Annotated in this window: 48 protein-coding genes (1 of these 48 running past the window's edge); 23 read left to right on the top strand and 25 right to left on the bottom strand. The window is 64.2% G+C overall.

Going from position 1 to position 57,671, the window contains the following annotated elements:
- From MJ601_RS11745 to MJ601_RS11725, 5 genes are all read left to right on the top strand, one after another.
- On the top strand, positions 1-42 hold the 3' end of the coding sequence (locus MJ601_RS11745) for a TetR/AcrR family transcriptional regulator (RefSeq protein WP_242126580.1). 558 nt of this gene lie to the left of the window's left edge; 42 of the gene's 600 nt are visible here — the last part of the coding sequence; its start codon lies off the left edge, out of view; it ends in the stop codon at positions 40-42.
- 148 nt (positions 43-190) lie between these two features.
- A complete protein-coding gene (locus tag MJ601_RS11740; RefSeq protein WP_242126579.1) occupies positions 191-823 on the top strand; it encodes a DUF1326 domain-containing protein in 633 nt (210 codons plus the stop codon).
- Positions 823-1,629, top strand: a complete 807-nt coding sequence (locus MJ601_RS11735) for a DUF2182 domain-containing protein (protein ID WP_242126578.1) — start codon at positions 823-825, stop codon at positions 1,627-1,629. Before MJ601_RS11740 ends, MJ601_RS11735 begins: the two co-directional genes overlap by 1 nt.
- Positions 1,630-1,649: 20 nt before the next feature.
- Entirely contained in the window at positions 1,650-1,826 is a 177-nt protein-coding gene (locus MJ601_RS11730; RefSeq protein WP_242126577.1) for a hypothetical protein, read from the top strand.
- 123 nt (positions 1,827-1,949) lie between these two features.
- Positions 1,950-2,699, top strand: coding sequence for a spermidine synthase family protein (locus MJ601_RS11725; RefSeq protein WP_242126575.1), 750 nt, complete (start codon positions 1,950-1,952; stop codon positions 2,697-2,699).
- On the opposite strand, the gene MJ601_RS11720 is transcribed toward MJ601_RS11725, so the two are convergent.
- From MJ601_RS11720 to MJ601_RS11700, 5 genes are all read right to left on the bottom strand, one after another.
- Positions 2,682-2,849: a hypothetical protein gene (locus MJ601_RS11720; protein ID WP_242126573.1), complete on the bottom strand. Its 168-nt coding sequence runs from the start codon at positions 2,847-2,849 to the stop codon at positions 2,682-2,684. The genes MJ601_RS11725 and MJ601_RS11720 overlap by 18 nt on opposite strands.
- Before the next feature lie 2 nt (positions 2,850-2,851).
- Positions 2,852-3,094 carry a hypothetical protein gene (locus tag MJ601_RS11715; protein WP_242126571.1) on the bottom strand — a complete coding sequence of 81 codons (243 nt, stop codon included), beginning with the start codon at positions 3,092-3,094 and terminating at the stop codon, positions 2,852-2,854.
- A complete protein-coding gene (locus MJ601_RS11710; protein WP_242126569.1) occupies positions 3,091-3,306 on the bottom strand; it encodes a hypothetical protein in 216 nt (71 codons plus the stop codon). The genes MJ601_RS11715 and MJ601_RS11710 overlap by 4 nt, the downstream gene beginning before the upstream one ends.
- A 434-nt stretch (positions 3,307-3,740) precedes the next feature.
- Positions 3,741-3,884, bottom strand: coding sequence for a hypothetical protein (locus tag MJ601_RS22085; protein WP_491572910.1), 144 nt, complete (start codon positions 3,882-3,884; stop codon positions 3,741-3,743).
- Positions 3,885-3,891: 7 nt separating this feature from the next.
- On the bottom strand, positions 3,892-4,812 hold the full coding sequence (locus MJ601_RS11700) for a LysR family transcriptional regulator (RefSeq protein ID WP_242126566.1): 921 nt from the start codon (positions 4,810-4,812) through the stop codon (positions 3,892-3,894).
- A gap of 142 nt (positions 4,813-4,954) precedes the next feature.
- Between MJ601_RS11700 and MJ601_RS11695 the strand changes: the two genes are divergently transcribed.
- Positions 4,955-5,608 carry a hydrolase gene (locus MJ601_RS11695; protein ID WP_242126564.1) on the top strand — a complete coding sequence of 218 codons (654 nt, stop codon included), beginning with the start codon at positions 4,955-4,957 and terminating at the stop codon, positions 5,606-5,608.
- Between the two features lie 201 nt (positions 5,609-5,809).
- On the opposite strand, the gene MJ601_RS11690 is transcribed toward MJ601_RS11695, so the two are convergent.
- Entirely contained in the window at positions 5,810-7,279 is a 1,470-nt protein-coding gene (locus MJ601_RS11690) for a DUF1593 domain-containing protein (RefSeq protein WP_242126563.1), read from the bottom strand.
- Positions 7,280-7,890: 611 nt separating this feature from the next.
- Here MJ601_RS11690 and MJ601_RS11685 point away from each other — a divergent pair.
- From MJ601_RS11685 to MJ601_RS11675, 3 genes are all read left to right on the top strand, one after another.
- Positions 7,891-8,028, top strand: a complete 138-nt coding sequence (locus MJ601_RS11685) for a hypothetical protein (protein WP_242126561.1) — start codon at positions 7,891-7,893, stop codon at positions 8,026-8,028.
- The gene (locus MJ601_RS11680; protein ID WP_242126559.1) at positions 8,029-9,021 is read left to right on the top strand and encodes a YncE family protein; all 993 of its coding nucleotides are present in this window, start codon (positions 8,029-8,031) and stop codon (positions 9,019-9,021) included. It begins immediately after the preceding gene.
- 130 nt (positions 9,022-9,151) lie between these two features.
- Positions 9,152-9,355 (top strand): ribbon-helix-helix domain-containing protein, encoded by a 204-nt coding sequence (locus tag MJ601_RS11675; protein WP_242126557.1) that lies wholly within the window; start codon positions 9,152-9,154, stop codon positions 9,353-9,355.
- A gap of 297 nt (positions 9,356-9,652) precedes the next feature.
- Here MJ601_RS11675 and MJ601_RS11670 read toward each other — a convergent pair whose 3' ends face one another.
- The 3 genes from MJ601_RS11670 to MJ601_RS11660 all read right to left on the bottom strand — a co-directional run bounded on the left by MJ601_RS11670 (position 9,653) and on the right by MJ601_RS11660 (position 14,346).
- A complete protein-coding gene (locus tag MJ601_RS11670; protein ID WP_242126556.1) occupies positions 9,653-10,468 on the bottom strand; it encodes a universal stress protein in 816 nt (271 codons plus the stop codon).
- Between the two features lie 80 nt (positions 10,469-10,548).
- Positions 10,549-12,015 (bottom strand): GH1 family beta-glucosidase, encoded by a 1,467-nt coding sequence (locus tag MJ601_RS11665; RefSeq protein ID WP_242126554.1) that lies wholly within the window; start codon positions 12,013-12,015, stop codon positions 10,549-10,551.
- A gap of 12 nt (positions 12,016-12,027) precedes the next feature.
- Positions 12,028-14,346 carry a glycoside hydrolase family 31 protein gene (locus MJ601_RS11660; RefSeq protein WP_242126552.1) on the bottom strand — a complete coding sequence of 773 codons (2,319 nt, stop codon included), beginning with the start codon at positions 14,344-14,346 and terminating at the stop codon, positions 12,028-12,030.
- A gap of 274 nt (positions 14,347-14,620) precedes the next feature.
- Between MJ601_RS11660 and MJ601_RS11655 the strand changes: the two genes are divergently transcribed.
- Together MJ601_RS11655 and MJ601_RS11650 are read left to right on the top strand one after the other, a co-directional pair.
- Positions 14,621-15,019, top strand: a complete 399-nt coding sequence (locus MJ601_RS11655) for a hypothetical protein (protein ID WP_242126550.1) — start codon at positions 14,621-14,623, stop codon at positions 15,017-15,019.
- 133 nt (positions 15,020-15,152) lie between these two features.
- Positions 15,153-16,310 (top strand): iron-containing alcohol dehydrogenase, encoded by a 1,158-nt coding sequence (locus MJ601_RS11650; RefSeq protein WP_242126548.1) that lies wholly within the window; start codon positions 15,153-15,155, stop codon positions 16,308-16,310.
- A gap of 66 nt (positions 16,311-16,376) precedes the next feature.
- Here the strand turns inward: MJ601_RS11650 and MJ601_RS11645 are convergent, their stop codons facing one another.
- The 6 genes from MJ601_RS11645 to MJ601_RS11620 form a co-directional block, all read right to left on the bottom strand.
- Positions 16,377-19,007, bottom strand: coding sequence for an ATP-binding protein (locus MJ601_RS11645; RefSeq protein WP_242126546.1), 2,631 nt, complete (start codon positions 19,005-19,007; stop codon positions 16,377-16,379).
- A complete protein-coding gene (locus tag MJ601_RS11640; RefSeq protein WP_242126544.1) occupies positions 18,997-20,493 on the bottom strand; it encodes an ATPase domain-containing protein in 1,497 nt (498 codons plus the stop codon). Before MJ601_RS11640 ends, MJ601_RS11645 begins: the two co-directional genes overlap by 11 nt.
- A gap of 103 nt (positions 20,494-20,596) precedes the next feature.
- Positions 20,597-21,949, bottom strand: coding sequence for an FAD/NAD(P)-binding protein (locus MJ601_RS11635; protein WP_242126542.1), 1,353 nt, complete (start codon positions 21,947-21,949; stop codon positions 20,597-20,599).
- 127 nt (positions 21,950-22,076) lie between these two features.
- On the bottom strand, positions 22,077-23,660 hold the full coding sequence (locus MJ601_RS11630) for an alpha-N-arabinofuranosidase (RefSeq protein ID WP_242126540.1): 1,584 nt from the start codon (positions 23,658-23,660) through the stop codon (positions 22,077-22,079).
- Positions 23,661-23,709: 49 nt separating this feature from the next.
- Positions 23,710-25,845: a glycoside hydrolase family 43 protein gene (locus MJ601_RS11625; protein WP_242126538.1), complete on the bottom strand. Its 2,136-nt coding sequence runs from the start codon at positions 25,843-25,845 to the stop codon at positions 23,710-23,712.
- A 141-nt stretch (positions 25,846-25,986) separates the two neighbouring features.
- Complete coding sequence (locus MJ601_RS11620) at positions 25,987-26,745, bottom strand: FadR/GntR family transcriptional regulator (protein WP_242126536.1); 759 nt, start codon at positions 26,743-26,745, stop codon at positions 25,987-25,989.
- Positions 26,746-26,918: 173 nt separating this feature from the next.
- Here MJ601_RS11620 and MJ601_RS11615 point away from each other — a divergent pair, with 173 nt between their 5' ends.
- The 3 genes from MJ601_RS11615 (at position 26,919) to MJ601_RS11605 (ending at position 34,669) form a co-directional block, all read left to right on the top strand.
- Positions 26,919-30,005 (top strand): TonB-dependent receptor, encoded by a 3,087-nt coding sequence (locus tag MJ601_RS11615; RefSeq protein ID WP_242126534.1) that lies wholly within the window; start codon positions 26,919-26,921, stop codon positions 30,003-30,005.
- A 102-nt stretch (positions 30,006-30,107) separates the two neighbouring features.
- On the top strand, positions 30,108-33,041 hold the full coding sequence (locus MJ601_RS11610) for a glycosyl hydrolase 115 family protein (protein WP_242126532.1): 2,934 nt from the start codon (positions 30,108-30,110) through the stop codon (positions 33,039-33,041).
- A 26-nt stretch (positions 33,042-33,067) separates the two neighbouring features.
- Positions 33,068-34,669, top strand: a complete 1,602-nt coding sequence (locus MJ601_RS11605) for an alpha-N-arabinofuranosidase (protein ID WP_242126530.1) — start codon at positions 33,068-33,070, stop codon at positions 34,667-34,669.
- A gap of 8 nt (positions 34,670-34,677) precedes the next feature.
- Here the strand turns inward: MJ601_RS11605 and MJ601_RS11600 are convergent, their stop codons facing one another.
- Complete coding sequence (locus MJ601_RS11600; RefSeq protein ID WP_242126528.1) at positions 34,678-35,733, bottom strand: phosphotransferase; 1,056 nt, start codon at positions 35,731-35,733, stop codon at positions 34,678-34,680.
- Positions 35,730-36,938 carry an acyl-CoA dehydrogenase family protein gene (locus MJ601_RS11595; RefSeq protein WP_242126526.1) on the bottom strand — a complete coding sequence of 403 codons (1,209 nt, stop codon included), beginning with the start codon at positions 36,936-36,938 and terminating at the stop codon, positions 35,730-35,732. Before MJ601_RS11595 ends, MJ601_RS11600 begins: the two co-directional genes overlap by 4 nt.
- 121 nt (positions 36,939-37,059) lie before the next feature.
- On the opposite strand from MJ601_RS11595, the gene MJ601_RS11590 reads away from it, so the two are divergent.
- Complete coding sequence (locus tag MJ601_RS11590; protein WP_242126524.1) at positions 37,060-37,722, top strand: GntR family transcriptional regulator; 663 nt, start codon at positions 37,060-37,062, stop codon at positions 37,720-37,722.
- A gap of 3 nt (positions 37,723-37,725) precedes the next feature.
- Here the strand turns inward: MJ601_RS11590 and MJ601_RS11585 are convergent, their stop codons facing one another.
- On the bottom strand, positions 37,726-37,992 hold the full coding sequence (locus tag MJ601_RS11585; RefSeq protein WP_242126523.1) for a hypothetical protein: 267 nt from the start codon (positions 37,990-37,992) through the stop codon (positions 37,726-37,728).
- A 213-nt stretch (positions 37,993-38,205) separates the two neighbouring features.
- On the opposite strand from MJ601_RS11585, the gene MJ601_RS11580 reads away from it, so the two are divergent.
- Positions 38,206-40,101, top strand: a complete 1,896-nt coding sequence (locus MJ601_RS11580) for a potassium transporter Kup (protein WP_242126520.1) — start codon at positions 38,206-38,208, stop codon at positions 40,099-40,101.
- A 3-nt stretch (positions 40,102-40,104) separates the two neighbouring features.
- Here MJ601_RS11580 and MJ601_RS11575 read toward each other — a convergent pair whose 3' ends face one another.
- Genes MJ601_RS11575 through kdpF form a run of 6 tightly spaced genes read right to left on the bottom strand, consistent with a single transcriptional unit; the run spans position 40,105 to position 47,990 of the window.
- A complete protein-coding gene (locus MJ601_RS11575) occupies positions 40,105-40,800 on the bottom strand; it encodes a response regulator (protein ID WP_242126518.1) in 696 nt (231 codons plus the stop codon).
- Between the two features lie 39 nt (positions 40,801-40,839).
- Positions 40,840-43,536 (bottom strand): sensor histidine kinase, encoded by a 2,697-nt coding sequence (locus MJ601_RS11570; protein WP_242126516.1) that lies wholly within the window; start codon positions 43,534-43,536, stop codon positions 40,840-40,842.
- Positions 43,533-44,120, bottom strand: a complete 588-nt coding sequence (kdpC, locus tag MJ601_RS11565; RefSeq protein ID WP_242126515.1) for a potassium-transporting ATPase subunit KdpC — start codon at positions 44,118-44,120, stop codon at positions 43,533-43,535. The genes MJ601_RS11570 and kdpC overlap by 4 nt, the downstream gene beginning before the upstream one ends.
- A 12-nt stretch (positions 44,121-44,132) precedes the next feature.
- Positions 44,133-46,169 carry a potassium-transporting ATPase subunit KdpB gene (gene kdpB, locus MJ601_RS11560; RefSeq protein ID WP_242126514.1) on the bottom strand — a complete coding sequence of 679 codons (2,037 nt, stop codon included), beginning with the start codon at positions 46,167-46,169 and terminating at the stop codon, positions 44,133-44,135.
- An 11-nt stretch (positions 46,170-46,180) separates the two neighbouring features.
- Complete coding sequence (gene kdpA, locus MJ601_RS11555) at positions 46,181-47,884, bottom strand: potassium-transporting ATPase subunit KdpA (RefSeq protein ID WP_242126511.1); 1,704 nt, start codon at positions 47,882-47,884, stop codon at positions 46,181-46,183.
- Positions 47,885-47,900: 16 nt separating this feature from the next.
- On the bottom strand, positions 47,901-47,990 hold the full coding sequence (kdpF, locus tag MJ601_RS11550; protein WP_242126509.1) for a K(+)-transporting ATPase subunit F: 90 nt from the start codon (positions 47,988-47,990) through the stop codon (positions 47,901-47,903).
- 352 nt (positions 47,991-48,342) lie between these two features.
- Here kdpF and MJ601_RS11545 point away from each other — a divergent pair, with 352 nt between their 5' ends.
- Both MJ601_RS11545 and MJ601_RS11540 read left to right on the top strand, forming a co-directional pair.
- Positions 48,343-49,419, top strand: coding sequence for a type III polyketide synthase (locus tag MJ601_RS11545; RefSeq protein ID WP_242126507.1), 1,077 nt, complete (start codon positions 48,343-48,345; stop codon positions 49,417-49,419).
- Positions 49,419-50,555, top strand: coding sequence for an NAD(P)/FAD-dependent oxidoreductase (locus tag MJ601_RS11540; protein ID WP_242126505.1), 1,137 nt, complete (start codon positions 49,419-49,421; stop codon positions 50,553-50,555). The genes MJ601_RS11545 and MJ601_RS11540 overlap by 1 nt, the downstream gene beginning before the upstream one ends.
- Here MJ601_RS11540 and MJ601_RS11535 read toward each other — a convergent pair.
- Complete coding sequence (locus MJ601_RS11535; RefSeq protein ID WP_242126503.1) at positions 50,485-51,183, bottom strand: methyltransferase domain-containing protein; 699 nt, start codon at positions 51,181-51,183, stop codon at positions 50,485-50,487. The two genes, MJ601_RS11540 and MJ601_RS11535, sit on opposite strands and share 71 nt — an antisense overlap.
- A 67-nt stretch (positions 51,184-51,250) precedes the next feature.
- Here MJ601_RS11535 and MJ601_RS11530 point away from each other — a divergent pair, with 67 nt between their 5' ends.
- From MJ601_RS11530 to MJ601_RS11510, 5 genes are all read left to right on the top strand, one after another.
- The gene (locus tag MJ601_RS11530; protein WP_242126501.1) at positions 51,251-51,652 is read left to right on the top strand and encodes a DUF2147 domain-containing protein; all 402 of its coding nucleotides are present in this window, start codon (positions 51,251-51,253) and stop codon (positions 51,650-51,652) included.
- Positions 51,653-51,735: 83 nt separating this feature from the next.
- Positions 51,736-52,452: an HAD family hydrolase gene (locus MJ601_RS11525; RefSeq protein WP_242126498.1), complete on the top strand. Its 717-nt coding sequence runs from the start codon at positions 51,736-51,738 to the stop codon at positions 52,450-52,452.
- A gap of 159 nt (positions 52,453-52,611) precedes the next feature.
- Complete coding sequence (locus tag MJ601_RS11520) at positions 52,612-55,035, top strand: hypothetical protein (RefSeq protein WP_491572909.1); 2,424 nt, start codon at positions 52,612-52,614, stop codon at positions 55,033-55,035.
- A gap of 157 nt (positions 55,036-55,192) precedes the next feature.
- Positions 55,193-56,362 carry a 4-hydroxybenzoate 3-monooxygenase gene (gene pobA / locus MJ601_RS11515; RefSeq protein ID WP_242126493.1) on the top strand — a complete coding sequence of 390 codons (1,170 nt, stop codon included), beginning with the start codon at positions 55,193-55,195 and terminating at the stop codon, positions 56,360-56,362.
- A 1-nt stretch (position 56,363) separates the two neighbouring features.
- Positions 56,364-57,371, top strand: coding sequence for an aldo/keto reductase (locus tag MJ601_RS11510; protein ID WP_242126491.1), 1,008 nt, complete (start codon positions 56,364-56,366; stop codon positions 57,369-57,371).
- Positions 57,372-57,671: the final 300 nt, after the last annotated feature.

Genomic DNA, 57,671 nt, shown 5'->3' with positions numbered 1-57,671 from the left:
CGCGTCAAGGAAAGCTTGAGGGCCGCCGGGGCAAGGCTGTAGAAGGGACATGGGCACCATGGGATAGAGGCGGTGGCGGTCGACAAGAATTTCGCCATCCATTTCCCTTGCTCGACCGGCTGTCGAAAGCGCGACGCGGCCTGACCGATATGCTATAGTCGGGGCGCCCATCAGAAGGGGGACTCGATCCATGGTCTACTGGAATCTCAAGGGCCGGGAATTCGCCAACTGCAATTGCGAATATGGCTGCAACTGCCAGTTTGGCGGCCTGCCCGACAAGGGGCATTGCCAGGCGGCGGTCGGCATCGCCATCGATGAAGGCCGTCATGGCGACACCGATCTTTCGGGCCTCAACATTGCCGGCGTCTTCCGCTGGCCGGGGCCGATCCACGAAGGGCAGGGCGAATGCGTGGCCTTCGTCGACGAACGGGCGACGGATGCGCAGCGTCAGGCCCTGCTGACCATCATGACCGGCGGCGACACCGATCCCTTCGCGACGGTGTTCGCGGTGTTCGCCTCTACCATCACGACCATGCATGAGCCTGTCTTCACCCAAGTCGATTTCGACGTGGACGTGGAGGGCCGCAAGGGGCGGCTGCGCATTCCCGGCCATCTGGAAATGGACGGCGAACCGATCCGCAGCCCAGTCAACGGCGCCGAAGTCCGCGCCCAGATCCGCCTGCCCGACGGCTTCGAATATGAAGTGGCGGAAGTCGGCTCCGGCGCCAGCCGCGCCATCGCGCCGATGCAGCTCGCCCACCAGGCGAGCTACGGCCAGTTCGCTTATCTCCATCTCGACAGCCACGGCGTCGTCAGGGGCTGATGCTGGAGCCGCTGCTCGCGCGCCATCGCCTGTGGTCCATGGCTGCGCTGGCGGCGTTGGTGCTGCTTGCCTGGGGCTGGCTGCTGCTGGGCGCGGGCATGGGGATGGCGCCCGTGGCCTCGCTGGGACCGGCGGGCATCGGTCCGGCCGGCTCGTCAGGCGACATGATGGCGCTGATGATGCTGACCGCCGGGCCGTGGACGGCGGGGCAGTTCGCGGTGACGCTTGCCATGTGGTGGGTGATGATGGTGGCGATGATGCTGCCCTCCGCCGCGCCGACCATCCTGCTCTACGCCCGCGCCATGGGCCATCGCGACGCGGCGCAGCGCCCCGCGACGGAAAGCTTCCTGCTCGGCTATCTGCTCGTCTGGGCCCTCTTTTCCCTGCTGGCGACGGTCGTGCAATGGCGCCTCAGCATGGCCGCCATGCTGTCCCCCATGGCGATGGCGACGCCCAGCCGCTCCCTGTCCGCCGCCCTGCTGATCGCGGCGGGCGCCTATCAGGTCAGCCCGCTGAAGGACGCCTGCCTGCGCCAGTGCCGCAACCCGGCCCGGTTCCTCAGCCGTCACTACAGGCCGGGCGCGATGGGCGCGCTGCGCATGGGGATGATCCACGGCGCCTGGTGCGTGGGCTGCTGCTGGATGCTGATGGCGCTGCTGTTCGCGGGCGGCATCATGAACCTCGTCTGGATCGCGCTGCTGACGCTGCTGGTGGCGATGGAAAAGCTGCTGCCCTGGGGACGCGGCACCTCCGTGGTGGCGGGCCTCGCCTGCATCGCGGGCGGCGGCATCATCCTGCTCCAGTAGGGGTCCGGGAGACCGCTGCCGTGACGCTTGCCGAGATCATGGCGGACAGCGGCCATAACAGCATCGACAGCACAATGGTCCGCGCCCCCGTTATCCCGTCCTCCTTTCACCTTGTCACTCAGGGCATCAACAATCGTTTCATGTTAATCGTCTCTATCGAAAACGATGTGCTGCATGGCCTTGCAAAGACGATATAGGCCGGGCATTGCACAGCGTCACCGCGCAATGGACGCCATGCTGGTTTACGTCGCGATTGATCCCGAGAATCCGACAGGAATAGCATGAATCGTGACAACGCTTCGTCAAGGCGGTCTTCTGCCATGCGGATTGACATCAGCGATGACCGGCAAACCAGGACCGCCGAGACAAACCACCTGCCCATAGAAACGGTGGATGTCGCGGATATTCCGGGCGGTGGCCAATTGCATCTGCTCAAATGCGGCAAGGAATTTTCCATCCAGTTCGGCCGCGACGAGTTGATGGGAAGTCAGGACCATGTGTCGGAAATGGCGCTGGCCACCCTGACCGGCGAGCGGTTGGGCAGGAAGGACGGGCATGTCCTGATCGGTGGGCTGGGCATGGGCTTCACCCTGGATGCGGTGCTGACCTCCTGGGCTGCGGAGGCGGTTGTGACCGTCGCGGAGCTGGTTCCCCAGATCGTCGTCTGGGCCAAGGGGCCGTTGGCGCATCTGTTCAAGGGAAATCTCGCCGATCCCCGCGTCAGCCTTCGCCTGCTGGATGTCCATGATGTCATCGCGGAGACGCCAGATCGCTTCGACGCCATTCTGCTGGATGTCGATAATGGGCCGGACGGCTTCATCACGCCGTTGAACGACCGGCTTTATTCCCATGACGGTCTCCTGGCAGCCTACACTGCCCTGAAGCCGGGCGGGCTTCTGTCCGTCTGGTCATCCTATGCCGACGATTGTTTTGCGGGCAGGCTTGAGGCGTCCGGCTTCGAAGTCGACGAGATCATCCTGCCGGCCTATATAGGCAGCACGGAGCGCTGGCATAATATCTGGTTCGCGGCCAAGCCGGCCCAGTCCACCCCTCTATTGGACGTGGAGTGACGCCTTCTCCTCCCGGCGCAGCACGGCCATGATCTTGGCGTAGGCGCGAGCCTGTTCTTCATGTTTCCTTTTCTCGACCAGACAGATTGCGAGATCGGCCTGATTCAGGGCAGCCCGTCTGCGGCGATCAAGATAGTTGAACCTGTCCATGACTATTTCCGATGCAGAGGGGGGGACCATTGCCGGGCCATGTGCGATGCGGATCGCGTTACGGCGCCTTCGATCAGCTTGTCCTTCATCAATATGCGGAAGGCATCGGCATCCCTGGGGTCCAGCATCACGACCCTTGCGCCCCCGGAAACCAGCGCTTCCAGCGCGGATATCCGGAATGCGTGCTTGTCGCATGCGGCCTTGATGATATCTGGCGTGGCCCACACATTGACGACCCTGCTCATGCGGCGCCGCCTTCCACGTTGAACGGAAAGGGATTGAAGGAAACAAAGCCATCGGCATTCTCGGAGCGATAGGGGTGCGGGTGATTGCGGATGCGGCTGGCATATTCCTGGGCTAGCCGTTTATGGGCACGGCATGCTGCGGGACTATGGGCGATCCGGGCACGCAGCAATTCCTCTTGCTCGCGCTTCAGCAGATAATTCAGGTCTTCCATGGAAATGCTCCTCGGCTGGCAAGCGGGAGCACGATGGTCTCTCTGTCACGGCGAATGCTTGCGGCAAATTTCGCGCAATAATCGCTTAATAGCATGGATGACCCTTCCCGTCTCGCTGGAAAAATAGGAAGATTTCAGAAAATTCTGTTCGGTTCGCATGAGGACTGCTACGTCCGGTTATCGGCTCTTCCTTTCGCACGATCCGACAGAGAGACTTGGTGCTCCCGCACATAGGGAAGCATAATATGCCGGAAGATCATCTCTCTTTTCAGCTATTGCTGACCGCATCTGTGATAGTGCTGATTTTTCTTGGCTGGCGCATCTTTGGACGCGGTGGTTGAACCGGCATATATTGCACGGCAGATGCGCCCGCGGTTCCAGACTCGAAGGCCTGTGACGACCCGGCCCCAATCCCCCCAATCACTCTCCCGGATTCAACAGAACTGGCTTGCCGCCAATGAACGGCGGCTGCTCAACTGGCTGTGCCACCGGATGCCGCCGTGGATAACGCCGGATCGGCTGATGGCGACAGGCATGGTGGGCGCGGTCACGATCTTCGCCGGATATGTCGCCAGCAATATCGCTTCAATCGACCTCGACGGCGGCAATTTCATGTCCGGAACGCTCCGAACTCTCGGTTGAACTTCCAAAGCACTCGATCAGCATTTCGGTAAGGACCCGAATCTTACGCGACGGATGCTGCCCTGGAGGGCGGACGACATAGATCCCGTGTTCCGGAATTGGATAAAGCGGCATGACTGGCACAAGCGCGCCCGAGTCCAGATGCTCTTTGGTCAGGCCGTTAGGGAGCGCTGCGATCCCGATCCCGGCCAGCGCTGCCGCAACGAGGGCGACGCCGTTGTCGGCCTTGAACCGCCCCTGAGGCCGCATCGTGATGACCTTGTCGCCGACCGTGGCGAGCCAAGTCTCGGTTCCCTGCATCAGCGCCTGATGGGTCACGAGTTCCTCGGGCGTTTCCGGTGATCCGTATCTCTCAATATAGGCCGGCGAAGCGACATACTGGCCGACAAGCGGACCAATCCTTCTTGCGATCAGGTTGGAGTCGGGCAGCATGCCGACGCGGATCGCGCAATCATACCCTTCCGCGATCAGGTCGACGAACCGGTCCGTATAGCATGAGTGGATATGCAGCTCCGGATGGCGCGCGGCCATTTCAGCGAGAACAGGCGCGAAGTGCGTCGGTCCGAACGACAGGGGCGCCGCGACGCGCAGACGCCCTCTCAGCTCGCCTGCCGGCAGAACAGTCTCCTTGGCGAGATCGATCTCGGCGACCGCACGCGCGGCATATTCCCGGAATGTCGCCCCGGCTTCGGTAAGCGCAGCCCCCCGCGTGCTGCGGGCGAGAAGCTGGACACTGAGTTCCGCCTCAAGCCGAACGAGCCGCCGGCTGACCATCGACTTGGATATGCCGAGCCGACGCGCGGCGGACGTCACGCCACCGGCGTCGGCGACTTCGACGAACGTCCGCAAGTCTTCAATTTCCATTCAGCGTTCCTCTTTGTGCGACACAGCACATCGTCCAGCGACGCTACCGCGCCGGAAAGGGGAATGGCAACATTCGAACTGGGAACGTCGTCTCGATCGATGTCCCACAGATCTACGAACATTTTCAGAGGAAAGAACCGCCATGACATTCCGCAACGGCCTCGACTCGCTTCTTCGCCCCGAGGACTCGGTGCTCGTCCTGATCGACCACCAGCCTTATCAGCTTGCAAATCTGAACAGCCACGATCCGCAGGCTGTCGTCAACCTCACGACCGCGCTGGCGAAGCTGGCAAAGGCCTTCAATGTTCCGACCATTCTCACCAGCGTGATCGCGGCTCGCGGTGGCCTCCTTTTCAAGCAGATCACCGACGTGTTCCCCGGTCAGGAGGTCATAGACCGGACCTGGGTGAACACCTGGCAGGACGAGAAGGTCGTCGACGCGGTCAAAGCGACCGGCCGCAAGCAGCTGATCATCGCCGGCCTCTGGACCGAGGTCTGCGTCGCGATGCCGGTTATACAGGCCGCCGGCGAAGGCTGGGACGTGACGGTGATCACCGACGCGTCGGGCGGTATCTCGAAGGAGTCCCACGAAGTAGCCGTTCAGCGCATGATCGCGGCCGGCGCGAACCCGATGACCGTGATGGCGCTGGCCGGCGAATGGCAGCGCGACTGGGCCCGCACCGATCATGTCGAAGAACTGACCGAGATCCTCATTGATCATTTCGGGGGCAGCGGCATCGCTTATCTGTGGGAGCAGCAGCTTCTCAAGACCCCCGTCGAGACCGACGCGGGCTGATTCCGATGGTGGGCGAGCATCGACGCGCTGCGAAAGACCGGCAGCGCGTCGATGCTCGCCACCTCCCTGCTTGCGCCGAATAATTTCTCTCAAAGAACTCTGTTGCAGTTCGCCCATGGCCAAGCAAGAGGATCATCCTTGACGGTTGCTTTTCCAATGGTAGCGCGGCGCGGACTGCGCGCGCCGTTTGCTGCAGGACACTTAGCCGGGCGCGAGTCGCACTATGACACGGCGATAGCTTCGCATGGCCAGATGAGCATCGTCCCTGGCTTCGACGATCAGATGGAGCAGAATCGGTGCCTTCACTGCCGGCGCCGTCAGGACGATTTGTCGATCAGTACATTGTTCGATCAAAAGATTTGGAACCCTTGCCGTGCTGACCGAAGTCGTGCTTGGCTCCTTATACTGCCAGCATGACAGGCTGATAGTGTCTCCATCCGGATCGCGCGTTCCCGACAAGTCGAGCTTGAGTTTCTGCCCAGCGATCATGTCGCGTGCAATCGGAGCCATTCCTCGGTCTCTATCGATGCGGATTATCGGTGGATGGTTCGCATCCTTATATCGAGAGGCAAGCGACCATTGTATGCGCGCTGCGAAATCGCCTTGATAGGCATCGCGCCAGCGCCAAATGCTGGCCTGGGCTTCGCTGTGCAAGCGCCCATCTTGGCCCATCGCGGTGTCCGTTACATCCGTCCATATATCCTGTCCGGCACCAAGCCTGCCGTATCGCCCTCCCCAGCTGCCGAAATCAGGTGCTTCGGGAACGCCGAGACCGTTGGGAATGAGATAAAGAAACGCCGGCGTATCACCTTCCATGATGAAGGCGGGAAGCGGATAAAGTGATCCCAGCGGTCCCTTGATGATATTCTGTGTCAGCCATTCCTTGGACACCAGTCGCGAATTCGGACCGCCCTCAAATTTGTAAAATGCCTCGCCTGAGATTCCGGTCCAGGTAGCGCGCTCATAGTGATTGAAGGCGTGAAGACTGGTGATCCAGAACAATTTGGGGAACGTCTGACGCAGCCAGGGGCCACTGTCGTCCTGATCCGAGATCGAGTAGACCCGCAGTCGCGCGACGAAATTCGCAACCTCTTGGGGTGAACGGTCGTGCGACACGCGCCACAGTGCCTGCGCCAGAACATTGGCTCCTCCCCAGATCGAAATCCATAACGGGCGATCATCGCTCGCCTTATCCGCAGCAGCGATGATCGCGCGCGACCCGTCGCTGTCATGGCCTTCACCGACTGCGGCCATGCCATAGCGAGGCTCGCCAGACGAGATCCTCGAAAGCAGGCTCTCCATCGAAGGATATCCAGGAGAATGAACTCTGAGATTGGGAAGCACGGCGCCATAGGCTCGCACGCGTTCCTCGATCTTTTCCGGATGTACCGCGTCGCGCATCCAAATGGATGTAGAGGCGATAAGACCCTGGATATCGAGCGAGTCTGCGTAGAGCAGGAGGCGCACGAGCGAAGCCTCATCGTCCGGTTCGTTTGCAATGTCGGTAATGACGATCAGGCGAGGACGGATATCGTAGCGCGGAAAATCCTCTGTCTGCCCTGTCAATGCGGCAGTCGGTGCCTGGGGTTGGGCGGCCTGAGCGAGATATCCGGGCAACGGAGTGAAAAGCGCAAACAGGCTACAGGCGGAGAGGATATGGGATAGTTTCATGAGGATATCATTTTACCGATCTGTGCCCTCGCGAAATCGTCCTCGTGCTGGAACGAAATTTGACGGCAGTTTTCAATCGAAGCTGCTTTGATGACAGTCCACAGGGCTGGTGGATCGGAATGCATGGGGAAAGTGACCATTGTCGGCGAAAGGTGCGTATCTAGGGCCTTGACCCTGGCGGCGTGGTGAAATCGGGGATAAAGCAAAATGGGAGGAATATGGCTGCATGGTCCGGGCCATGGTGAAGCATCGGGTCGGATGGGAGAGGAAAAAAATGTCCAAGCAAGCCTCTTCGGTCGCGTGGATTCTCTCGCGAAATTAATTGAATTGTCAACTTAAATCCGAACCAGGGACTTCTTTGCAATTAAGCGACGGGGATCAGGAATCCCACCGCGAAGCGCTCCTTGCGGCGCAGGACGATCCGGCGCAGCCTGATCACTGGCGCGCCATTTGGGACATAGTGGAAAAAATTCTGCTGTGGCCATGCCCTGCGGCAGAACTAGGTCGTGGACCGCCCTGGAACGCCATTCACCGCCGACACCCATCCATCCAAGCCCGAATGGCCTCATTTGGCCCGGCAAGGGCTCTTGCCCGGTGCACCAGGCTGCCTGATGCTGGCCCAGGGCCGCGCGCAACGGATGAGTGCCGACGGCTCCTCGCCTTCACTTTATTTTCTCAATGTGGGCGACGACGATTGGCAAGCAGGGGATATTCGAGACAGAGATCACGACAAACGAAAGGAGAATTGAATGCGTTCGCCCGTAGCCTTACTCGCCGCGCTACTTTGTGCCGCTGCCGCCCCAGCTACAGCGCAATCCTACAGCGTCACCGGCTCGATCGCCGGCCCCGACGGCCCCTGGGACTATGCCCAGGTCGATCCGGCCGGAGCCCACCTGTACGTCGCGCGCGGTGAAGCGGTTACGGTGGTCGATCTGGCTTCGGGCACCGTCTCCTCGATCGGCTCGATCCAGCGTGGCCATGCCGCCGTTCCGCTCTCCGGCGGGCGCCTGCTGGTTACGAGCGGTACCGATGGTACGGTCCGGTTCCTCAATGCTGCAGACGGTCGTGAATTGGCGAAGCTTGCGGTGGGCAAGAAGCCCGATGCAGCGATCCTGGATCACAATGGACACGCCTATGTGATGAATGCCGATAGCGGAACCGTCTCGGTTATCGATACGACGGCCATGAAGGTCATGCGCACCATCCAGGTCAAGGAAGCGCTGGAATATGGGGCGATCGACGGAACCACCCTTTTTATCAACAACGAGGATGCTGGCGAGATCGACACGGTTGACCTCGCCAAGGCCGTTGCCGGCAAGCCGATCGCGCTGCCAGGCTGCGAAGCGCCGAGCGGGCTCGCGCTTGACGCCTCGCATCACCGGCTGATCAGCGCCTGTGCCAACGGCAAGGCCGCGATTGTGGATGCAAGGGCTCGCAAACTGACTGCGCTGGTGGATATTGGTGTCGGACCGGATGCGGTCATCCTCGATGCGATGCGCAACCTCGCCTTCATTCCCGCCGGCAAGGATGGCCTGCTCGACATCTTCTCCCTCGCCTCGCCGACCAAAGTCGAGCATGTGGGCCGTGTCACGACCCAGCCCGGCGCGCGTACCGGCGCACTCGATCCCAAAACGGGTATCATCTACCTGCCGACCGCCAAGTTCGGTCCGCCGACGCAACCCGGCGGCCGGCCGGTAGCCGTCCCCGGTTCGTTTCACATCCTTGTGGTGAAGCCATCCTGATCCGCACGGCACTGCGATTTTTCGAGCGACGGCCGCAGGTTGGCCTGGTCGTCGCCTTGGGATGGCTCGCGCTCATGCTTCTCGCCATTTTCAGCCTCGCCCCGGAGGTGGCTGAGGGGATCTGACGGGTTTGGATTCCGGACTTCTGCAAGCGATCAAGAAGGGGGATCTGTCGCGCTTCGTCGAAGAGGCTGTGAATCGCGAGATTCTGCGGGAAATGGTGCGCGATGTGCAAGCGCGAAACGCCCAAGCCGACCCGGACATGCTGGAACGCCTGATCGAGGATGAACTGGCCGAAGCCCGTTCCACCTTCTGGACGTCGGATAGACACTGATCCGTGCGCGTCATTCTCGATACCAATGAACTGTTGAGCGGAATCATCTCGCCAGGGCATTCCGGCACTGCTGCTTGAAGCGTGGCTTGACCGGCGATTCACGCTCACGTCCGCTCCCGCTTGAACGCGGGTGAAGCGCGCAACTGTCGCCGCGAGAAGGATCGCAAGCCGCGCATAGTCGCCATCTTCATCCGTATTTCTGCACCGCCTTCACCATCAATCCCCATGGGAAATCGCCCCGGAATCCGCCTTTCCACACCCCTCCATCGTGTCATCTATGTCACGCGGATGCCGTGCTCAGTGCGCCAGCAACAGCGGCACGTGCACGGCGCGCAGCATCGTCCGCGTCACGCCGCCGAACACCAGTTCGCGCAACCGGCTGTGGCCAAAGGCGCCCATCACCATCCAGTCGGGCTTCAACACCCCGATCGCCGCCTGCAACGCCGCCTCGACGGTGCGGCCGTCCTGCGGCCAGATGTGGAGCTGCGACTTGATGCCGTGGCGGGCGAGATATTCCGGCGCGTCGGTGGCGGGGAAGGGATATTTCCCGGCTTCCTCCACCGTCACCACATGCACCTCTTCCGTCAGCCTGAGCAACGGCGTGGCAAGGCGCAGCGCCGCCGAAGCCTCCTGCGATCCTTCCCATGCGACCACCGCCCGCCCGGTCACGGCAAAGGCGCGGGCCTCCTGCGGAATGGCCAGCACCGGAACCCGCCCGCCCAGCGCCAGATCGGCGGCCAGATGCAGCGGATCGCCCAATTGCCTGCGCTGCCCCGACGGCAGGGTGACGATCATCCCGTCCGTCAGGGTGGAGGCGGACAGCAGCCCATGGATGACGTCGCCCTCGACATGGCGCCAGTCCCAGCTCACATCCTCGCGGCGCAGCCGCTCCTCCACCCGCCTGCGCGCCTTTTCGTCGATATCGTAAAGCTCCGCCATCATCGCCGGGGCCATGGACGCGCCGCCATAGACATCGGCGACCACGAAATCGGGCGCGGCGGTGACCTGCACGCAATGGATATGCGCGCCCGACGACCGCGCAAGATCGCAGGCCGCCTGCAACCGGCTTTCCGCGCCATGGTCTTCATGGATGTGCAGCAGGACCGATTTCATCGTCCACCTCCCGGCCAGCATCCCCCCGGGTCAGTCCCCCTTATACCCCTCTTCGCGGCAAAATCCGACCGAAAATCGCTTCATACCAGCCGGTTGGTGCGCACCAGCTCGCGATACCAGTCGGCGCTCAGTTTGGGCGTGCGGCGGCCGGTCCTGAAGTCGACATGGTGGATGCCGAACAGCTTGGTATAGCCGTCCTCCCACTCGAAATTGTCCATCAGGCTCCAGACGAAATAGCCCTTCACCGGCAGACCTTCGCGGGTGGCGCGCTGCAGATGGCCGATATAGTTGCGCAGGAACATGACCCGATCCGTGTCATAAACCTTGCCGTCCACCGCTTGCCTGTCATCGGCCGAACAGCCATTTTCGGAGATGTAGAGCGCCTTGGGCTGCCAGTTCTCGCTGATGGCGCGAATGCCCCAATAGATTACTTCGGGCGTGACATAGAGCCAGGGAGAGGGCATGCGCGGCGCCTGTCCCGGATGCGGCAATATGCTGTAGCCCGAAGGCGCGGCGGCATCGGCCCGCACCATGTTGCCGGTGTAGACATTGACCGACAGGAAATCGATCGGGCTGCCGATCGCCTTCATGTCGCCTGGCCTGACCGTCGGTGCGTCCTTGCCTTGCGCGGTCAGATAGGAATCCAGATATCGGCCCTCCATGATCGCGGTGAGGAACATGGCATTTTCCTCGCGCACCGCCTTCCGGACCGCCTCGACATGTTCGGCGGTCTCGATCGCGGGGACATAGAGGCTGGGATTGTCGGCCAGGCCCACCAAAGTCCCAGCCCTCGCATGGGCGCGCACCGCCTGGACGCCCAGCCCATGGGCCAGCACGCCATGGTGGCGAATCTGGTTCACCTGACCCATCGGCAGTCTGAGGCCCGGCGCCTTGCCGCCGGTCATGTAGCTCAGGTCGGTGAAACAGCGCAGCTCGTTGACCGTCATGAAATGCCGGACCCGATCGCTGAGGCGGCCCGCCATATATCCGGCATAGTCGGCAAAGGCATAGGCGGTGTCCCGGTTCTGCCAGCCGCCCGGCAGCGCGTTCGGCAAGTCCCAGTGGAACAGGGTGGCGTGTGGCGCGATCCCGGCAGCAAGCAGGCCGTCGACCAGCCGGTTGTAATAATCGACGCCCTTGGGGTTGGGCTTGCCCTTGCCGTCGGGAAAGATGCGCGACCAGGCGATCGAGAAACGATAGGCCTTGACGCCCAGCGCCTTGAGGAGCGCGATGTCCTCCGGGTAGCGATGATAGCTGTCGCAGGCGACATCGCCGGTATCGCCATTGGCGACCTTGCCCGGCATGTGGGAGAAAACGTCCCAGTTGGTAAGGCCGCGGCCATCCTCCTTGACCCCGCCCTCGATCTGGTAGGCGGCGGTGGCGCAGCCCCAGAGGAAGCCGGGCGGGAAGGAGAGGGCGTCCGGCGTGGCGCCCTGTCCCGTTTCCGCAAGGACAGGGACTGGAGGCGTCGTGGCCCCCAGCGCGGCGGCGCCCAGTGCGGCGGTACCCAGGCCCAGACCCAGTTCGCGGCGGTTGATACCCGTCATTTCCTCTTCTCCCTATTGGCCGACGATCTGCACCAGCCCGGTAATCGCCTGTCCGGTGGGCAGCCTGGTCCTGCTCGTCAGCGTCCTGGCCTTGTCGTTCCAGATCAGCTCCGCCTTGGTCCCGCCCTTGCGATAGGCATTGGTGGTGCCATCATCGTCATAGAGGGTGAAGTGCGCATCGGCACCAGGATAGACGCGGATGCTTTCCAGCGGCTGTTTCTCGGCAGTGCTTTTCACCTGCATGCCGACGGGGACGATCGATCCGGCCTTCACGAACAGTGGCATGCGGGCGATCGGCGCATCGATCTCGATCGTCTGGCCGCCTTCATGGCGCTGATTGGTCCAATAATCATACCAGGCCGTCCCGGCGGGCAGATAGACGTTGCGTTTCGTCTGGCCCTGCTCCGTCACCGGCGCGACGAGGAAGGCGGGGCCGAACATATATTGGTCGCCGATGTCCGCGACCTTTGGATCGTTCGGGAAATCCATGAAAAGCGCCCGCATGAAGGGCGCGCCGCTATCATATGTCTGCCGTCCCAATGCATAGATATAGGGGATCAGCGCATAGCGCAGCCGCAGCCAGTCGGCCAGGATCGGCTCCGCCGCCTTCCCATATTCCCACAGTGCCGTCCCCGGCCGCTGACCGTGGATGCGCAGCGTCGGGGTGAACACGCTATATTGGAACCAGCGCACGAACAGTTCGGGATAATCGGTATAGTCCGCCCCCATCGCCGTCGCGCCCGCCGGATCGACCAGGACCGGACGCTCTGCCTTCGGACCTTTCGGCCATTGCCAGCCACCAACGTCGCTGCCCCAATAGGCCAGGCCCGAAGCGGTGAAATTGAGACCGGTCGGCACCTGCCGCCGCAGCGCTTCCCAGGTCGAGTGCACGTCCGACGACCAGAACAGGCCGCCATAGCGCTGCGATCCCAGATAGGCCGCACGGGCAAGGATCATGTTGCGGAAACCGGGCCGGTCGCGCTCCGACCCTTCGGCCACGCCGCCTGTATGCAGCAACGGGAAGAGGTTGTGATAACGGTCGCCCGATCCCCTGGCATAGAAATAACCGTCGGGGATCAGGTCCGGCTCGGTTTCGTCCAGCCAGAACCAGTCGAAGCCCTGAGAGGCGATATTGTCGCGGATCTTGCCCCAGAACCACTCGCGCGCCTCCGGGTTGGTGCTGTCGATCAGCGCGCCGGCGCGGTCGAACCGCATCGGCAGACCGTCGATCGGGTTTCCTTCCTTGTCGTGCAGGAACCAGCCCTTAGCCGCCAGCATGTCGAAATAGCGCGATTCCCGCTCGAAGCGCGGCCAGACGCTGATGATCGATCGCATCCCCATCGATTTCAGCCTGTCGTTCATCCCCTTGGGATCGGGGAAATAGGTGCGGTCGATGTCGAGCTGACCCATCCGGGTCCAGTAGAACCAGTCGAGCACCATCACATCGAGCGGCAGACCCCGCTGGCGATAGCCCTGCGCAATGTCGAGCAGTTCCTTCTCGCTCTCATAGCGGGCCTTGCTCTGGATCAGGCCGAAACCCGCCTTGGGCGGCAGCGGCGTTTGCCCGGTGAGTTTCGCATAGCCCGCATAAAGCTCGTCCGTGGTCTTGCCGGCGATGAGGAAGAAGGAGACGCGCTCCCCCACCTGGCTTTGCCAGCGGGTCATGCCGTGCAAGCCGGGCCAGACAAGCGTGCGGGCTGGATTGTCCCAGACGATGCCATAGCCCTTGTTCGTCACCATGAAGGGCACGCAGACCGTCTCGCCCGCAGGCGCGTCATAATGATGCTGGCAGTCGATCTGCCTGCCGCGCAGATCCAGATGGCCCTCCTGATTCTGACCCAGCCCATAATAATGTTCGTCCGCCGGAGACGCGAAACTGGCGCCGACCTTGAAGGTCTTTTCGCCATTCACCGTCACCGGCGCCATTTCCCAGCCGGTCATCTTCATCAGCATATTGCCGTCGCCGTCGCGAACGGAGAGGCTGACCGGCGGCAGCGAGGACGCGAAATAGCGCTCCATCTGGGTGGGTGCCTTCGGCCATGGCTTGGCATCGACGGTCAGCGACAGGGCAGGGGAGGCGAATATGTCCCCGCCCGCATCCGTGCGGTGGGTCCAGCCCGTCGCGTCCGCCTTCGCATCAGGGCCGTCCCCCGGCGGCGCGTCTGCCAGCGCAGCGTCGAGCGCGATGGTGACGCGCACGATATTGGGGGCATAGGGTTCGATCGCGACCCGGCTGCCATGACGGTCGAGCAGCGCCATCGGCGCCGCCAGCGCCGGGCTTGCGAGGTAGGATGCCCCCAGCGCGATCCCTATGAAGCTCTTTGCGATCATCCCTGTTCTTCCTTGCACAGACGAGGCCTATGTTGCCGGTGCGGACGGTGGGCCCGCCACCCAGCAGTGTCATGCGCGCGATCTTGCCGTTTGCGCGGCCGTGCACCAGTGAGCGAATAGTCGTAGATGACTGCCGATTACGGCCTGAAACCGACCGGCACGCCGGTCTGACTGGATGGCATGATGGGATGCTACGGCTAGGGTTAATTGATTTTACATCTTCCATGGGAAAGCGCACATTTCTCTCCGTCGCAGGCGGACAGGGGGAAAGTCCATGGGGCGAGGGACAGGATTGATCGCCAGACTGGCAGCGGACCGTTCGGGCGTTGCGGCGGCTGAATATGCGCTTCTGCTTGGCCTGCTGATCGGATCGGTTGTGATCGGTGCCTGGGCGCTGGGCCAATCGATCAGCAATGCCATGGACGACAGCGCCGCGCTTTTCGCAAGCTATTCGGGCAGCGCCACGCCAGGTTCCTCCTCCTCTTCGGGCCCGAGCAGCGGTTCATCGGCCGCGGGCGGGAGTGGTTCCTCACCCACTTCTCCCGGCAATTCGGGCAATGCACCCGGCCAGAATGGCACCACCCCAGGTCAATCCGGCGCTACACCTGCCAATGGTAGCGCCCCGCCCGGACAATCCGGCGCCACTCCGGGCCAAAGCAAGAAGAACAACTGAGCGCCGCCGCCGCCATGATTTCGCCCTGCGACGGGGCTTGCGCAAGGCTTTGGGCCGGTGCAGCAGGATGGGCAGATGATCATGATGAAGCGGCTGGACGGAAACCAGGGCCCGCAATGAGAGGAGCGAATCGATGTCGGCGATATTCCTGCCGCGGGCTATGCGTATCGGCGCCGGGGCCATCGAGGAGCTTCCCGCAGCGCTGATGCAACTGGGTCTGTCGGCTCCCGCCATCCTGACGGACGGATTTCTCGCGGGTAACGGCGCGCTCGAACGGCTGCGATCGATATTGTCCGGCGCGGGCATCGCTGCTCGCGCTTATTCCGATGTGATTTCCGACCCGACCGTCGCTTCGGTGGATGCGGCGGTCGCCTTCGTGACGGCGGGCGATCATGACTGCGTCATTGGTTTCGGCGGCGGCAGTTCGATCGATACGGCCAAGGCGGCGGCCGTGCTCGCGACGCATGGCGGACCGATGCGCGCGCTCAAGGCGCCGCATGAGGAGAACAGGCCGGGCCTTCCGATCGTCGCGATCCCAACGACGGCCGGTACGGGATCGGAAGCGACGCGATTCACGATCATCACCGATGAGGCTAATGACGAGAAGATGCTGTGCGCCGGTCTCGCCTATCTGCCGGTGCTGGCGATCGTCGATTATGAGCTGACCCTGAGCAAGCCTGCCCGGCTCACCGCCGACACCGGGATCGATGCACTGACCCACGCCATCGAAGCCTATGTGTCGCAACGTGCCAACCCCTTTTCGGACGGTATGGCGATTGCCGCGATGCGTGCCATCTGGCCGCATTTGCGAAGGGCGTGCGACGATCCGGGAGATCGCATCGCGCGTGAGGCGATGATGGCCGGATCGCTTCAGGCAGGGATCGCCTTTTCCAACGCGTCCGTCGCGCTTGTCCATGGCATGAGCCGCCCGATCGGCGCCCATTTTCACGTCGCCCACGGTCTGTCCAATGCGATGCTGCTCCCGGTCGTGACCGCCTGGTCGGCGCCCGCCGCGCTCCCCCGCTATGCCGATTGCGCCCGCGCCATGGGGGTGGCGGAGCCGGGCGAGGGCGATCAGTCCGCCGTGGGGAGGCTGATCGAGGGACTGCGCGACATCAATCGCGACCTGTCCGTGCCCACCCCGAAGAGCTATGGCATCGATGAGGCGCGCTGGCAGGCGCTGCTGCCGCTGATGGCCGAACAGGCGCTGGCATCCGGCTCGCCTGGCAACAATCCGCGCATTCCCGACGCCGCCACGATCGAGGCCCTTTACCGGCAGGCCTGGGCCTGAAACCCGGGCTTCATCATGGGTCCCCGGGAACCGGCAGCGTCGCCGCCGGACCGCCCGATCCCTGTCCTACAAGGAAGGATTTTCCTTCCCCCCACCAATCATCTCGTGGATCTTGTCGGCCAGCGCGTCCAGCGCGAAGGGCTTGGTGATCATGCTCATGTTGGTGCCCAGAAATTCGGCGCGAATGGCGGCATTTTCGGCATAGCCGGTCACGAACAGGATGGGGAGCTGCGGCCGGTGTTCCCGCGCCACTTCCGCGAGCTGGCGCCCGTTCATCCCCGGCAGGCCGACATCGGACACCATCAGGTCGATCGGGCGGGGGCTTTTAAGGATCGGTATGGCTTCCGCCGCTTCGCTGGCCTCGACCGCCGCATAGCCCAGTTCCTGCAGAACCTCACCGACCAGCAGCCGGACCGAGGGATCGTCCTCGACGACCAGCACCGATTGCCCATGGCCTTCTATCAGCACGGATGGAGCCTCGGTCCGTCCGTCCGGAACCCCGTCACTCATGGGCAGCAATATCTCGACGCAGGTGCCTTGTCCGGGGCTGCTGTGAATGCGCACCTGTCCGCCGGACTGGCGGGCGAAGCCGTAGACCATCGACAGGCCCAGGCCCGTGCCCTGACCGATCGGCTTGGTGGTGAAGAAAGGTTCGAACACCTTTTCCAGCACATCCGCCGACATGCCGACGCCCGTGTCGGCGACGGATATCATCACGTAAAGGCCCGGCACCATGTCGGTCTTGCCGCCCGCCTGCGCCTCGTCGACGTCCGCGGTGCCGACCCTCACGGTCAACTTGCCGCCGTCGGGCATGGCGTCCCGTGCGTTGATCGCCAGGTTCAGGATCGCGCTTTCCAGTTGGTGCGCGTCCACCACGGCATGGGGGTCGCCACGACAGGGCATGATCTCCAGCCGGATATTCTCGTTGATCGTCCGCAGCAGCAGGTCTTCGAGTGAACGGGTCAGGGCATTGATATCCGTGGCCTTCGCATCGAGCGATTGCCGGCGGGAGAAAGCGAGCAGCCGCGCGGTCAGCGCCGCGGCGCGCTGGGCGGAGGTCGATGCCGCCTCGATGAAGCGATCCAGATCGTCCGTCCGGCCCGACGCGATCCGGCGCTTGATGATGTCGATGCCGCCAATGACACCCGTCAGCATATTGTTGAAGTCGTGGGCGATACCCCCCGTCAACTGACCGACAGCTTCCATCTTCTGGCTCTGCCGCAGCGCCGCTTCGGCGCTCGCCCGGCTTGCCATCTCCTGCTCCAGAGCCTCCGTCCGCTCCTTCACCTTCTGCTCGAGCGTCTGGTTGAGGCGCTGGGCGGTCTGGATCAGCCGCGCATTTTCGATGGCCGTTGCCGCCTGCGCCGCCAGCCCGACCGCCAGCCGCTCCGAACGCGCATCGAACATGCCCGGCTCGGCATGGCCGAAGAACAGGCCGCCAATGACTTCGCCACTGCGCGAGATGACGGGCACGGCCAGATAGCTGACGACGGGCAGATGTCCCTTGGGCATGCCATGATGCATGGAGTGCCTGCCATAGCGCGGATCTTCCCGCACATTGTCGGACCGGACCGGTCCCTCGCCAGCGAAGGTCGGACTGAAAAGCGCGGTCTTCCGCGGCATCGGGAAGTCCTTGAAGGCTTCGATCGGGGCACCCGACAGGCTGTAGAGCAGATAGCTTTCGTCGTCCTCGTCGATGCGATTGTAGAAGAAAGCGCCGATTTCCGCGGAAGTCAGCTCCCTGCCTGCGTCGACGACAGCCTGCACCAGCGCGTCGAGATCAAGCTCGGCCGCAACGCGTTGCCCGGTGCGGTTCAGGATTTCCAGCGCCATGCTCTCCTCGCGCAGCGCGGCTTCCGACGCGGCGAGCGCGGCCTGGCCAAGCTTGCGCTCGGAAATGTCGATGGTGGTGCCGATAAATCGCCGGGCTTCGCCATTCTCGAATACGGCGCCGCCGCGCGCGGCGATCCAGCGCTCGATCCCGTCCTCCAGGCCGATCGTGCGATATTCGATATCGAACAGGCCGCTGCCCAAGGGATCGAGCGCGGCGCTGACGGCGTCGGCCGCCATCTCGCGGTCATCGGGATGAAGCCCGGCGAGGAAGCTGTCTTCGTAACTCACCTCGGCATCGGGCGGCAGGCCGAACATGGCCTTGCAGCGATCGTCCCAGCTCAGAATGCCTGTGGTCAGATCCCAGTCCCAGGTGCCGATATTGGCCGCCGTCGTGGCCAGTCTCAACCGGCTTTCGCTCGCCGCCAGTTCATGGAGGCGATCGCGCATCTGGAATTGCTTGCGGCGTGCGCGAAGGGCGGAGGAAACGGCGCTGAGGAGCGATGCCACGCCCAGCGGCCGTTCCAGCACCACGATATTGCGCATCAGGTCGAGCAGCCGGTCCTGCACCGGCACGCCCGCCGGCATCCGCGTCGACCGCTGCGCCTTCAGCAGGATGAAGGGGATGTCCGACCAGCCCGGCTGGGCGTCCAGCGCCACACTGAGCGGGCACAGATCGCCGATCAGCGCTTCCTCGGTGATCAGGACGGCGCCGACGGGTTCGCCCAACGCATCCGCCACCGCCGCGACATTCGCGCAGATGGCGCTGTCATGACCGTGATTCGCAAGCAGATCGGCCACGCTGTTCGCATCGCGCCCGAACGGCGCGCAGATCAGAACGCGTTGCCCTTCGGCCTCACTTGCCATCGTTCCGGTCTTCCATCAGTGGCGAAGCCGCACCTGTATATTCCGGCGTTCCCGTCAATATCCCCCTGAACGCCCAAAGGGGATCGCCCACCCGCACGCCGTCCCGGTCCACGCGGAATTCGCGGATGGCATCCTCATGTTCGCCGCTGCGGTTCTTGAGGACGGAAATCGCCTTGCGGATGCGGCCTCCCGCCTCGAAAAAGCGCAGCAGCACGACAGTATCGGCGACATAGGACACGTCGAGATTGGCCGTCATGTTGCCCACCAGCCCGATCTGCGGATTGATCAGGAAGGTCAGGACCCCCTGGCGGCTGAGATAGGAGAGCAGCTCATGCATCTGGAGCAGGAGTTGCTGTTCCTGCGGCATGGCCGCCATATAGCCGTTGAGGCTGTCGATCACGAGCATGCGGACGCCGCGTTGTTCCACCTCATGGCGAACGCGGGCGGCAAATTCTCCGGGAGAGATTTCGGCGGGATCGATCTGCTGGATTTCCAGCAGGCCTTTTTCGACATGGTTGTCCAGCGGCAGGTTGAACGCCTGGGCGCGGGTCAGAAGGGTGTCGACCCGTTCGTCAAATTCGAAGATGGTGCAAGGCTCGCCCCGCTCGCAGGCGGCATGGAGATATTGCAGGGCCAGGGTGGTCTTGCCCGATCCGGAGGGGCCCGTGACCAGCATGTTGGTTCCGCGCAGCGGACCGCCCCCGAAAAGGGCGTCGAGCTGAGGAACGCCGCTGGGCACCGCCTCGCCACGGAACAGGCTTGGATGGTCGGCCGCGATCAGCCGGGGGAAGATGTCCACGCCGCCTTTGCGGATGTTGAGGTCGTGATAGCCCGCCGTGAAATCCACGCCGCGCAGTTTCTGGACCTGCATCCGCCGCCGGGCGGCACCGAAATCGAGCGTCAACCGTTCCAGGGTAATGACGCCGTGGCACAGGCTGTGCAGATGCGCGTCGCGGGCATCGGCGGTGCCGGTCATGTCGTCGATCAGGAGCACCGTCGTCTCCCGGCCTGAAAAAAACTGCTTCAGGGCCAGTACCTGCCTCCGGTAACGGAGCGGGTCCTGGGCCAGGAGGCGCATTTCGGACAGGCTGTCAAAGACGATGCGTGCCGGCTTCGTCCGCTCGACCTCGTTCTGAATCAGCCTGATGGTCTCGCCCAATTCCATCTCCCAGGGATGGATGATCGACTGGTCACGCCCGTCGCCAAGGATGGCGTCCACGGCTTCCAGTTCAAAGACCTGGAATCCCTCCAGCGTCCAGTCGTGCGAATGGGCAACGACACGCAACTCCTCGCGCGTTTCCGACAGGGTGATGTACAGAACAGCTTCCCCGCGCCGGACGCCTTCGCGCAGGAACTGGAGCGCCAGCGTCGTCTTGCCCGAACCCGGCGCACCCTCGACAAGATAGAGCCGATTGGCGGGCAGGCCGCCCTTGAGGATCCTGTCCAATCCGTCATTGCCGGTGGAGATGATCTTGAGCTCGTCCATGTCAGGCCCTCTTCATTGCCGCTGGACCTTAGCGGGCTGCGATCCGCAGCGATACAAGGAGAATTTTGCTTTGGATCAAGAAAATAGAAGCCGGATCGGCGCGTTACAGCCCTTCCGCCTCCACCCAATGCGCACCCGTTATTTCGCGGGCCAGGGCCCAGACCTGTCGCCGGATATCAGGCACCGCGACGATTTCCCAATGCGCGCCGCGCGTCATCGGGCCGACCACGAACAGCCGTTGCTGGGCCGACCCGTTGCGGGCGATCGCATGGCACTGGCGATCAACGTCGATGCCGATCGACAGCGGATCGGGACGAATGTCGCCGCGCTCCGTCAGTCTCTTCAGCAGCGGATCCCTGGCGCCGCGCAAATCGCCCAGAGGGCCGGTGCAGTTGATGACCCTGGCCACGGAGAGTTGCTCCGTCCGGCCTTCCCCGCGGCGGCGCAGATGGACGGTCAACCCCCGGCCGTCCGGATCGGCCTTCGTCACCTTGGCCGCATATATCCTCAACCGTTCTTCCGCCTGCATCGCGGCCAGCCGGTCGGCTACCTGCGGCGCGATCCGGTGGCGATGCACATCCCAATAGGGCCGCAGATGGCGCAGGAAGCGGCGCCGCTCCTCCGCGCTGGCGGCCCGCCACATATCCTGGGTGAAGGGGCGCAGCGCGTCCACGGCATTGCGCCAGCCCACGTCCTTGCTGCGGGTGCGGAGGGCGCGGACCAGCGCGGAAAGCGGGCCTTGCGGACGGTCGCCGCCGGGCGGACAGGCGGTTGCCGGACCATGGCTGTGCGGCGCGAGACCGCGCCGCGAGAGGGCGATGATGGGGCCGCGAAACCCGGCTCCATCCAGGCTGAGGGCGCAGTCCACGGCGGTGAGGCCGGTGCCCAGCAACAGAATCCGGTCATCGGCCTTCAAATCTTGCGCGATGTCGGCCGCCCAGGGATCGTTGATATAAGCAGGACCGCCAAGACCGGCGAAGGCGGGCAGGTCATGGGGCGGCAGGTTCCCCGGCGCAAGGGCGGCGACATCGCTGGTCACGATCGTCCCGGAGCGCAGCGCGATCCGCACGCCATCGTCGAGCGTCTGCAGATCTACAGCCTCGTCCGCCAGCACGGTCAACCGGTCCCTGGCCAGTGCGCGCACCTCATCCAGCATCGCGCACAGATAGGCGCCATAACCGCGCCGGGTCGCGAAGCTTCCCTCCTGTCCCAGCCGGGCGGACGCCAGCCAGTCGGCGAAATGGCGAGGCTGGTCGGGCAGGGCGCTCATATTGGCGGCCCGAACATTCAGGATATGTCCGGCCTGCGCCGCGCCATAGGCCAGGCCGCGCCCAAGCCGGTCGGCATGGCGTTCGACCATCGTCACCCTGAGCGCGCCATGGCGCAGCAGGTTGATCGCCAGCAGGGTGCCGCTGAATCCTCCGCCGATGATGGCGGCATGGTCAACCTTCAGCATGGATCAAGCATTTCCCATGGTCAGCCCCGGCTTGGATCAGGTCCCTATCTCTACAGTGGCAATAGATAAAGACCTGATCCCGCGCAACGGCTGTCGCGGCTGAAGCTCCACCCGTTGGGGGCTGCCCCTAGTCTATGGCGAGCATCACGACCGACTTCGCCGGCAGATCGACCTTCACCGTGCCGTTGACGACATTCCCGCGGAAGGGGCGCGGCACGACCGTGTCCGGTTTGTCGAACGAGTTGACGCTGTTGACCTTCGCGGCGGTGAGCATTTGCCCGGCGGCATTTCTGACGCGGACGCCGGGCAGTTTCAGCTCCATCGCGGCGGCGCGGTTCGGGTCGAGATTGACCAGCGAGATCCATAATTTGCCCGTCGTGTCGCGTGCCGCGACGGCATCCACCCGCGGCATGCGGATGTCGCCAAACTGATATTGGCCCGCATCGTAGGACAGGGGCACGAAGGTCGCATCCTGGAACGGCAGGTACATTTTATGGACATAATAAGTGGGGGTGAGGACCATCTTCTCCTTGTCGGTCAGGATCATCGCCTGCAGGACGTTGACCATCTGCGCGATATTGGCACCGCGCACCCGATCCGCATGGCGGGCGAAGATGTTGAAGTTGAGCGCCGCGACGATGGCATCGCGCAGGGAATTCTGCTGTTGCAGGAAGCCCTCCGGGCTGCCCGGCAGCTTGGCATACCAGGTGCCCCATTCGTCGATGATGAGCGGCACTTTCCTGTCGGGATCATATTTGTCCATGATCGCTGAGTGCATGGCGATCAGATCGTCCATGCGCAGCGTCGCCTTCGTGATCTCGGCATATTCCTTCTCACCGAAATTCACGCTGTCATAGGTGGCGGGGAATTTGATCACCGTATAGCTGTGCATCGAGAGGCCTTCGATGCTCCAGGTCCAGTCGCGTTCCTTCCACGCCTTCATCACTGCTTCGGTGTAGCGCGTGTCCTTGTCGTCCGGGCCGACGGCGATCCGGCGCATCGCCTGCGGATTGCCGTCACCCTGCTGCGCGGGATTATAGTTGCGGGTGAAACGGCCAAAGCGCTTCAGTTCATCGACATAGGTTTCAGGCCGCATGGACCCGCCACAGCCCCAGCTTTCATTGCCGATCCCCAGAAAACCGATCTTCCACGGTTCCTTCTGGCCATTGGCGGCTCGCTCCTGCCCGGCCGTGTTGCGGGTGTCGGCGGTCATATAGGCGACCCAGTCCGCCGCCTCCTGATAGGTGCCTGAACCCACATTCACCGATACATAGGCCTCGGCGCCGATCTGATTGGCGAAGTCGAAAAATTCATGGGTGCCGAAGGCATTGTCCTCGATCGACCCGCCCCAGTTCGCGTTGACCGTGACGCGCCGCTTCTTCGGATCGCCGATGCCGTCCCGCCAATGATATTCGTCGGCGAAACAGCCGCCCGGCCAGCGCACATTGGGCACCTTGATGGCCTTGAGCGCAGCAACCACGTCGCTGCGGATGCCCCGGACGTTGGGGATGGGGGAATCCTTTCCGACCCAGACACCGCCATAGATGCCGGTTCCCAGATGTTCCGCGAACTGGCCGAAGATGTGGCGATCGATGACAGGACCCTTTTTGCCGGTCTCCACCGTCACGGGGATCGTGCTGTCCTGCGCCGCCGCCGGACCCAGAGTTGCCGCCGCCATCAACGCGCCCAGAAATAGAGACCGAAATTTCATGATTTTTCCCTTTGTGATCCTGCCCTGTCCCGATGGGGTGGCATGCCCCTCATTGTCCGGCCGCTTCGTCCCAGCGGAAGACGGTTCCGTCCTTCCGGTCGGGCCGTGCGCCCGGCCAGTCCGCCGAATAGGGCTCCCCCGTCGATGGGTCCAAGCCGACATAGCGGTTGGTCCGGAGCGAGAGCAGCATGAACTGGTGTCGCAGCATGTCCTGCCACTGGAACAGGCTGTCCTTGCTTTCGGTCTTCATGATCCGCACGTCGGCGGGCAATCCTTCGCCCACCACGGTGAGGAAGCCGCCGCCGTCCATCGCCTCCAATGCGACCTGGCCCAGCCCCCGGTCATGCACACGGAACTGGATGCCCGCGCCCTGTTCCTGCTTCGAACCCCTGGCCGCAAAGTGCAGCATGCCATGGGGATTGGCCCACATCGCCAGATCATTGGCCAGGTTGCGCATGACCACCACCTTGCCCGCCGGGATGTTCTTCGACCGGTCGGCCAGCGGTTCGTCGAGGGTGAAGCGGTCGAAATCGGCATGGCCGCCCGCGCGGCCCTGCTCATTATAGGCGAACAGGGCGTAACGCACACCCTGGAAGGTCTTGAGCTGATAGGCGAGGCGCAGATCCCCGCCGATGGGCATGAAGGTCCGGCCATCGATGCTGTAGCTGAAGCGCGCGATCTCGTTGTCATAGTCGCCCGCGACGCGCAGATGCACCACCGGCCCTGGCAGCGGCTCCTCGACCGTGCGGTTGGCCAGTTCGTCGTAGAAGCGCAGGCGATAAGCGCCACCGTCCCGCACCACGCCCAGCCAATAATAAGGAATGTTGAGCAGGCCCAGGCCCGCGACATCGCCTGCCTGCAATCCCCTTGCGTCCAAGGTGGCGGTCGCGATCGACTCCGGTCCCACCACCCGCTGCGTCAGGCTGTTGCGCGCCAGCAGGAAGTGGGGCGCTGCCAGCGTATGCAGCCGCAACATGCCGTGCCGTTCGCCTAGCGACCATTTGCCCTCGACCGGGACATGGTTCCATTGCCATATCGGCTGCAGCTTCGGCCCGGCAAAATCATCGTCCCGCCGCCATGTCGGCTCGGGCTGTTGCGATACGCCCGTCGCAGGCTTGATCCAGGTTCGCGGGCTGCGGCCCAGATTGCCCTTCAGTCCGAAATAGGGCCAGCCATCGACCCATGTCACAGGCGAGAGGAAGGTGGTTCGGCCCATGGACTTGACGTCCATCATCGAAAATCCCCACCAGTCCCCGTTGGGCAGGCTCACCAGGCCCCCCTGGTGCAGCGGCACCGCGCCGAAATCATTGTCGCCCCATGGGCGGCTGACCTCGATCTTGTCGCCAGGCCTCGGCAGCGGCGATCCGATGCCGTTCCTGGGTGCCCACCAGCCGCGCTGCGTGCCCATCGTCTCGCGGGCGCTGATCATCCGCGTTTCATAGGGGCCATAGGGGCTGTCCGCCCGTGCGGCCTGCATCCGTCCGACCGGCGCGAAGTTGGCGCTGATGATATAATATCTGCCGTCTATCTTGTAGAAATGATGACCTTCCCCCATCGCATTGCCCTTGGGGATGATGACGCGGTCGCTCCCCTCGACATAGCCGCTCAAGTCCGGTTTGATTTCGATCAGGCGTACCTCGTCATAGCCGTGCACCGCGAAGATGCGCCCGTCATCGTCGAACAGCACGCCCAGGTCGTAGATCTTGCCGCCCAGATTGTGATGCGCCCATGGTCCCGCCGGGTGGGTCGCGGTGAAGACCTGAAGCCCGTAGCCGTTGATGTTGGAGAAGATGTAGAAGGTGCCGTTATGATAGCGGATGGCCGGCGCCCATATTCCCGCGCCATAGCTTTCCTTGCCGTCCTCCAGCCGGTATTCCGGTCCCATATCGATCCGGTCGAACGCATATCCCAGCAGTTTCCAGTTCACCAGATCGCGCGAATGCAGCACCGGCAGCCCCGGCATGACGTGCATGGTCGTGCCCGTCATGTAATAATCGTCACCAACGCGGATGATGTCGGGGTCTGAAAACTCGTCATAGAAGATCGGATTGGTGAAAGTGCCGTTGCCATTGTCCGCCGTCCAGCTCCTGCTGGCCGGGGAAGCGGCGACGGTATGGGTCGCAGGGGCGTGAGCCGGTTTTGCAGGCAAGGCTGCGGTCAGCACGACACCGGCCAGAACCGCCATAACCCATCTGCTGCCCACCCTTGTCCTCCCTTGCCCCTGCCGCGCGGATGAACGGCATCAACCGGTCACGACTCCGGCTATAGGGAATATACTCCGACAAAATCAATTCGAAGTGGAATTTGTGAAAGTTTTTTGTCTGACTTATCCAGCGGCGGATCGGCTTTCGCTGGAATATTTGTGACGCTCCTTCATCAACCGCGCGCGGGCCTGTTCGATCTCATGCACCTCGGTCACGGCCAGCATGGTGTCCATCACGCGGCTCAGATGATCGCGCATCACTGCCCGGGCGCCCTCCCCGTCCTTTCGCTTGAGCGCATCCAGGATGCGGCGGTGCTCCTCGATCACCGGTCCGATCTTCGCTTCGTGCGCCTTTTGCGCGAGCAGCTGATATTGCGGCGACCGCTCCCGCGCCTGCCAGAGCTGGTTCACCACGTCGATGATGACGCTGTTCCCCGTGGCTTCCGCTATGCCCAGGTGGAAATCCCTATCCGCAGCTTCGGCGGAATCGAAGTCGGTTCCGGCGTGCATGACCCGCAATATGGCCTCCAGATCGCGGATCTGGGCATCGGTGATCCGTGCGGCCGCCAGCGCGCAGGCTTCCCCTTCGATGGCGCGCCGCGCGTCGAGATGTTCGAACGGCCCTACATCCGTGGCGCTCCGCACGCCATTGCGCGGGACATGGGATACGACATAGACGCCCGCGCCCTTGCGCACCTCGACGAAGCCGTCAAGTTCCAGCGCGATGATCGCCTCGCGCACCGTGGGGCGTGACACCTCGAAGGATGTCGCCAGCTCGCGTTCGGAGGGAAGGCGTCCGCCGATCCTGTATTCACCGGAACTGATCCGGCCTGCGAGTGAGGCGGCAACCTTTTCATAAAGGCGGGTTCTGGGGTCGTCCATGGCGATGCAGCCTATCTTGCGAGAGGTACCACGACAATCCCGTCGATTGGTCTTACTTGACTGGCCTGACCAATTATGTCAGGGGAGCCATCATAATTTGACTGACAAATTCCAGTCGGACGGCGAGGCCAGTGTCAGTCACTGCTCTGACAAATCGAGGAGGGAGAAAGAGGATGCAACGTTCCACTCTGCGCAAGGCGCACATTATCGGCGCTGTGCTGCTCGCCGGTTGCGCTTGGCCCGCCCTGGCGCAGGATGCCCAGACAGTATCGCCACAGGCCGTACCGCCGCAGGCCGATCCGAGCGTCAACGATATCGTCGTCACCGGCTATCGCGCGTCGCTTCAGAATTCGACCAACGCCAAGCGCGATGCGGTGGGCTTCACTGACTCCATCTTCGCGCAGGACATCGGCAAGTTCCCGGACACCAACATTGCCGAGTCGTTCAATCGCATTCCGGGTATCACGATCAGCCGCGACGTGAACGGCGAGGGCGTCAATGTCGCCATCCGCGGCCTTGGGTCGAATTTCACCAATGTCACGCTGAACGGCGCGCCGATCGCCGTCTCGTCATCGGGCGCGACGGATGCCCAGGGCACTGACCGCTCGGTCGATCTCAGCTTCTTCCCGACCGATCTCTTCACCAAGCTGACAGTGAACAAGAGCTACACCGCCAATCTGCTGGAAGGGGGCGCGGCCGGCAATATCGACATGCGCTCGGCCCGTCCGTTCGACCATGCGGGCACGCGCTTCACCTACAATCTTCAGGGAACCAAGCAGAGCGGCGTCGACCGAATCGGCGCGCGCGGATCCGCGATTTTCAGCACGACCAACGACACGATGGGCATATTGGTCGGGGTTTCGGGCCAGCGCCTGTTCACCGACAATCGCGGTTATGAAACAATTGGTTATACCAATCCGGCCCTGACCGCGGCGCAGTGCGGCGCGACCTCCGGCTGCAACGCGACAGGCGGCGGCAACTGGACCATTCCCGCCACGGTCCCAGCCGGCGCGGGCGCGGGCACGGTCGCTGGCCAGACCATCGACCGCGCCTGGCTGCTCGCCCATAATCCGGGTGCGACCATCCAGCAGATCGACAATGGCATCCTTCCGCGCCTGGGCCGTTTTTCGGCGCAATATGGCCGCCGCGACCGCATCAACGCCATTGCCAGCGCCGAATGGCGCCCGACCGACGAGATGCATTTCTACATCGACGGTCTGTACGGCTACAAGAAGAACGATCTGACGCGTGAGAATATCGCGTGGATCGTACGCAACGGCCAGGTCATTCCCACCAACACCACCTATGACCGGGAAGATTGCTCGGCCGGATGCGTGGTCACCGGCGGCACCTATGCCAATTCCCAGTTCTTCCTGGAATATCGGCCGCTGACGGAAACCACCCGCCTGTTCAGCATCAATCCCGGCATGGACTGGGAATTGGGGGATAAGCTCAAACTCTCCCTCCAGGCCAATTATACCCGCAGCACCTTCCATCGCGAAGTGCCCACCGCCGGTCCCGTGACCGCGATGGGAACGGGTGTCACCGTCGATTACACCTATAATCCCAATGGCGCGCCGACGATCGCGTCGAGCGTCGATCTGAACGATCCCAACAATTTCGTGTGGAATGGCGGCCGCGTCAATATTTCGGACGAACGGCGCCTCAACAAGACCAAGGGCATTCGCGGTTCGCTGAACTGGGGCGACGAGAATCTGGGCATCCAGTTCGGCGGCAATTATGACGATGTCAGCCGCCGGATTCGCGGTTTCGACAACAGCCAGGCGTGGCAGAACGCCGTGTGCGGCGGCAATCCCAACGTCTTCCTGCCCAATCCCAACAGCCAGCCGATCTGCGTCGGCGACGCCTCTGTGACGGCGGGTTCGCCCGGCTATCCCAATTATCCGGGCTACGGTACCGGCTACACCGCTGGCCAGAGCGGTCCCATCACCTATGGCGGATCGCTGATCCCGGTGGGACAGTTGCCCAATTTCCTGATGCCGGGCCGTGCGGGCTTCGTCACCGTCGACTGGAACCGGTTCAAGCAGGCGTCCAACTATAATTATTTCCACGACAATGCGCCGGAGTCGGGCGGCTCCAACACCGGTGCCAGTGGCGGCCTGATCCGCGAAAAGTCCTGGGCCACCTATCTGATGGTGTCGGGCAAGCAGCAGATCGGCGACAATGACCTGCGCTTCAACGCGGGCGTTCGCTATGTGAGGACCGACCAGACGATCGAGGGGCGCGTGACCCTGCCTGATCCGCGCAATACGCCAGCCGGGGGTGGGACACTGCCTGACGGGTCGCGTTATCCCAGCGTCGTCAACATCGTCCAGACCTCGAACAGCTACGACAAATGGCTTCCGGCTGCGACCCTGGCCTATGATCTGGGAGGCAATGCGGTCGTCCGTGCCGCCTATTCCAAGACCATGACCAGGCCGGACCCGGCTGCGCAACTTCCCGGCGTCGGCTTCGGCGATCCATCAGCGGCTACCGCGACGATCGGCAATCCCGCGCTTAACCCCTATTTCTCCAACAATCTGGACTTCGGCGTGGAGCTTTACACGGGACGCGAGGGCCTGATTTCGGTCAATGCCTTCCGCAAGTCGCTGACGGGCTTCACCACCAACCAGATCACGACCCAGCCATTTTCCTATCTGGCGCAATATGGGATCACCTACGACTCGCTCAATCCGACGCAGCAGCAGGCGATCAACCTGCGCGGCGGCCCAAGCGTGGCGACCGTCCAGGTCCAGTCGCAGGTGAACGTTCCCAACAAGCTGACCGTCAACGGGCTTGAATTCCAGTGGGTCCAGCCGCTCGATTTCCTGACCGACCGTTTCGGCGTGCGAGGCTTCGGCTTCAACGCCAACGCGACCATCGTCGATCAGCGCAGCGACGGTCCGGCGGTGGCGTTCGGCGTCGCGCCCTTTACCTACAATGTCATCGGCTATTATGAGAATGGCGGCGTCAACCTGCGGGTATCCACCACCTTCCGCGAAGGTTCGCAGAGCAGCGGCCCCAACCAGAATGGTATCCCGGCGGCCGCCCTCTACACCGACGATTATCAGCAGTGGGATTTCTCCTCCAGCCTCGATCTCGAAAAGATCTTCGGCTGGAAGAATGCTCCCCAACTGACGCTGGACATTCAGAACTTCACCAATTCGAAACTGCGCAGCTACTTCCAGTTCGAAGGGGCGACCTTCACCGAGTATAAGCCCGGCATCCAGTATCTGGTCGGCTTGCGCGGAAGCTTCTGATAATTTGAAAATGGGGAGGGCGGTATGCGCCGCCTTCCCCTTCATCCGGGACGGTGGCGGCCAAGGTCCGTTCGGCTCCTTCCCAAATAATCGGGACTGTTTATGCTGTCACGTCGTACGCTTTTGTCCGGGTCTCTGGCCGCGGCGCTGGCCGCCAGTCCGCTGCGGGCGGCGGTGCGTTTCGACGCCAGGGCCGGAGGTTTCGAGCTGGCGGGGAAAGGGGGAAACATCCCCCTCTTCGTCGATGATGGCGACTTTCCCGGCGTGCTGCGGGCCGCGCGGGACCTGGCGGCGGATATCGGCCGGGTGACGGGTGCCGATGCGAAGCTGTCCGCCACGCCCGACCGTCCACGCATGGTGTTGATCGGCACGCTCGGCAAAAGCCCGGTCATCGACCGCCTGGCCCAAACCGGCGCCATAGATGTCGCGCCGATCCGCGGCAAATGGGAAAGCTACACGCTCCAGACCGTTCGCAACCCCATGCCCGGCGTCCGGGAAGCCCTGGTCATAGCGGGCAGCGACAAGCGGGGCACCATCTATGGCATCTACGATCTGTCGCAGAATATCGGGGTGTCGCCCTGGTATTGGTGGGCCGACGTGCCGGTGGTGAAGCGCCAGTCGCTGCGCCTGTCCTACGGCCGGTATTTTCAGGGCGAACCGGCGGTCAGATATCGCGGCATCTTCCTCAACAATGAAGCGCCGTGCCTGTCGGCGTGGACGGCGGAGAAGTTCGGCGGCATGAATTCGGCCTTCTACACGAAGGTCTTCGAACTGCTGCTGCGGCTGCGCGCCAACTATCTCTGGCCCGCCATGTGGAACAATGCCTTTAACGAGGATGATCCGAAGAACGGGCCGCTGGCGGACGAATATGGCATCGTCATGGGCACGTCCCACCATGAACCGATGAACCGCGCGCACCGGGAATGGACCTCGCGCCGGCCAGGCAATGGCGAATGGAACTATCTCACCAATCGCCCGGCGGTGCAGCAATTCTTCCGTGAAGGGGCGCGGCGCAGCAAGGACCGGGAATTGCTGGTGACAATGGGCATGCGCGGCGACGGTGACGTGGCTTTGCAGGGAACCGGCGGGATTCGATCCGACGTCGAACTGCTCGAAACCATCATCACCGACCAGCGCCGCATCCTGCAGGAAGAAACCGGCAAGCGGATCGAGGATATTCCGCAAGTGTGGGTCCTCTTCACGGAGGTGCAGAAATATTATGACGCGGGCCTCAAATTGCCCGAAGACGTCACGCTCATGTTTTCCGACGACAATGTCGGCTATATCCGCCGCCTGCCTACGCCGCAGGAACGGGCCACGCGCACCGGCGGTTTCGGCGTCTACCATCATATGGACATGAACGGCGGACCCTATAGCTACAAGTGGATCAACACCAACCCCTTCCCGAAAATCTGGGAGCAGATGAACCTGGCGCTCGAATATGGCGCCGACCGCATCTGGATCAGCAATATCGGCGACCTCAAGCCGCTGGAGCTGCCGATCGAATTCTTCCTTGCCATGGCATGGGACCCGAAGGCGGTTTCGAAGGACCGGATTGCCGAATGGACGCGGCTATGGGCGGAACGGGAGTTCGGCCCGGCCCATGCGGCGGAGATCGCGTCGCTCGTGTCCCGCTACGCCAAATATAATGCCTGGCGCAAACCGGAGCAGCTTCGCCCGGACACCTATAGCCTGGAAAATTTCCGCGAAGCCGAACGCATCGTCGCCCTTTGGCAGGCATTGCGCACCCGCGCCGAGGCCATCAACGAAGCATTGCCGGAAACCTGCCGCGCCGCTTATTATCAGCTTGTGCTCCATCCCATTCGCGGTTGCTGCAACCTCACGGAAATGCTGGTCGCCGCCGCGCGCAACAAGCGGTTCGCCCAGCAGGGGCGGGCCAGCACCAATGATGAAGCGGCCGAGGTGAAGCGGCTGTTCGCGCAGGCGCACCAGATCCGCGACACCTATAATCATGATCTGTCGGGCGGCAAATGGAACCACCTGATGGACCAGAGCTATATCGGCTATTTCGACTGGTATCAGCCCAATCAGGATATCGCCCCGCCGGTGTCGCAACTGGACCTGAAGGACGGCGCGTCGTTCGGCGTCGCGATAGAGGGCGCGACCCAGGCCTGGCCGGGCTATTATCAGCCGCCCATCCTTCCGCCGTTCGACAGCCTGCGCCGCCAGCGCAGTTGGGTCGAGGTCTTTCCGCGCGGCACGCGGCCGGTCGCCGCGCGGGTGTCGGCCAGCGACCCATGGATCGTGTTGACCGAAACCGCCGCCTTTTCCACTGGCAAGGGCGATCGGCGCTACTGGGTGGACATCGACTGGAGCAAGGTTCCCGAAGGCAGGTCCAGGGGATCGATCCGGATCAGCGACGGCACGGTCAACGTCAGCGACGGCGTGGTTTCGCCCAGCATAAGCGTGTCGGTAAATGTCGTGAAAGCGTCGGCGGCTCAGGCTCGCGCCGCGAAGGGACGCTGGGGCAGTCTGACAGGCGCCTTCTCCATCCCCGCCCACGGCTTCGAACGCAATGTCCCGGCAGGCGATGTGCGGTGGGATAGGATCCCCGATTATGGCCGGGTCGATGCGGCGATGTCGATCTTCCCGGTCGATGCGCCCTCCATCGCCGATCCGGCGAAGGCACCGCGCCTCGACTATCCGATTTTCGTCGGGGAAGCGGGTGATTGGACCTTCGACCTCGTCACCGCGCCGACGCTGAACGTCAATCCCGCGCATCGATTGTCGCTGGCGCTCTGGATCGACGATGAAAAGCCGCAGATCGTGACCGTCTTCACCCCGGAAAAGCGGGAATCGGAGGAGTTTCTCGGCGCGGCCCACGGCCAGGATTCCCGCACCGACATGCGGATCATGCGGTTCAGGCTGCCGATCGCGGAGCCGGGCAACCACAGCCTGCACGTCGCCATGGTCGATCCGACCATCGTCGTCGAAACCATCATCGCCTACCGGGACAAGCTGCCCGCCAGCTATTTCGGCCCGCCCGCCGTCAGGATCGGCGAAGCGTCGGCCTGAAGAGACATCACAGGGGTTAAAAGCCAATGACCATGGTATCGCCGCTTCGCCGCCCGAAAAATCGCCCTGGCAAGGGGCTGGGCTGGGCAGGCATGTTCGCGGTGGCGATGCTCGCACTGCTTGCCCCGGCCATGCCCGCATCGTCGCAGGAAGCGGCCAGGGTGTCGGCGGTGATCAACCTCGACAAGCCGGGAACGAAGATCGACCGTAACATCTATGGCCAGTTCGCCGAGCATCTGGGGCGCGGCATCTATGAGGGGATATGGGTCGGCCCCGGCAGCCGCATTCCCAATGTCAGGGGCTATCGCAAGGATGTGCTGGACGCTCTGCGGAAAATCCATGTGCCCGTCGTCCGCTGGCCTGGCGGATGCTTCAGCGAGGTCTATGACTGGCGCGACGGCATCGGGCCGCGATCCCGGCGCCCGGTACGCACCCGGATGAACTGGGACGATGTGACCGACAGCAACCAGTTCGGCACGCATGAATTTCTGGACTTCATGGAACTGCTGGGCGCGGACGCCTATGTGTCCGGCAATGTCGGATCGATGTCGCCGCGCGACATGCAGCTATGGCTTGAATATATGACGGCCGACAACGATTCCACGCTGGCGAAGGAACGGCGGAAGAATGGCCGGGCGAAGCCCTGGACGATCAAATATTTCGGCATCGGCAACGAAACCTGGGGCTGCGGCGGCAATATGCTTCCCGCTTATGCCGCCGACGTGAACGCTCGCTATTCCGCATTCGTGAAGGCGCCCGGATCAATGGGCATGATCCGGGTCGCGAGTGGCGCGAGCGTGCAGGGCGGCGGTGACTATGAGGCCTTTACCGAAGCGATGATGAAGCATCCCGGCGAGACCGAGGCTTTGAGCTTCCATTATTATGCCATGCCGATGGGGCGCCCGAAGAGCGAGGCGACCGGCTTTTCCGAAGCGGAATGGGCCGATGTACTGGACCTTGCGCGAAAGATGGACCCGCTCCTGTCGCAGGTCGAAGCGATCATGGACAAATATGATGCGGGACGGAAGATGGCGCTGTTCGTCGACGAATGGGGCGCCTGGTACAAGCTGGACCGCAATGCGGGGCCGGGAGAGCATCATTTCCAGCAGAACACGCTGCGCGACGCGATGGTCGCCGCCCTGACGCTGGACATCTTCCACCGGCACACCGATCGGGTGAAGATGGCGAATATCGCGCAGATGGTGAATGTCCTCCAGGCGATGATCCTGACCCAGGGCGACAGGATGGTCCTGACCCCTACCTATCATGTGTTCGATCTCTACCAGCCGTTCATGGATGCCACACCCTATCCGGCGCTCGTCGCGACGCCCGATTATGTCAACGGCGCGATCCGCATGCCGATGATCGACATGTCGGCGGCACGCGGCAAGGACGGCGGGCTCTATGTTGCGATCGTGAATACCGATCCCGGCAAGCCCGCCCGGGTGGACACCAACCTCACCGGCCGCGCGTCGGGCCAGATCCTGACGGCTCCGGCGATGGACACCGCCAACACTATGGCTGCGCCTGAAGCGGTCCGTCCCCAACCCTTCAGCGGCCGTCAGGAAGGCGGACGCCTGGTTTTCGACATGCCGTCCAAGTCGATCGCCGTCGTCAGGATAGATTAGGTCGTCGATCAGCCCGGCTGGCTGTCGCAGAGCTGCCGGCCGATCCGGGCGAGGGCGGGGAAATGGCTCGCGCGGGCCTGCGCCTCCGCCGAACTGGCGGTACCCCGGATCACCCGGCCCTTGATGCCGTGGAAGATCGCGGCAAGGCGGAAGATGTTGAAGATGAGATAGAAGCCATAGTCGGGAATGGCGGGGCGGCCGGTCCGGCGGCAATAGTCGGCGACATAGGCTTCCTCCGGCGGGATATTCAGCGCCGCCAGATCCTCGCCAGCCAGCCCCGCCACGATCTCGCCCGGAATATGGTACATCATCGAATGATAGGCGAAGTCGGCCAGCGGATGGCCCAGCGTCGACAATTCCCAGTCGAGCACCGCGATCACCCTTGGCTCGGTAGGGTGGAAGATCATGTTGTCGATGCGGAAATCGCCGTGGACGATCCGACTTTCGTCGGTGGGCAGTTCCCGCGACCGCAGCCATGCGATCAGCGAGTCCATGTCATCGTTTCGCCCGGCAGCCTCATCCTCCTCATATTGTTTCGACCAGCGGGCGATCTGCCGCTCGAAATAATTGCCCGGCCGCCCATAATCGGACAGGCCGACATCGGCAGGGTCGATCGCATGCAGCGCCGCGATCGTCGCGTTCATCGCATCGAAATAGGCGGGCCGCTCCGCCGCCGCGATATCCGGCAATGCGAGGTTCCAGAATATCCGGCCGTCGACCTTCTCCATGACATAGAAGGGGCTGCCGATCACGCCATCGTCTTCGCACAGGCCAAAGATGCGCGGCACCGGAAAGCCCGCCGAACCCAGAGCGGCCATCACCCGAGCCTCGCGGTCGACGGCGTGCGCGCCCTTCAGCAGCACGCCGGGCGGCTTGCGGCGCAGCACATAGGAACGGCCGGGGGCCACCAGCAAATAGGTCGGGTTGGACTGGCCGCCGGAAAACTGCCGCAGGGAAAGGGGGCCGGAAAAGCCCTCGACATGGTCCTGCAACCAATTGCCCAGCCGCGCCTCGTCCAGTTCGAAACCGGCCCGGACCGGCATCGTGCCGTCGCTGCCGGTCATATCGCGGCCAGCCCGTGCGCATGTTCGCGCTTGATCTTCTTGGCGAGCGACCATTTGTGCACCTCGGTCGGACCATCATAGATGCGAAAGGCCCGTATGTCGCGAAACACCTTCTCGACGATCGTGTCGCCCGAAACCCCCGAACCGCCCATCACCTGCACGCAGCGGTCGGCGACGCGCATCAGCGCCTCCGACACGGCGACCTTCGCCATGGAGCTTTCCGCCGTGCCGAGCGATCCGCCATCCAATATGTCGGCGCACCAGTCGATCATCAGTTCGGCCTGCTTGAGGTCGATGAGATTTTCGGCCAGCATGAAGCCCACCCCTTCATGGTCGACCAGCGCCTTGCCGAAGGCCTGACGCGAACAGGCATAGGCACTTGCGATTTCATGTGAGCGCAACGCCGCACCCCACCAGCGCATGCAGTGGGAAAGGCGCGCTGGACTGAGCCGCACCTGTGCATATTGAAAGCCCTTGCCGGCTTCCCCCAGAAGCTGGCTGTCGGACACGCGAAGATTGTCGATCGCCACCAGCGAATGGCCGCCCGGCATGGAATTGTCGATCGTATCGAGCACGCGCTCGATCCGGATCGCGGGGTGCGGCAGGTCGACCAGGAACAGGCAAGCGCCACCGGTTCCGTCGGTGGCGTCCGACTTCGCCATGACGATGCCCACTTTAGCGCCCTGCGCGCCGGTGATGAAGGTCTTGCGCCCGTTGATGACCCATTCGCCGCCTTCGCGCCGGCAGGTGGTTTGCATCATCGAAGGATCGGAGCCCGCGCCGCCGTCGGCCGCCGGTTCGGTCATGAAGAAGGCGGAACGCGCCTCGCCCCGCACCAAAGGCGCCAGGAAGCGCGCCTTCTGCTCGGCGGTCGCGACCTTGCCCAGCAGATACATATTGCCCTCGTCGGGGGCCATGGTGTTGACCGCGACCGGCCCCAGCGGCGAGAGGCCCGACTTTTTGAGCACCATCGCCGTTTCGCGCTGGTTCAGATGCGATCCATCCGCCAGGATGTGCGGCGTCATCACGCCCGCCTCGCGCGCCAAGGCCCGCAATTCGGCGACCATCTCCTCGCTGGGGCCATGAGAGCCGCATCGCGGATCGCGTTCATAGCCGCTTACCACGTCGCGGACGAAACGCTCGACCTTGTCGGCGATCGCCGCCGCCCTGTCCTTACCGACCCCCTCATCGCCCGCCATGGTCATTCCTCATCCGCCTTGATCATTGGTCGCTTCGGACTTTTTCTCCGGATTCGCTTTCATCCGCTGTGCGACCGAGCTATAGTGTAGGACAGGATTGTAGAACAATCAACCGTATAACGGGGCAGTGACATTGGTGGTTCATCAGCAGGCGGATGCCGACGAAGAACATGGGGCGGCGGGCGCGTCTGAGCGGGTCTATCGCGGGATCATGCAGGATCTGGAGGCGCATCGCATGGTGCCGGGCCAGCGGCTGGTGGAAACGGAACTCGCGCTTCGCTTCGGGGTCGGGCGCAACGCGGTGCGGGAGGCGATCCAGCGTCTCGCGGTGCGGGGTGTCGTCGACCCCAGCCGTTTCAGGTCGCCCTCGATTCGCCAGCTCGACCTCGCCGAGACGAATGAAATACTGGATGTCGCGGCGGCCATGACGGGGCTGGCCGCCCGGCTGGCCGCGATCGCCTATTCCGCCGCGCGCGACCGGGCGGCGCTGGATGCCGCCATGGCGATGCTGGCGGAGATCGGTCCCCAGACCGAACCGGGAGAGTTCAGCCGGGCGCGCAGGCATTTCTATCGCGCGATCCTGGCGATCGGCGGAAACCGCGAATTGCAACGGCTGTTCCCGGCGATCGGGATGCACATCATCTATTCGCAATTCCAATCGCCCCGGCTGCAACAGGTCCGCATGGCCGATTACCGGGCGATCTACGACGCCATCGTGGCGCGCGACGGCGACGCCGCCGAACGCGCGGCGCGTGGCCATGTCGACCATGTCCGGTCGCTGCTTGGCTGACGGCTATTTCCGGCCGTTGCTCGACCAGCGGGCGGACAGGGGCACCGGCTTCCACAGACGTGGACCCATGGCGGTCAGCGCGGCCCCCGACGTCGCGCTCAGGAACAGCAGCGCCCCCAGCAGATATTGTCCAACGCTCATGCCCGCCGCAGGATGCTCCATCACCATCCGGTGCAGGATATTCTCCTCCGGCCAGGCGGAGGCCAGCAACATCAGGCCCGCGATCCGCAGACCCGTCTTCGCGATCCAATGGTCATACCAGCCTGTCATGACGGCTTCCTCCATCCGGGAGGACGCTCAATTACGCATCAGGGCATAGCTTATCGAGAGCGAGATGCCGTGTTTTCCGTTGAAATCGCATAGGATTCGACGGATTTTTCAGGCAATCCTATGCGAATCCTATGCCGATCGCACAAAGCAGCACTGGAAAAGCTATGCGGCTCTGTGCAATGGGCGGGGCCGATAACAGCGGGTAACTGGCAGATGACGGATCAGACGGGCGATGGGGCGGGCCATGGCCGTCCGCAGGACAAATTGCCGGTCCTTGCCCTGGGGGCGCTGGGGGTCGTGTTCGGCGACATCGGCACCTCGCCGCTCTACGCCCTCAAGGAAAGCTTCGTCGGCCACCATCCGCTCGCGGTCGATCCGGCCCATATCTATGGCGTGCTGTCGCTGATCTTCTGGACGATGACGCTGATCGTCACGGTCAAATATGTGTTCATCGTCATGCGCGCCGACAATCATGGCGAGGGCGGCAGCATGGCGCTGCTCGCGCTGATCTCGCGCAGGCCGGGCACGAGCCGGTGGACGCCGTGGATCGCGATACTGGGCGTGCTCGCCTCGGCCCTCTTCTACGGCGACGCGATCATCACCCCAGCCATTTCGGTGCTGTCGGCGGTGGAGGGGCTGGAGGTGGTGAACGACGGCTTCGCGCCCTTCGTCCTGCCCATCGCCATCGTCATCCTGATCGGCCTGTTCCTGATCCAGAAACATGGCACGGCGCGCGTCGGCGCCATGTTCGGGCCGGTCATGGCGGTCTATTTCCTGGTGCTGGCGGCGCTGGGGCTGGGGAACATCGCCCGCCATCCTGAAATCATCGGCATCGTCAATCCGGTCTGGGGGCTGCGCTTCTTCCTGCTCGACCCGAAGCTGGCTTTCCTGGCCCTAGGGTCGGTGGTGCTGGCGGTGACGGGGGCCGAGGCGCTCTATGCCGATATGGGCCATTTCGGGCGCAAGGCGATCAGCATCGCCTGGCTCTATGCCGCGCTGCCCTGCCTGCTGCTCAACTATATGGGGCAGGGCGCGTTGCTGCTGGACCAGCCCCAAGCGGCGGAAAACCCCTTCTTCCTGCTCGCGCCGCAATGGGCGCGGCTGCCGCTGGTCATGCTGGCCACGGTGGCGACGATCATCGCCAGCCAGGCCGTGATTTCCGGCGCTTTCTCGGTGACGCAGCAGGCGGTGCAGCTCGGTTTCCTCCCCCGCCTCAAGATCGCCCATACCAGCGCGGCTGCCGCGGGGCAGATCTATGTGCCGTTGGTCAACTGGGCGCTGCTGCTGTTCGTCGTGCTGCTGGTGCTGGGCTTCCAGTCGTCCAGCAATCTGGCGGCCGCCTATGGCATCGCGGTCACCGGAACGATGGTCATCACCGCCTGCATGCTGGGCGTGCTGACCTTCAGCGTGTGGCGCTGGCCGCCGCTGGTGGCCGGGGGGGTGACGGGCCTGTTCCTGGCCGTTGACGGCGTCTATTTCCTGTCCAACGCCACCAAGATTCCCGACGGCGGCTGGTTCCCGCTGCTGGTCGCGGCACTGGTGTTCGTGGTGCTGACCACCTGGTCCACCGGCCGCAGGATCATGAATTTCTACCTGATGGACGGCGCGATGGACGTGGGACTGTTCATCCAGTCCGTCGCGAAGTCGCTGAAGCGCGTGCCGGGCACCGCCATCTTCCTCAATTCCCGGATAGAGGGCGTGCCGCCCGCGCTGCTGCACAATGTGAAGCATAACAAGATCCTGCACGAGCGGATCATCATCCTGACCGTGAAGACCGAGGCCGTGCCGCACCTTCCCCTGCACGGCCGGGCGGAGGTGGATGACCTGGGCTCCGGCTTCTACCGCGTCGTGCTGCGCCACGGCTTCATGGAGGAGGTCGACCTGCCTGCCGCGATGAAGGCGGTCAGCGGCTGTGGCGGGCCGATCAATATCAGCGACACCAGCTATTTCCTCAGCCGCCAGACGCTGATCCCGTCGGAAAAGCCCGGCATGGCGATCTGGCGCGAAAAGCTGTTCGCCTGGATGATGCGCAATGCGGTGACGCCGATGGATTTCTTCAAGCTGCCGACCAACCGCGTGGTCGAACTGGGGTCGCAGGTCGAAATCTGACCGTTACGCCTCCCCCTCCCGCAGCCGGTATCCGATCCCCAGCTCATTGCCGATGATCCGGGGCCGCTGCGGATCATCCTCCAGCTTCTGGCGCAGGGTGCGGATCAGCACGCGCAGATATTCGACATGATGCTCATGCTCATGCGGCCAGACATGGGCCATGATCTGCTGGTGGGTGATGACGCGGCCGGGATATCGGGCAAGCCGCGCCAGCACGGCATATTCCTTGGGGGTGAGGTGGATTTCCTGCCCGTTCTTGGTCACGATCCGCGCCATCAGGTCGATCGTCACGTCGCCCGCGCGCACGGCGGTCGCGCCGCCATCCCTGGTCATCCGGTTGCGCAGCGCCACGCGCACGCGCGCCAGCAGTTCTTCAGTATCGAAGGGCTTGGTCAGATAATCGTCCGCCCCCAGATCCAGCGCCGCCACCTTCTGCTCGGTCGCCTCGCGCGCCGATATGACGATCAGGCTAGCGTCGCATTGCCGCTTGATGAGCGGCACCAGCTCCAGCCCGTCCCGGTCGGGCAGGCCCAGATCCAGCAGCACGACATCCGGCCGCTCCTGCCCCATCATGTCCAGCGCCGCGCGGGCATCGGCGGCCTCCATCGTCGCATAATCGGCGCGGGTCAGCGCGGCGTGGATCAGGCGGCGGATCTGCGGCTCGTCGTCGATGATCAGCGCCTTGTGGCGGGTGGTCATGCCCTTGTCCCTCCTGTCGGGTCCGTCATGTCAGCCTTCTCATATCAGCCCCTCTTCAGGCAGGGGGGAAAGGATCAGCGCCTGCGGGAAGCTCAGGGTGAAACGGGCGCCCGCGGGATCATCATGGTTGGTTGCGGCGATGCCAAGGCCCATCGCGTCGGCAAAGCCCTTGACGATGGCAAGGCCAAGGCCGGTGCCATGCTTGGCCCGGTCCGACCCCTCCACCCGCGTGAAGGTGTCGAAGATGCGCGCCTCGCTGCCCGGCGGGATGCCCGGTCCCTGATCGATCACCGACAAGGCGATGGCGTCGGGCAGCCGCTCGCCCCGTATGGTGACGGCCGTGCCGGGATCGGCATAGCGTCCCGCATTGTCGAGCAGGTTGATGAGGATGTGGTGCAGCAATGTCGGATCGACCCGCACCAGCGGAATGTCGGGCACGATATCGACGCGTACCTCATGCCCGGCGAGCGACTGGCGGGTGTCGTGCACCGCCCCGGCGACCGCGTCGAACAGGTCGGTCGGCTCGGTCTTCAGCGGCAGCGCGCCCGCTTCCACCCGCGCCATGTCGAGCAGATTGGCGACGAAGCGCTTGAGCCGATCCGCCTCCGCCTCGACCGTGTCGGCCAGTTCGCTGGCCGGAACCGGCAATGGCTGCCGCTTGAGTTCATGCACGGCGGAAATGATGGTGGTGAGCGGCGTGCGCAGATCATGGCTGACCGAGGAGAGTAGGGCGGAGCGCAGCCGGTCGCGCTCGCGGACCTGCCGGGCGTCCAGCATCTCCTCCTCCAGCGCCATGCGGTCGAAGGCGATGGCGGCCTGATCGAGCAGGCTCATCAGCAATGGCAGCTGATCGGACCGCAGCGGTTCCCCCGCGTCCTCGCGGGCGAGGCCCAGCACCCCCAGCACGCCACGGCCCGGCCTTCCCCGCGTGGTGCGCAACGGATGGAACAGCCAGTCCGATGCCGTCAGGGTAGAGGAACCGCGCCCGGCGGGCTGGTCATTGTCCATCGCCCATTGCGCGGCGGCCCGCTCGATATGCTCCAGCCGGTCCTCCGGCGGCACGGCGGCGCGCAGTTGCGGGCCGTCGGAGGAAGGGAGCAGCAGCACGGTGCGCACGTCGAACAGGCGGCTGACCTCCCCGCAGATCGCCTGCATCAGTTCTTCCTGGGTGGCGGCGGCGTTCAGTTGGCGGGAAAAGCCCGCCAGTGCCGCATTCTGCCGGGCGCTGCGATGGGCCATGTCCGCCTGCGCGCGGACGCGGGCGGCGAACTGGCTGGTGACGATGGCGACGCCCAGCAGCACGAGGATGCTGATGACATTTTCCGGATTGCTGACGGTCAGCGTGCCGGTCGGCGGCAGGAAGAAGAAATTATAGGCAAGGCTGGAAAGCAGCCCTGAAAACAGCCCGGCGCGCAGGCCGAAACTGGCGGCGGCGAACATCACCGGCACCAGATAGAGCAGCGCGATATTGCCGAGCGCGATGCTCTGGACCGCGAGCCGCCCGATCGCCGTCATCAGCGCGATCATCAGCGTCGACCAGACATAGTCGGTGGGCTTGCCCCAGGGACCGGCCCGCAGCGCGGCGGTGGCGGGGCGTGGCGGCGCCGTCTCGTCATTGGGCAGGACATGGATCGCCACGTCGCCCATGCCCCGGACCAGCCGGTCGACGACAGAGCCATGGCGCAGTTCGAACCACCAGGACCGCGATGCCTTGCCGATGACGATCTGCGTCGCGCGGGCGTCGGTGGCGTAAAGCCGCAGCCCCTCCACCACGGTCGGCGCCGGGATGGTCGCGGTGACGGCGCCCAGCCGGGATGCGAGCGCCATGGTGTCTGCCAGTTGGGCGCGCTCTTCGGCGGAAAAATGCAGGCTGCGCTGGGTTTCGATATGCACCGCCGTCCATGGCGCCTTCAGCGCATCGGCCAGCCGCTTGGCGGCGCGGACCAGGCCCTGCGCGCTCGGCAGTTCGCTGATGGCGACCAGCACCCGCTCGCCTGCGGCGAAACTGCCCGCCAGCGCATGGGCACGGACATAATCCAGCATCTGCGCGTCGACCGCCTGCGCCGCCCGGCGCAGCGCCATTTCGCGCAGGGCCGTCAGGTTGGACTTGGAGAAGAAATGGTTGAGCGCCCGGCTGGCCTCGGCCGGAATATAGACCTTCCCTTCCTTCAGCCGCTCGATCAGTTCGTCCGGCGGGATATCGACCACCTCGATCTCGGCATTTTCCAGCACCGAATCCGGCACCGTCTCGCGCACGCGGACGCGGGTGAAGGAGGCGACGACATCGTTCAGGCTCTCGACATGCTGGATATTGACGGTCGAAAACACGTCGATCCCCGCGTCGAGCAGCTCTTCTATGTCCTGATAACGCTTGGGATGGCGGCTGCCCGGCGCGTTCGTGTGGGCCAGCTCATCGACCAGCACCAGTTGCGGACGGCGGGCGAGGATGGCGTCGATGTCCATTTCGCTCAGGACATGACCCTGATGCTCGACGGTACGGCGGGGAACGACCTCATGGCCATGAAGCAGCGCCTCGGTCTCGCGGCGGCCATGGGTCTCGACCACGCCGACCACCACGTCGATGCCGGCCTTGCGCCGCTGCATGCCGCCGGTCAGCATTTCATAGGTCTTGCCGACGCCGGGCGCCGCGCCCAGGAAGATCTTGAGACGGCCGCGGCCTTCCTGCGCGGCTGCGCGCAGAAAGGCTTCGGGATCGCGGCGGTCCGGCTCGTTCATCGGCTCTGATTAGCGCTAATCCGGTCCAGCCGTCGATTGATTTCCAGCACATTGACGCGGGGTTCGCCGATGAAGCCCAACAGGGGCCGTTCGATGCTGTCGTCGATGAGCTTGCGGACCGTGGCAGGCGCCAGACCGCGCGCGCTGGCGACCCGGTCGGCCTGATAATAGGCTGCATCGGGGCTGATATGCGGGTCGAGTCCCGATGCGGAGGCCGTGACCAGATCGGAGGGAATGGGGCGGCCGGGCGACGTCGCGCCGGTCTTGATGTCCTGCGCGACCCGATCGGCGAGCGCCTTGCTCGCCGGGCCGAGATTGGAGCCGGAGGAGGCCATGCCGTCATAGCCCTTGCCCGCCGCCGACGGGCGGGGGTGGAAATAACGGGCGCTGGTGAAGCTCTGGCCGATCAGGGCGGAGCCGATGGTCCGGCCGTCCTGTTCGATCAGGCTGCCATTGGCCTGATGCGGGAACAGCGCCTGGCCGATACCGGTCAGCGCCAGCGGATAGGCGATGCCCAGCAGCAGCGCGAACAGCAGCGTCATGACGATCGCCGGGCGGAACGAGGATTTGATGTCGATGAACATGGAATTATCTCCTCAGGCCAGGCTCAGGCCATTGACGGCCAGGTCGATGATCTTGATCCCCACGAAAGGCGCGACCAGCCCTCCTGCGCCGTAAATGGCCAGGTTGCGCGCCAGCAGCGGCCCGGCGCCGATCGGCCGGTATGTGACCCCGCGCAGCGCCAGCGGCACGAGGCAGGGGATGATCAGCGCGTTGAAGATGATCGCCGAAAGGATCGCGCTTTGCGGGCTGGCGAGACCCATGATGTTGAGGATCCCCAGCCCCGGATAGAGCGCCACGAACATGGCCGGGATGATCGCGAAATATTTGGCGACGTCGTTCGCGACCGAAAAGGTGGTGAGCGCGCCGCGCGTCATCAGCAACTGCTTGCCCAGGCCCACCACCTCGATCAGCTTGGTGGGGTCGCTGTCGAGGTCGACCATGTTGCCCGCCTCCCGCGCCGCCTGCGTGCCGGTGTTCATCGCCACGCCGACATCGGCCTGGGCAAGGGCGGGCGCGTCGTTGGTGCCGTCGCCGCACATGGCGACCAGCCGCCCGCCTTCCTGTTCCTTGCGGATCAGGGCCAGCTTGTCCTCCGGCGTCGCCTCGGCGAGGAAATCGTCCACCCCCGCCTCGGCCGCGATGGAGGCGGCGGTCAGCGGATTGTCGCCGGTGATCATCACCGTGCGGATTCCCATGGTGCGCAGTTCGCCGAAACGCTCGCGTATGCCCGCCTTGACGATATCCTTGAGGAAGATCGCGCCCAGCAGCCTGCCGTCCTTCGCCACGGCCAGCGGCGTGCCGCCCGCGCGGGCGATCTCGTCCGTGATGCGCCGGATTTCGTCGCCGGCCGCCGCTTGGGGCGCGGCTGTTCCTTCGGTCAGGGCCTTCAGGACGGAATCCACCGCGCCCTTGATGATCCGCATGCCGTCCGTCTCCACGCCGGAAATGCGGGTCTGGGCGGTGAAGGCGATGATCCGGGCGCCTTCGGTCAGGGCGGCCGCCTGGTCGATCTTCTCGCGGGCGAGGGTCACGATGGACCGGCCTTCGGGCGTTTCGTCCGCTAGGCTGGCCAGCAGCGCGGCTTCGGCCAGATCGGCGGACCTGACCCCGGTAAGCGGGCGGAATTCGGTGGCCTGCCGGTCGCCCACGGTGATGGTGCCGGTCTTGTCGAGCAGCAGCACATCAATGTCGCCCGCCGCCTCGACCGCGCGGCCCGATTTGGCAAGGACGTTGAACCGCACCAGCCGGTCCATGCCCGCTATGCCGATCGCGGACAGCAACGCGGCGATGGTGGTGGGGATCAGGGTGATCAGCAGCGCTGCCAGGATCGCGACCGGGATCGACCCGCCCGCATAGCTGGCAAAGCCGGGGATGGTGCCGACCGCGATCAGGAAGATGATGGTGAGGCCCACCAGCAGCAGGGTCAGCGCGATTTCATTGGGCGTCTTCTGCCGTTCCGCTCCCTCGACCAGCTCAATCATGCGGTCGAGGAAGCCCTGGCCGGGATTGACGGTCACCCGCACGCGGATTTCGTCGGACAGGACGCGGGTGCCCGCCGTCACGGCGGAACGGTCGCCCCCCGCCTCGCGGATGACGGGCGCGCTCTCGCCGGTGATCGCCGCTTCGTTGACCGACGCGACGCCGGCCACGACTTCGCCGTCCGCCGGGATCAGCTCGCCGGCCTGGACCAGCACGATATCGCCCTGTCGGAGCAGGCTGGCGGGAATGGTTTCGCTGCTGTCGCCCCGCATGCGACGGGCGGTGAGGTCCGCCTTGGCCGCGCGCAGGGATGCGGCCTGCGCCTTGCCGCGCCCCTCGGCCAGCGCCTCGGCGAAGGTACCGAACAGGACCGTCAGCCACAGCCAGACAACAAGCTGCAACTTGAAGCCGATGCCAAGCCTGTCCTGGCCGATCCCCAGCAAGACCGTCAACAACAGCGCAACGACCGCCGTCGTGAACATCACGGGATTGTGGATGAGCTTCGTGGGATTGAGCTTGCTGACGGCATCCCGGCAGGCGGGAAGGATAAGCTCTGCGGTGAAGATGGATTTCTCGGCGGATCGGGCCATCGGGATGATCCTTAAAAGAGTTGGCCATGGATCATCGCGAGATGATCGGCGATGGGACCAAGGGCGAGGCTGGGCAGGAAGGTAAGGCCGCCGACTACAGCCACGATGCCGACCAGCAGCCCGGTCCAGAGCGGTCCGGTGGTGGGGAAGCTGCCCGCCGTTTCGGGCGTATATTTCTTGGCAGCGAGGCTCCCTGCGATCGCCAGCATCGGCACGATGATGAAGAAGCGGCCGATCCACATCGCGACGCCCAGCATGGCGTCATAGAAGGGCGTGTTCGCGGTCAGGCCCGCAAAGGCCGAACCATTGTTCCCCACGGCCGATGTGAAGGCGTAGAGTATCTCCGAAAAGCCGTGCGGCCCCTTGTTGAGCGGCCCGGCCAGCCCTGCGGGCAGGACCGAGGCGATCGCCGAAAAGCCAAGGATGATGAGTGGCAGCACGGCAATGGCGAGGACGGCGAGCTTGACCTCGCGGCTCTCGATCTTCTTGCCCACATATTCCGGGGTGCGGCCGACCATCAGCCCGGCGACGAACACGGCGAAGATGGCGAACAGCAGGAAGCCATAGATGCCCGCGCCCACGCCGCCGACGACCACTTCACCCAGCTGGATGTTGATGAGCGGGATCATGCCGCCCAGAGCGGTGAAGCTGTCATGCATGGCATTGACGGCGCCGCAGCTCGCCGCCGTGGTGACGACCGAGAACAGTGCCGAGGCGGCGATGCCGAAGCGCACCTCCTTGCCCTCCATATTGCCGCCCGCGACGCCCAGATGATGGAGGATGGGATTGCCCGCGGCCTCCTGCCAGTAGGTGACGGTGACGCCGACCAGGAAGATGGTCAGCATCGCGGCCAGGATCGCCCAGCCCTGTCGGACGTTGCCGACCGCCTTGCCGAAGGTCCAGGTCAGGCCGAAGCCGATGACGAAGATCGACAGCATCTGCACGAAATCGGTGAGCGCGGTCGGATTTTCGAAGGGATGGGCGCTGTTGGCGTTGAAAAAGCCGCCGCCGTTGGTGCCCAGCATCTTGATCGCTTCCTGGCTGGCGACCGGGCCGAGCGCGAGTGTCTGCCTCGCACCCTCCAGCGTGGTGACGCCGACCGATTGGGCGAGCGTCTGCGGCACGCCGCTGGCGATCAGGAACAGCGCATAGAGGATGCAGGCGGGCAGCAGCAGATAGAGCGTCACCCGTGTCATGTCGGCCCAGAAATTGCCGATGGTCTGGCTACCGCGCCGGGCAAAGCCCCGGAACAGTGCAAAGGCCAGCGCAATGCCCGTGGAGGCGGAGAGGAAATTGTGGATCACAAGGCCGAGCATCTGGGCGAGGTTCGACAATGTCGATTCCCCGGCATAGCTTTGCCAGTTGGTGTTGGTGGTGAAGCTGATCGCCGTGTTGAACGCCAGATGCTCGCTGGTCCCGGCAAATCCCAGTGGATTGAACGGCAGCATGTCCTGGAGCCGCAGCACGGCATAGGTGAGCAGCAGCAGGACCGTATTGAAGATCAGCATATGGACGGCGTAGCGCCGCCATCCCTGCTCCTCGTCCGGGTCTATGCCCGAAAGGCGATAGAAGCCCCGCTCGACCGGGCCGAGCAGCGCATGGAGCGGGGTTCTGCGCCCCTCATACAGCGCGAACAGCCAGAGCCCGACGGGCTTGGTCAGCGCGAGTAGGATGCCGGTAAAGGCGAGGATGAGCATCCATCCCTGCAATGTCATGAGTTCGCCTCCCCTGTCAGAAGCGTTCGGGGCGCGCGAGCACGGTCACCAGATAGACAAGAAGACCGATGGCGGTCAGTGCCGCCAGCCAGAGGTCGATGGTCATGGCAATCGACTCCCTCAAGCCCTTGCGCACAGCGCGGCATAGCCGAGCGTCGCTGCCAGCAAGCCCAGGATCACGCCGATCCAGATGATGTCCTGCATGAAACACACTCCCGCAGGCGAGCATGTCGCGCGGGATGCGGGACCGAATCGTCTGCCGCCCGTCAATTAGTGCGTCACGCCGTTTGAATTCGAGAGAGCGGCATCAGGCGAGCCATAGTGTTTCCATATGAATTGCCCGCTTTTCATCCCCATCCCGCGAAAAATCGCGCAAGTCACAGAATTATGTGAACCTTTTTCAGGCTTTCAGGCACTAACAGCCAGAACGCACCGAGAGACAAGGTAAAGCCGAACCGATGAACGACACGCGTGCCCGCATCAATGCCATCGGGTGCGCCGTACCCGCGCAGGAGATGCATGCCTCCTTTGTCCGATGGGCGATCGGTCAGCTGGATGACGCGCGGGAACGGCAGCTTTTCACGCGGATGGCGGAGCGTTCGGGCATCGGCCGCCGCTGGTGCGTATTGCCACTGACCGCGGAAGGCGGCTCACCGGTCGATCCGGGCGGCTTCTATGCCGGCGCCATGCCGCCCACCTCGCTGCGCATGCGCCATTATGCGCATCATGCGCCGGGCCTCTGCATGGAGGCGATCGGGCAGTTGGGGGAGCAGGTCGCGATCGACCGGATCAGCCATCTGGTGGTGGCGAGCTGCACCGGTTTCATCGCACCGGGCATCGACCAGATCATCGCCCGGCGGTTGGGGCTGGAGGGCGTCGAGCGAACGCTGGTGGGCTTCATGGGCTGCTATGCGGCGGTGGCGGCGCTGCGGACGGCGCGCCATATCGTCCGATCCGAACCGGCGGCGCGGGTGTTGGTCGTGACGGTCGAACTGTCCTCGCTGCATTTCCAGCCGGAAAGACAGATTGAGCGATTGCTGATGATGCTGCAATTCGGCGATGGCGCGGCAGCGGCGCTGGTCACGGCGGAAGACCGGGGCGTCGTTCTCGGTCAGCCCTTTTCGCTCAATCTGGAGGATTCGGCGGACCTCATCCGCTGGGACATTGGCGACAGCGGCTTTGTCATGCACCTGTCGGGGGAAGTGCCGGGCCGTATCCAGGCGGCGCTGGGCGAGGGAGCGGTCCGGCGGCGCATATTGGGATCGGACGATCCGGCCGCGGTCGATGGTTGGGCGGTTCATGCCGGGGGCCGGTCCATCCTCGATGCGGTCGAACATGGGCTGGGGCTGGGGGAAGCGGCGCTGGCGGCTTCCCGAAGCGTGCTGGCGCGGTTCGGCAACATGTCCTCCGCCACGCTGATGTTCATCCTGCGCGACATGCTGGCCGACGCGACGCGGAACGTGCGGCGCGGCGTGGCGCTGGCATTCGGGCCGGGGCTGGCGGCGGAGGGGTTCCGGTTCGAAGGCGTGCTGTGATGTCGCGCCTGCCCGCATTGATCGTTGGCGGCGGACCGGCGGGCGCAGCCGCCGCGATCACGCTCGCACGGGCGGGCGTCGCGCCGCATCTGGTCGAACGCCATGCTCTGCCGCATGACAGCGTTTGCGGCGGCTTCCTGGGCTGGGATGCGCTGGCGGCGCTGCGCGATCTGGGGGTCGATGCCTTTGCCCTGGGTGGACGGCCGATCGAACGGCTGCGATTGCTCGCGGGCGAGCGCAGCGTGGAGCTCCCCCTGCCGCAGCGCGCGGCGGGACTGTCGCGCCGGTTGCTGGATGAGGCGCTGATCGGCCGGGCGCAGATGATGGGCGCCATCGTCACCCGTGGCCGCACGGTGAGGGCGGCCGATCCGCTGCGCCGATCCCTGCGCTTCGACGATGGCGAGGAGATGGCGGGCGAGGCCCTGTTCCTGGCGACCGGCAAACATGAACTGCGGGGGCTGGCGCGCAGCCTGAAGGGGCGTGGGGAGGCGCCCGCCGTCGGCCTTCGCGCCGTGATACCGGGCAGCGACGACCTGGATGGCGTGATCGAGATGCACCTGTTCGACGGCGGCTATGCGGGCCTTCTGGTGCAGGAGGACGGAACCGCCAATCTGTGCCTCTCGGTCGCGCGGGAACGGCTGGGCGCGGCGGGCGGCGTGGCCGCGCTGATGCGCGACATCATGAAGCAGGCGCCGCGTCTTGCCGGACGCATGGGAGGAGAGGTTCCGGCCCATTTCGATGCGATCGCCGGCGTGCCCTATGGCTGGCGGGCGGCGGCGGGCCAGCCGGGCATTTTCCGCATCGGGGACCAGGGCGCGGTGATCGCCTCGCTCGCCGGCGACGGCATCGCCATCGCCCTTGCCAGCGGGACGGGCGCGGCGCAGGCCTTTCTCGCCGGAGGGGCGCAGGCAGCGGTCGAATGGCAGGGCCGGTGGCACCGCCGCAGCCGCTGGCCGGTCGTCGTCGCGGAAGCCCTGCGCCACGGCGCGGCGCGGCCGGGCATGCGCGACGGGCTGATGCGCCTGCTGCAATGGATGCCGGGGCTGGGCGCGCAGGCGGCGCTGCTCACCCGCATATCCGCTCCACGCAGAGACGGAAGGCGAAGCGGCGCACGATCCTCACCTGGTCGGGGCTGATGCCTGCCTGCGGCAACAGGGCCGCCCAGTCGCCGGGGCGGAAGGAGCGGGCGATGGAAAGCTGCCCGTCCTCCCGCACGATCCGGTGGACGCGCAGCAGCCGGGCCAGGATGGGAAAGCCCCAATGGGCAAAGCCATGACGGTGCAGGTCGCAGATCAGCCAGCCCCTGCGCGCATGGCCCTCCATATGGCGCAGGAAGGTCATGAGCTGCGCGTCCGTCATGTGATGGGTCACCTGACTGGAGATGATGAAGTCGAAGGCCTCCGGCTGGTCGAGATAGTCTCCCGTGCGATAGTCGATCGCCAGGTCCGGCGGGGTCGCGGCGCGCGCCGCCGCGAGGCTTTTCTCATTGAGGTCGACGCCGATCAGCTCCGCCTTGATCCCCCGGCGCCTTGCCCAGCGGGCCACGGCGCGCAGCACATCGCCATCGCCGAAGCCCACATCCAGCAGGCGGAAATGCCGGGCCTGGCCGATCGCACGATTGAGGAAGGCGATGGTCGGCCAAGCCGTGAAGGTCCAGCGATTGACCCGCGCCAGATCGTGCAGCACGCGCGCATAGACGGCGGGGTCCAGATCCGGCGCATCCATCTGTTCTTCCTGGCGCGAACGGATCGAGAGGTCGGCCATGATGCGCTCCTTGGCTGTTTCCCACTTCTATATCCTACCCCCCATTCCCGCATAAAGAGGTGACGTCATGGGATTTTCCTCTGCCCTGCTGCTGCTGGCCGCGGCCTTTCCCGCGACAACCATAGAGGGAAGCTGGCTGACGGACGACCAGAAGGGCGTGGTCCAGATCGCACCGTGCGGCACCCATATGTGCGGCCGGATCGCGCGGGTGCTCGACAAGGGGCCGAATGTGCCGGCGACCGACGTCAACAATCCCGATCCCAGGCTGCGGCGGCAACCGATCGTCGGCTTGCAGACCCTGTGGGGTTTCACGCGCGACGGATCGGTCTGGAAGGGAGGGCGGGCCTATGACCCGAAGTCGGGACAATCCTATCGCTCGACGCTGGAACTCTATCCCGACGGGGCGCTCAAGGTGACGGGCTGCGTTCTCTTCCTCTGTCAGTCGCGCCGCTGGACCCGCATCCGTTAAAAAATGCCGCGTCTCATGCTTTTGCATCTGCCCGCTTGCTCTATGCACTCGCAAAATGCGGGGCAAAGTCTCACATTGGCGCCATGACGATATCGACCCTTCCCGCCGCCCAGCCCACCATGGCGAACCGCCGCCTGCCCGATCCGGTGCGGGCGGTGATCTTCGACATGGACGGAACGCTGCTGGATACGGAGGCAGAGCATCGCCGCACCATGGCGCAGGCGGCGCAAGCGCTGGGCTGGCCCTTTTCGGACGAAGTGCAACTCGCCATGGTCGGTATCCATCGCGATGCGAACCGCATCATGCTGATGGAGCGTTTCGGCGCCGATTTCCCGCTGGAACAATTTTATGCCGATGCAGACCGGCTGTTCGAGGCGGCGTTGGAGGCCGCCATCCCGATGCGGCCCGGCGTCGAGCCCGTGCTGGACCAACTGGCGGCGGCAGGCATTCCCATGGCGATCGCGACCTCGACCGAGGCGCCCTACGCCCAGCGGCGACTGGAGAAGGCGGGCCTGCTGGACTATTTCGACGCGATCGTGACCCGCAACGATGTTGACCGGCCCAAGCCGCATCCCGAACCCTATCTGCTCGCGGCCCGGCGGCTGGGCGTAGCGGTCGGCGACGCGGTGGCGGTGGAGGACAGCTATGCGGGCGTCCGGTCCGCCGCGGCATCCGGCATGGCGACCGTGATGGTGCCCAATCTCCTGCCGCCGACACAGGCGGAGCTGGATCTTGTGGCGGTGGTTTTGCCGAGCCTGCACGAACTGGCCGCGCTGGTCCTGCCTCCGCCCGAGGGCTGACATCAGGCGCAATGAACGGGTTCTGACCCCAGACGTTCGTCCCGCACCATAGCCTCTTCGTCGCAAAGCCCGTTGCATTGCTCGGGCTCTTGGAATTGGGGAGCCGATGTGGGACAGCGAGGGTCTGGATTGCCAAAAGGGAAATGCGGGACGCTCGCCATGCCGTTGCCGGGTCATTTGAAGACAAAGCCCGTCCTGCGGGGCTGGGCCTTCGCGGCGGCGGGCGTCGCACTGTCGGTTGCATCGGCGCAGGCGGCCGATCCTGCGCCCTTCGAGCTGGGTGGGCCGGGGCTGAAGATCATGGTGACGCGGGGCCAGGAAACCCTGCCCATCGCCCAGGTACCCAGCCTGGCCGAGGGCGACAAGCTGGCCGTCAGGGCCGATCTGCCCGAGGATCAGGGCGCGAAATATCTGCTCATGTCCACCTTCCTGCGCGGCGCGACCAATCCGCCGCCCAAGGACTGGATCAAGGCGGCCGAAAGCTGGAAGAAGAAGGCGAGGGATAACAGTCTGGCGCTGACCGTGCCCAAGGGCGCCCGGCAGATGACGCTGTTCATGGTTCCGGAGACGGGCGGCGCCGCGGGCACGATCACCGATGCCGTGCGCGGCAAGCCGGGCGAGTTCATCCGGGCGACGCAGGAACTCAATCAGGCCTCGCTCGACCGGTCGCGGCTGGACGCCTTCATGGCGGCGATCCGGGCGCAGGAAAACACCCATCCCGAATTTCTCCGCTCGGTCGCACCGGCGCTGGCGCGCAGCCTGTCGATGAAGCTGAATGAGGAATGCCTGTCCAAGGTGGTGGAGCTTCAAGCCAGTTGTCTGCTGGAAAATCGCGAAACGCTGGTACTGGCCGATGTGCACAGCAGTTCCATCGCCGAAACGCTGACCGGCGCCCCCACCGACCTCGCGCTGCAACTCAGTTCCACGCGGGAGGCGGGCTATGGCTTCTACAGCCCCTATATCGGCGTGGTGCGCGACCTGGCGAAGATTTTCGGCGCATTCAGCAACCCGGAATTCGACTATCTGCCCACGCTGACGATCCGGCGCGACGATTCCGCCTCCCTGCTGCTCAACAAGGCGCCGTCCTTCAAAAAGCCCAAATCCGTGCTGGTGATCGGCATGCCCGCGATCGAGGCGGACAGCCCGCCGCGCCTGCGCAGCGCAGCCGACGGTCCGATCTGCGCCGCCCGGCCGGGGATCGTGCTGCCGGTCGAGGGTGCGCCGCTCATCTATTCGACAGCCTATGCGCGGAACATGAAGCTGGCGCTGACCGCTGCCAGTGGCGAGACCGTCGAACTGCCGGTCGATGCGCGCGCCGACCGGGGCGGCTATGTGGTGCGCAGCGGCGATCCCCTGCCGGCGGCCTTCAAGGGCACGGTGAAGGGACATCTTTACGGCCATTGGGGTTTCGATCGGTTCGAGGGGCCGGATTTCACCCTGCAACTGCCCGGTGATGCGGCATGGAAGGTGGCGGGCGATGAGCCTGCCCTGGTGGCCGGGCGCGACAATATATTGACCCTGACCGGCGAAGCACCTGCCTGTGTCGAGGGCGTGACCCTGCGGCAGGGCGACGGGCCGGCGCAGTCGCTGGGCTGGAAGGTGCAGGGCACGGACACGCTGGCCTTGACCCTGCCGCTTGGCGAACGCAGGCCGGGCGATATCCGGGTAGAGATCAAATATCAGGGGATTCCGACGCCGTCCGTCCTGTCGCTCAAGGCCTATGCACAGGCGAGCAGGCTGGATGCGCTCAGCCTTCACGCCGGTGACCATGTGGCGCAACTGTCCGGCCAGCGGCTGGACCAGGTGGCGAGCGTCGAACTGGCGGGGATGACCTTCGAGCCCGGCGGACTCTTGCGCGACGGATCGGTGGACCGGCTGCAATTGGCGACCAAGGGTGAGGCCGCGCCGCTGAAGGCCGGCGATCAGGCGACGGCGCGAGTCAGGCTGAAGGACGGGCGGACGGTCAATCTGTCCATGACCGTCGATCAGGCCCGGCCGCGTGTGACCTTATTGAACAAGAGCATCACGCCGGGCACGGTGCGGGACGGGCGGCCGCTGATCGTCTCCGGGGCCGATCTGTTGCCTGATGACGGGCGGCTGGTCTTTTCGGTAAGAGCGGATGCGGGCGCGCAGCTGCGGGCCGACGATGTGCTGGAAGTCGCCCCGGCCGATGGCGGCAAGGCGGTTCGGCTGGGAAGCGGCACGGGCCTGCGCCTGTCGGGGCCGGACGTCGCGGTGGCGAGCCTGGATTCCGTCGCCTTGGCCCCGTCTGCCGGTCCCCTGCGCTTCCGGCTGGTGCGGGGCGGGGAGGCGAGCGATTGGCAACCTCTGGTGACGCTGGCACGGCTGCCCCATATCGAAGGGGTCGAGTGTGAGGCGGCCGACTGCACGATCAGGGGGAGGGATCTTTTCCTGATCGATGCCGTGGCGGCCGCGCCCGGCTTTGAAAAGCCGGTGACGGTGGCGCAGGGCTTTACCGGTTCCAGTCTTTCGGTTCCGGTGCCTGGTGATGGCAAGCTCTATATCCGGCTGCGCGATGCGCGCGATGCGCCGGTCATATTGGAAACGAAGGTCGCGGGCTGATCGTCCATATCGACGGAAAAAGCTACGGCTTCCGCATGGGCCGATATGTGTCCGATAGCTGTTGAATCATCCAAATAATCGGTTGCTCTTCCCATGGCTGCCCCGACGGCCGCGCGACACTATGGCGCGCAAAGCTTATCTTGCCGGAGGGGAAGTCATGAAGACGCAGGTGGCGATTGTGGGTGCGGGACCGGCTGGCCTTTTGCTGGGCCATCTGCTGCGCGCGGAGGGCATCGAAACCGTCATCGTCGAGCGGGCGGCGCCTGATTATGTGCTCGGCCGTATCCGGGCCGGTGTGCTGGAGCGCACCACCACCGATCTGATGAATCGTCTGGGGCTGGGCGCGCGCATGCACGCGGAAGGCCTGCCGCATGACGGCTTCCATCTGGCCGATGGCGAACGGCTGATCCGCATCGACATCGCTGCGCTCACTGGCCGGCATGTCATGGTCTACGGCCAGACCGAAATCACCCGCGACCTGATGGAAGCAGCGCCGCAGCGTGGGCTGGAAATCGTCTATGAGGCGTCGGACGTCGCCTTGTTCGATATCGACGGCGATGCGCCCTGTCTCACCTATCGGAAGGACGGCGCGACGCATCGCATCGATGCGGATTTCATCTGCGGCTGCGATGGCTATCACGGTCCCTCGCGGCGGGCGATCCCGGCCAAGGTGGCGACGGCCTATGAGAAGCTCTATCCCTTCGGCTGGCTCGGCATCCTCGCCGATGTGCCGCCTTGCAACCATGAACTGATCTACGCCAATCATGAGCGCGGCTTCGCACTGGCCTCGATGCGCTCGGCCTCGCGCAGCCGCTACTATATTCAGGTGCCGCTGGACGAGAAGGTCGAGGACTGGCCTGATGACCGCCTGTGGGACGAACTGGCGATCCGCCTCGGCCCCGATGCCGCCGCGCATATCATTCGCGGCCCGGCGCTGGAAAAGTCGATCGCGCCGCTGCGCAGTTTCGTGTTCGAGCCGATGCGCCACGGCCGCCTGATGCTGGCGGGCGACAGCGCGCATATCGTGCCGCCGACGGGGGCCAAGGGCCTCAATCTCGCCGCCTCGGACGTGCATTACCTCTCCGACGCGCTGATCCGCTACTATAAGAGCCATGACAATGACGCGATTGCCGGTTATTCGGACAAGGCGCTGGCCCGCGTCTGGAAGTCCGAACGCTTTTCCTGGCAACTAACCAGGCTGATGCACCGCTTTCCGGAAAATGATGCGTTCGATCGCCGGATGCAGGTCGCCGATCTGGAATATATCGCGTCCTCGGTCGCGGCGCAGACCTCGATCGCGGAAAATTATGTAGGATTGCCGCTCTGATATGACTTTGCCCACCCGGAAGCTTGGACCCTACACTGTTTCGGCCATTGGCCTGGGCTGCATGAATCTGAGCCATGCCTATCTCCCCCGGCCGGAGCCGGAGCAGGCGGAAAGGCTGCTGCTCCATGCCCTGGATGCGGGGGTCACATTCTTCGATACGGCGGCGCTTTACGGCTTTGGCGCCAATGAGGAACTGGTCGGGCGGACGCTGATGCATCGCCGCGCCGAATTCACCCTGGCGAGCAAATGCGTGCTGGGCGAGATTGACGGCAAGCGTGGACTGGACGGTTCTCCTGAAGCGATCGCGCGGGTGCTGGAGGATTCGCTCCGGCGCCTGAGGACCGATCATATCGATCTTTACTATCTCCACCGGCTCGACCCCAAGGTGCCGATCGAGGAGTCTGTCGGTGCCCTGTCGCGCGCGGTCGAGGCGGGCAGGATCGGTGCGATCGGCCTTTCGGAAATGTCGGCGGCGACCATGCGCCGTGCCCATGGGGTCCATCCGATCACCGCGATGCAGACCGAATATTCGCCCTGGACCCGCAATGCCGAAGTGGCGGTGCTGGATGCCTGCGCGGAACTGGGCGTGGGCTTCGTCGCCTTTTCGCCGCTGGCCCGCGGGCTGCTGGCGGGCAATGTGGGACCGCAGGGCGTGCCGCAGGGTGATATCCGTGGCTCGATGCCCCGGTTCCAACCGCCGCATCTGGAGGCGAACCTCGCTCTGGCAGGGCAACTCAAGCGGCTTGCCGATCAGGCGGGCTGCACGGCCGCCCAGCTTTGCCTCGGCTGGCTGCTATCGCGGCGGGATTTCGTGATCCCGATTCCCGGGACGACCAGCATCGCCCATCTGGACGAGGATCTGGCGACGCTCTCGCTCCACCTCTCCGATGATCTGTTTGCGGCGATGGACGCGATCTTCACCTTGGAGGCGGTGTCCGGCCCCCGCTATCCCAAGGAGGCGCAGGCCCAGATCGACACGGAAACCTGGGCCGGTGAACCGCTGGCCTGAAGGGAGAGGGGGAGCGTCAACTCTCCTTTTCCGTTGGTTTTCAGAAAAATGATAAGCCCGTGATTTTTCCTGTTGACCGACTCATCCGACGCGCCTAGATGCCACTCCACCGACGCGGTGAGCGCCACTGGTTCTCGCTTCGATCGGTCGCCAATATCAAGGACGACCAAGTCCTCGCACGAAAGTTCGAGGATAGTTGGTTGTCCGCTTCTGATTTTGGTCGGCTCTTTGACATTGTAGGTAAAGATGAAGGGACATGTGGGCGGCGGCCCCGGGTTCTGACGGCTTCTAGGCGTCGGC

It is taken from the genome of Sphingobium trunci, assembly GCF_022664535.1.
GTDB lineage: Bacteria > Pseudomonadota > Alphaproteobacteria > Sphingomonadales > Sphingomonadaceae > Sphingobium.
The sequence above is the reverse complement of the archived record's forward strand: the minus strand, read 5'-3'. Positions and strand labels throughout refer to the sequence as shown.

What these genes read in the sequence shown, in the direction of transcription:
- MJ601_RS11575 (WP_242126518.1), bottom strand. Translation starts at nt 40,800, where the DNA reads ATGACCACCCGCCACAAGGCGCTGATCATCGACGACGAGCCGCAGATC.
- MJ601_RS11625 (WP_242126538.1), bottom strand. Translation starts at nt 25,845, where the DNA reads ATGGCGGTTCTGGCCGGTGTCGTGCTGACCGCAGCCTTGCCTGCAAAA.
- MJ601_RS11585 (WP_242126523.1), bottom strand. Translation starts at nt 37,992, where the DNA reads ATGACAGGCTGGTATGACCATTGGATCGCGAAGACGGGTCTGCGGATC.
- MJ601_RS11540 (WP_242126505.1), top strand. Translation starts at nt 49,419, where the DNA reads ATGTCGCGCCTGCCCGCATTGATCGTTGGCGGCGGACCGGCGGGCGCA.
- MJ601_RS11600 (WP_242126528.1), bottom strand. Translation starts at nt 35,733, where the DNA reads ATGACCGGCAGCGACGGCACGATGCCGGTCCGGGCCGGTTTCGAACTG.
- MJ601_RS11700 (WP_242126566.1), bottom strand. Translation starts at nt 4,812, where the DNA reads ATGGAAATTGAAGACTTGCGGACGTTCGTCGAAGTCGCCGACGCCGGT.
- MJ601_RS11660 (WP_242126552.1), bottom strand. Translation starts at nt 14,346, where the DNA reads ATGATCGCAAAGAGCTTCATAGGGATCGCGCTGGGGGCATCCTACCTC.
- MJ601_RS11680 (WP_242126559.1), top strand. Translation starts at nt 8,029, where the DNA reads ATGCGTTCGCCCGTAGCCTTACTCGCCGCGCTACTTTGTGCCGCTGCC.
- kdpA (WP_242126511.1), bottom strand. Translation starts at nt 47,884, where the DNA reads ATGACATTGCAGGGATGGATGCTCATCCTCGCCTTTACCGGCATCCTA.
- MJ601_RS11510 (WP_242126491.1), top strand. Translation starts at nt 56,364, where the DNA reads ATGACTTTGCCCACCCGGAAGCTTGGACCCTACACTGTTTCGGCCATT.
- MJ601_RS11615 (WP_242126534.1), top strand. Translation starts at nt 26,919, where the DNA reads ATGCAACGTTCCACTCTGCGCAAGGCGCACATTATCGGCGCTGTGCTG.
- MJ601_RS11580 (WP_242126520.1), top strand. Translation starts at nt 38,206, where the DNA reads ATGACGGATCAGACGGGCGATGGGGCGGGCCATGGCCGTCCGCAGGAC.
- pobA (WP_242126493.1), top strand. Translation starts at nt 55,193, where the DNA reads ATGAAGACGCAGGTGGCGATTGTGGGTGCGGGACCGGCTGGCCTTTTG.
- MJ601_RS11650 (WP_242126548.1), top strand. Translation starts at nt 15,153, where the DNA reads ATGTCGGCGATATTCCTGCCGCGGGCTATGCGTATCGGCGCCGGGGCC.
- MJ601_RS11535 (WP_242126503.1), bottom strand. Translation starts at nt 51,183, where the DNA reads ATGGCCGACCTCTCGATCCGTTCGCGCCAGGAAGAACAGATGGATGCG.
- MJ601_RS11695 (WP_242126564.1), top strand. Translation starts at nt 4,955, where the DNA reads ATGACATTCCGCAACGGCCTCGACTCGCTTCTTCGCCCCGAGGACTCG.
- MJ601_RS11665 (WP_242126554.1), bottom strand. Translation starts at nt 12,015, where the DNA reads ATGACGGGTATCAACCGCCGCGAACTGGGTCTGGGCCTGGGTACCGCC.
- MJ601_RS11655 (WP_242126550.1), top strand. Translation starts at nt 14,621, where the DNA reads ATGGGGCGAGGGACAGGATTGATCGCCAGACTGGCAGCGGACCGTTCG.
- MJ601_RS11520 (WP_491572909.1), top strand. Translation starts at nt 52,612, where the DNA reads ATGCCGTTGCCGGGTCATTTGAAGACAAAGCCCGTCCTGCGGGGCTGG.
- MJ601_RS11530 (WP_242126501.1), top strand. Translation starts at nt 51,251, where the DNA reads ATGGGATTTTCCTCTGCCCTGCTGCTGCTGGCCGCGGCCTTTCCCGCG.
- MJ601_RS11685 (WP_242126561.1), top strand. Translation starts at nt 7,891, where the DNA reads ATGCTGGCCCAGGGCCGCGCGCAACGGATGAGTGCCGACGGCTCCTCG.
- MJ601_RS11525 (WP_242126498.1), top strand. Translation starts at nt 51,736, where the DNA reads ATGACGATATCGACCCTTCCCGCCGCCCAGCCCACCATGGCGAACCGC.
- MJ601_RS11710 (WP_242126569.1), bottom strand. Translation starts at nt 3,306, where the DNA reads ATGGAAGACCTGAATTATCTGCTGAAGCGCGAGCAAGAGGAATTGCTG.
- kdpF (WP_242126509.1), bottom strand. Translation starts at nt 47,990, where the DNA reads ATGACCATCGACCTCTGGCTGGCGGCACTGACCGCCATCGGTCTTCTT.
- MJ601_RS11720 (WP_242126573.1), bottom strand. Translation starts at nt 2,849, where the DNA reads ATGGACAGGTTCAACTATCTTGATCGCCGCAGACGGGCTGCCCTGAAT.
- MJ601_RS11620 (WP_242126536.1), bottom strand. Translation starts at nt 26,745, where the DNA reads ATGGACGACCCCAGAACCCGCCTTTATGAAAAGGTTGCCGCCTCACTC.
- MJ601_RS11725 (WP_242126575.1), top strand. Translation starts at nt 1,950, where the DNA reads ATGCGGATTGACATCAGCGATGACCGGCAAACCAGGACCGCCGAGACA.
- MJ601_RS11605 (WP_242126530.1), top strand. Translation starts at nt 33,068, where the DNA reads ATGACCATGGTATCGCCGCTTCGCCGCCCGAAAAATCGCCCTGGCAAG.
- kdpC (WP_242126515.1), bottom strand. Translation starts at nt 44,120, where the DNA reads ATGTTCATCGACATCAAATCCTCGTTCCGCCCGGCGATCGTCATGACG.
- MJ601_RS11570 (WP_242126516.1), bottom strand. Translation starts at nt 43,536, where the DNA reads ATGAACGAGCCGGACCGCCGCGATCCCGAAGCCTTTCTGCGCGCAGCC.
- MJ601_RS11670 (WP_242126556.1), bottom strand. Translation starts at nt 10,468, where the DNA reads ATGAAATCGGTCCTGCTGCACATCCATGAAGACCATGGCGCGGAAAGC.
- MJ601_RS11645 (WP_242126546.1), bottom strand. Translation starts at nt 19,007, where the DNA reads ATGGCAAGTGAGGCCGAAGGGCAACGCGTTCTGATCTGCGCGCCGTTC.
- MJ601_RS11740 (WP_242126579.1), top strand. Translation starts at nt 191, where the DNA reads ATGGTCTACTGGAATCTCAAGGGCCGGGAATTCGCCAACTGCAATTGC.
- MJ601_RS11595 (WP_242126526.1), bottom strand. Translation starts at nt 36,938, where the DNA reads ATGACCATGGCGGGCGATGAGGGGGTCGGTAAGGACAGGGCGGCGGCG.
- MJ601_RS11610 (WP_242126532.1), top strand. Translation starts at nt 30,108, where the DNA reads ATGCTGTCACGTCGTACGCTTTTGTCCGGGTCTCTGGCCGCGGCGCTG.
- MJ601_RS11640 (WP_242126544.1), bottom strand. Translation starts at nt 20,493, where the DNA reads ATGGACGAGCTCAAGATCATCTCCACCGGCAATGACGGATTGGACAGG.
- MJ601_RS11715 (WP_242126571.1), bottom strand. Translation starts at nt 3,094, where the DNA reads ATGAGCAGGGTCGTCAATGTGTGGGCCACGCCAGATATCATCAAGGCC.
- MJ601_RS11630 (WP_242126540.1), bottom strand. Translation starts at nt 23,660, where the DNA reads ATGAAATTTCGGTCTCTATTTCTGGGCGCGTTGATGGCGGCGGCAACT.
- kdpB (WP_242126514.1), bottom strand. Translation starts at nt 46,169, where the DNA reads ATGGCCCGATCCGCCGAGAAATCCATCTTCACCGCAGAGCTTATCCTT.
- MJ601_RS11545 (WP_242126507.1), top strand. Translation starts at nt 48,343, where the DNA reads ATGAACGACACGCGTGCCCGCATCAATGCCATCGGGTGCGCCGTACCC.
- MJ601_RS11690 (WP_242126563.1), bottom strand. Translation starts at nt 7,279, where the DNA reads ATGAAACTATCCCATATCCTCTCCGCCTGTAGCCTGTTTGCGCTTTTC.
- MJ601_RS11735 (WP_242126578.1), top strand. Translation starts at nt 823, where the DNA reads ATGCTGGAGCCGCTGCTCGCGCGCCATCGCCTGTGGTCCATGGCTGCG.
- MJ601_RS11635 (WP_242126542.1), bottom strand. Translation starts at nt 21,949, where the DNA reads ATGCTGAAGGTTGACCATGCCGCCATCATCGGCGGAGGATTCAGCGGC.